57 protein-coding genes, 1 tRNA gene and 1 pseudogene (1 of these 59 running past the window's edge) are annotated in these 55,745 nt (G+C 60.2%); 26 read left to right on the forward strand and 33 right to left on the reverse strand.

The genetic code is table 11. The features are described 5' to 3' along the window. From purU to QD461_RS21055, 9 genes and pseudogenes are all read left to right on the forward strand, one after another. Positions 1-144, forward strand: a pseudogene (gene purU / locus QD461_RS21015) (formyltetrahydrofolate deformylase); the annotation flags it as partial. An 85-nt stretch (positions 145-229) separates the two neighbouring features. Further along, the gene (locus tag QD461_RS21020; RefSeq protein WP_414089496.1) at positions 230-781 is read left to right on the forward strand and encodes a hypothetical protein; all 552 of its coding nucleotides are present in this window, start codon (positions 230-232) and stop codon (positions 779-781) included. A 243-nt stretch (positions 782-1,024) separates the two neighbouring features. Then, complete coding sequence (locus QD461_RS21025; protein WP_414089497.1) at positions 1,025-3,952, forward strand: aminotransferase; 2,928 nt, start codon at positions 1,025-1,027, stop codon at positions 3,950-3,952. Positions 3,953-4,460: 508 nt separating this feature from the next. Beyond that, positions 4,461-4,655 (forward strand): hypothetical protein, encoded by a 195-nt coding sequence (locus tag QD461_RS21030; protein ID WP_184708588.1) that lies wholly within the window; start codon positions 4,461-4,463, stop codon positions 4,653-4,655. Positions 4,656-4,931: 276 nt separating this feature from the next. Then, positions 4,932-5,933, forward strand: a complete 1,002-nt coding sequence (locus QD461_RS21035) for a P1 family peptidase (RefSeq protein ID WP_414089498.1) — start codon at positions 4,932-4,934, stop codon at positions 5,931-5,933. 103 nt (positions 5,934-6,036) lie between these two features. Then, on the forward strand, positions 6,037-7,566 hold the full coding sequence (locus QD461_RS21040) for an ABC transporter substrate-binding protein (RefSeq protein WP_414089499.1): 1,530 nt from the start codon (positions 6,037-6,039) through the stop codon (positions 7,564-7,566). 88 nt (positions 7,567-7,654) lie between these two features. Further along, positions 7,655-8,608: an ABC transporter permease gene (locus tag QD461_RS21045; protein WP_414089500.1), complete on the forward strand. Its 954-nt coding sequence runs from the start codon at positions 7,655-7,657 to the stop codon at positions 8,606-8,608. Beyond that, positions 8,605-9,471, forward strand: a complete 867-nt coding sequence (locus QD461_RS21050) for an ABC transporter permease (RefSeq protein WP_414089501.1) — start codon at positions 8,605-8,607, stop codon at positions 9,469-9,471. The genes QD461_RS21045 and QD461_RS21050 overlap by 4 nt, the downstream gene beginning before the upstream one ends. Positions 9,472-9,490: 19 nt before the next feature. Continuing rightward, a complete protein-coding gene (locus QD461_RS21055) occupies positions 9,491-10,882 on the forward strand; it encodes an amidase (RefSeq protein ID WP_414089502.1) in 1,392 nt (463 codons plus the stop codon). A gap of 22 nt (positions 10,883-10,904) precedes the next feature. Here the strand turns inward: QD461_RS21055 and QD461_RS21060 are convergent, their stop codons facing one another. After that, positions 10,905-11,384, reverse strand: a complete 480-nt coding sequence (locus tag QD461_RS21060) for an Lrp/AsnC family transcriptional regulator (RefSeq protein ID WP_414089503.1) — start codon at positions 11,382-11,384, stop codon at positions 10,905-10,907. Between the two features lie 124 nt (positions 11,385-11,508). On the opposite strand from QD461_RS21060, the gene QD461_RS21065 reads away from it, so the two are divergent. Then, entirely contained in the window at positions 11,509-12,474 is a 966-nt protein-coding gene (locus QD461_RS21065) for a DMT family transporter (protein ID WP_414089504.1), read from the forward strand. Positions 12,475-12,512: 38 nt separating this feature from the next. Here the strand turns inward: QD461_RS21065 and QD461_RS21070 are convergent, their stop codons facing one another. The 4 genes from QD461_RS21070 to QD461_RS21085 all read right to left on the reverse strand — a co-directional run bounded on the left by QD461_RS21070 (position 12,513) and on the right by QD461_RS21085 (position 15,547). Next, complete coding sequence (locus QD461_RS21070; protein ID WP_414089505.1) at positions 12,513-12,752, reverse strand: hypothetical protein; 240 nt, start codon at positions 12,750-12,752, stop codon at positions 12,513-12,515. A gap of 75 nt (positions 12,753-12,827) precedes the next feature. Then, complete coding sequence (locus tag QD461_RS21075; RefSeq protein ID WP_414089506.1) at positions 12,828-13,682, reverse strand: NlpC/P60 family protein; 855 nt, start codon at positions 13,680-13,682, stop codon at positions 12,828-12,830. A 16-nt stretch (positions 13,683-13,698) separates the two neighbouring features. Next, entirely contained in the window at positions 13,699-14,043 is a 345-nt protein-coding gene (locus QD461_RS21080) for a MarR family transcriptional regulator (protein ID WP_184708606.1), read from the reverse strand. A gap of 112 nt (positions 14,044-14,155) precedes the next feature. Then, a complete protein-coding gene (locus QD461_RS21085) occupies positions 14,156-15,547 on the reverse strand; it encodes a leucyl aminopeptidase family protein (protein WP_414089507.1) in 1,392 nt (463 codons plus the stop codon). Between the two features lie 149 nt (positions 15,548-15,696). Here QD461_RS21085 and QD461_RS21090 point away from each other — a divergent pair, with 149 nt between their 5' ends. Then, positions 15,697-16,527, forward strand: coding sequence for a tetratricopeptide repeat protein (locus QD461_RS21090; RefSeq protein WP_414089508.1), 831 nt, complete (start codon positions 15,697-15,699; stop codon positions 16,525-16,527). 60 nt (positions 16,528-16,587) lie between these two features. On the opposite strand, the gene QD461_RS21095 is transcribed toward QD461_RS21090, so the two are convergent. From QD461_RS21095 to QD461_RS21140, 10 genes are all read right to left on the reverse strand, one after another. Beyond that, the gene (locus tag QD461_RS21095; RefSeq protein WP_414089509.1) at positions 16,588-17,232 is read right to left on the reverse strand and encodes a LysE family translocator; all 645 of its coding nucleotides are present in this window, start codon (positions 17,230-17,232) and stop codon (positions 16,588-16,590) included. A 142-nt stretch (positions 17,233-17,374) separates the two neighbouring features. Then, positions 17,375-18,352 (reverse strand): type II secretion system F family protein, encoded by a 978-nt coding sequence (locus tag QD461_RS21100; protein ID WP_414089510.1) that lies wholly within the window; start codon positions 18,350-18,352, stop codon positions 17,375-17,377. 20 nt (positions 18,353-18,372) lie between these two features. After that, positions 18,373-19,380, reverse strand: a complete 1,008-nt coding sequence (locus QD461_RS21105) for a type II secretion system F family protein (protein ID WP_414089511.1) — start codon at positions 19,378-19,380, stop codon at positions 18,373-18,375. Between the two features lie 8 nt (positions 19,381-19,388). Then, on the reverse strand, positions 19,389-20,867 hold the full coding sequence (locus QD461_RS21110; protein WP_414089512.1) for a CpaF family protein: 1,479 nt from the start codon (positions 20,865-20,867) through the stop codon (positions 19,389-19,391). A gap of 27 nt (positions 20,868-20,894) precedes the next feature. Further along, complete coding sequence (locus QD461_RS21115) at positions 20,895-22,166, reverse strand: AAA family ATPase (protein WP_414089513.1); 1,272 nt, start codon at positions 22,164-22,166, stop codon at positions 20,895-20,897. A 36-nt stretch (positions 22,167-22,202) separates the two neighbouring features. Continuing rightward, a complete protein-coding gene (locus QD461_RS21120) occupies positions 22,203-22,949 on the reverse strand; it encodes a CpaD family pilus assembly protein (protein ID WP_414089514.1) in 747 nt (248 codons plus the stop codon). Positions 22,950-23,004: 55 nt separating this feature from the next. Next, complete coding sequence (locus QD461_RS21125; protein ID WP_414089606.1) at positions 23,005-24,510, reverse strand: type II and III secretion system protein family protein; 1,506 nt, start codon at positions 24,508-24,510, stop codon at positions 23,005-23,007. Positions 24,511-24,524: 14 nt separating this feature from the next. Further along, a complete protein-coding gene (gene cpaB / locus QD461_RS21130; protein WP_414089515.1) occupies positions 24,525-25,340 on the reverse strand; it encodes a Flp pilus assembly protein CpaB in 816 nt (271 codons plus the stop codon). A 164-nt stretch (positions 25,341-25,504) separates the two neighbouring features. Continuing rightward, positions 25,505-26,017 carry a prepilin peptidase gene (locus tag QD461_RS21135; RefSeq protein WP_184708626.1) on the reverse strand — a complete coding sequence of 171 codons (513 nt, stop codon included), beginning with the start codon at positions 26,015-26,017 and terminating at the stop codon, positions 25,505-25,507. A gap of 96 nt (positions 26,018-26,113) precedes the next feature. Continuing rightward, entirely contained in the window at positions 26,114-26,299 is a 186-nt protein-coding gene (locus QD461_RS21140; protein WP_414089516.1) for a Flp family type IVb pilin, read from the reverse strand. A gap of 404 nt (positions 26,300-26,703) precedes the next feature. On the opposite strand from QD461_RS21140, the gene QD461_RS21145 reads away from it, so the two are divergent. From QD461_RS21145 to QD461_RS21175, 7 genes are all read left to right on the forward strand, one after another. Beyond that, complete coding sequence (locus QD461_RS21145; RefSeq protein WP_414089517.1) at positions 26,704-27,129, forward strand: pilus assembly protein N-terminal domain-containing protein; 426 nt, start codon at positions 26,704-26,706, stop codon at positions 27,127-27,129. Between the two features lie 154 nt (positions 27,130-27,283). After that, the gene (locus QD461_RS21150; RefSeq protein WP_414089518.1) at positions 27,284-27,922 is read left to right on the forward strand and encodes a TadE/TadG family type IV pilus assembly protein; all 639 of its coding nucleotides are present in this window, start codon (positions 27,284-27,286) and stop codon (positions 27,920-27,922) included. A 14-nt stretch (positions 27,923-27,936) separates the two neighbouring features. After that, on the forward strand, positions 27,937-28,509 hold the full coding sequence (locus QD461_RS21155) for a TadE/TadG family type IV pilus assembly protein (RefSeq protein ID WP_414089607.1): 573 nt from the start codon (positions 27,937-27,939) through the stop codon (positions 28,507-28,509). Positions 28,510-28,641: 132 nt separating this feature from the next. Next, the gene (locus QD461_RS21160; RefSeq protein WP_414089608.1) at positions 28,642-29,862 is read left to right on the forward strand and encodes a phosphopentomutase; all 1,221 of its coding nucleotides are present in this window, start codon (positions 28,642-28,644) and stop codon (positions 29,860-29,862) included. Continuing rightward, on the forward strand, positions 29,859-30,827 hold the full coding sequence (locus tag QD461_RS21165) for an adenosine deaminase (protein ID WP_414089519.1): 969 nt from the start codon (positions 29,859-29,861) through the stop codon (positions 30,825-30,827). Before QD461_RS21160 ends, QD461_RS21165 begins: the two co-directional genes overlap by 4 nt. 121 nt (positions 30,828-30,948) lie before the next feature. Further along, positions 30,949-31,578 carry a uracil phosphoribosyltransferase gene (gene upp, locus QD461_RS21170; RefSeq protein ID WP_184708639.1) on the forward strand — a complete coding sequence of 210 codons (630 nt, stop codon included), beginning with the start codon at positions 30,949-30,951 and terminating at the stop codon, positions 31,576-31,578. Between the two features lie 127 nt (positions 31,579-31,705). Then, complete coding sequence (locus QD461_RS21175; RefSeq protein WP_414089520.1) at positions 31,706-32,233, forward strand: TIGR02281 family clan AA aspartic protease; 528 nt, start codon at positions 31,706-31,708, stop codon at positions 32,231-32,233. Positions 32,234-32,242: 9 nt separating this feature from the next. Here the strand turns inward: QD461_RS21175 and deoA are convergent, their stop codons facing one another. The 9 genes from deoA to QD461_RS21220 form a co-directional block, all read right to left on the reverse strand. Beyond that, positions 32,243-33,550: a thymidine phosphorylase gene (deoA, locus tag QD461_RS21180; protein ID WP_414089521.1), complete on the reverse strand. Its 1,308-nt coding sequence runs from the start codon at positions 33,548-33,550 to the stop codon at positions 32,243-32,245. 3 nt (positions 33,551-33,553) lie between these two features. Further along, the gene (gene deoC / locus QD461_RS21185) at positions 33,554-34,327 is read right to left on the reverse strand and encodes a deoxyribose-phosphate aldolase (protein WP_414089522.1); all 774 of its coding nucleotides are present in this window, start codon (positions 34,325-34,327) and stop codon (positions 33,554-33,556) included. Continuing rightward, entirely contained in the window at positions 34,324-35,130 is an 807-nt protein-coding gene (locus QD461_RS21190) for a purine-nucleoside phosphorylase (RefSeq protein WP_414089523.1), read from the reverse strand. Before QD461_RS21190 ends, deoC begins: the two co-directional genes overlap by 4 nt. Next, positions 35,127-35,519: a cytidine deaminase gene (locus QD461_RS21195; protein WP_414089524.1), complete on the reverse strand. Its 393-nt coding sequence runs from the start codon at positions 35,517-35,519 to the stop codon at positions 35,127-35,129. Before QD461_RS21195 ends, QD461_RS21190 begins: the two co-directional genes overlap by 4 nt. A 3-nt stretch (positions 35,520-35,522) precedes the next feature. Further along, positions 35,523-36,494 (reverse strand): ABC transporter permease, encoded by a 972-nt coding sequence (locus tag QD461_RS21200; RefSeq protein WP_414089525.1) that lies wholly within the window; start codon positions 36,492-36,494, stop codon positions 35,523-35,525. Between the two features lie 10 nt (positions 36,495-36,504). Beyond that, the gene (locus QD461_RS21205; protein ID WP_184708653.1) at positions 36,505-37,608 is read right to left on the reverse strand and encodes an ABC transporter permease; all 1,104 of its coding nucleotides are present in this window, start codon (positions 37,606-37,608) and stop codon (positions 36,505-36,507) included. A 7-nt stretch (positions 37,609-37,615) separates the two neighbouring features. Next, positions 37,616-39,127 (reverse strand): ABC transporter ATP-binding protein, encoded by a 1,512-nt coding sequence (locus QD461_RS21210; RefSeq protein WP_414089526.1) that lies wholly within the window; start codon positions 39,125-39,127, stop codon positions 37,616-37,618. Positions 39,128-39,207: 80 nt separating this feature from the next. Further along, entirely contained in the window at positions 39,208-40,203 is a 996-nt protein-coding gene (locus tag QD461_RS21215) for a BMP family lipoprotein (RefSeq protein ID WP_414089527.1), read from the reverse strand. Positions 40,204-40,573: 370 nt separating this feature from the next. Further along, on the reverse strand, positions 40,574-40,891 hold the full coding sequence (locus QD461_RS21220) for a hypothetical protein (protein WP_414089609.1): 318 nt from the start codon (positions 40,889-40,891) through the stop codon (positions 40,574-40,576). Positions 40,892-41,126: 235 nt separating this feature from the next. On the opposite strand from QD461_RS21220, the gene QD461_RS21225 reads away from it, so the two are divergent. Next, a tRNA-Ser gene (locus QD461_RS21225) sits at positions 41,127-41,216 on the forward strand. A 307-nt stretch (positions 41,217-41,523) separates the two neighbouring features. Here QD461_RS21225 and QD461_RS21230 read toward each other — a convergent pair. Further along, on the reverse strand, positions 41,524-42,513 hold the full coding sequence (locus QD461_RS21230) for a nitrilase family protein (protein WP_414089610.1): 990 nt from the start codon (positions 42,511-42,513) through the stop codon (positions 41,524-41,526). 97 nt (positions 42,514-42,610) lie between these two features. Between QD461_RS21230 and QD461_RS21235 the strand changes: the two genes are divergently transcribed. After that, positions 42,611-43,483 (forward strand): LysR family transcriptional regulator, encoded by an 873-nt coding sequence (locus QD461_RS21235; protein WP_414089528.1) that lies wholly within the window; start codon positions 42,611-42,613, stop codon positions 43,481-43,483. A 124-nt stretch (positions 43,484-43,607) separates the two neighbouring features. On the opposite strand, the gene QD461_RS21240 is transcribed toward QD461_RS21235, so the two are convergent. Beyond that, complete coding sequence (locus QD461_RS21240) at positions 43,608-44,504, reverse strand: SDR family oxidoreductase (RefSeq protein WP_414089529.1); 897 nt, start codon at positions 44,502-44,504, stop codon at positions 43,608-43,610. A 91-nt stretch (positions 44,505-44,595) separates the two neighbouring features. On the opposite strand from QD461_RS21240, the gene QD461_RS21245 reads away from it, so the two are divergent. The 3 genes from QD461_RS21245 (at position 44,596) to QD461_RS21255 (ending at position 47,384) form a co-directional block, all read left to right on the forward strand. Beyond that, positions 44,596-45,477 carry a helix-turn-helix transcriptional regulator gene (locus QD461_RS21245; RefSeq protein WP_414089530.1) on the forward strand — a complete coding sequence of 294 codons (882 nt, stop codon included), beginning with the start codon at positions 44,596-44,598 and terminating at the stop codon, positions 45,475-45,477. Between the two features lie 65 nt (positions 45,478-45,542). Continuing rightward, positions 45,543-46,181 (forward strand): class I SAM-dependent methyltransferase, encoded by a 639-nt coding sequence (locus QD461_RS21250; protein WP_414089531.1) that lies wholly within the window; start codon positions 45,543-45,545, stop codon positions 46,179-46,181. A 240-nt stretch (positions 46,182-46,421) separates the two neighbouring features. Then, positions 46,422-47,384 (forward strand): SDR family oxidoreductase, encoded by a 963-nt coding sequence (locus QD461_RS21255; RefSeq protein ID WP_414089532.1) that lies wholly within the window; start codon positions 46,422-46,424, stop codon positions 47,382-47,384. Between the two features lie 65 nt (positions 47,385-47,449). On the opposite strand, the gene attM is transcribed toward QD461_RS21255, so the two are convergent. Then, complete coding sequence (gene attM / locus QD461_RS21260; RefSeq protein ID WP_414089533.1) at positions 47,450-48,241, reverse strand: AttM family quorum-quenching N-acyl homoserine lactonase; 792 nt, start codon at positions 48,239-48,241, stop codon at positions 47,450-47,452. A 138-nt stretch (positions 48,242-48,379) separates the two neighbouring features. Between attM and QD461_RS21265 the strand changes: the two genes are divergently transcribed. After that, complete coding sequence (locus QD461_RS21265) at positions 48,380-49,255, forward strand: LysR family transcriptional regulator (protein ID WP_414089611.1); 876 nt, start codon at positions 48,380-48,382, stop codon at positions 49,253-49,255. On the opposite strand, the gene QD461_RS21270 is transcribed toward QD461_RS21265, so the two are convergent. After that, entirely contained in the window at positions 49,252-50,157 is a 906-nt protein-coding gene (locus QD461_RS21270) for a phosphotransferase family protein (RefSeq protein WP_414089534.1), read from the reverse strand. The genes QD461_RS21265 and QD461_RS21270 overlap by 4 nt on opposite strands. 70 nt (positions 50,158-50,227) lie before the next feature. Continuing rightward, the gene (locus QD461_RS21275) at positions 50,228-51,550 is read right to left on the reverse strand and encodes an MFS transporter (RefSeq protein ID WP_414089535.1); all 1,323 of its coding nucleotides are present in this window, start codon (positions 51,548-51,550) and stop codon (positions 50,228-50,230) included. Positions 51,551-51,658: 108 nt separating this feature from the next. On the opposite strand from QD461_RS21275, the gene QD461_RS21280 reads away from it, so the two are divergent. Next, positions 51,659-52,111 carry a winged helix-turn-helix transcriptional regulator gene (locus QD461_RS21280; RefSeq protein WP_184708688.1) on the forward strand — a complete coding sequence of 151 codons (453 nt, stop codon included), beginning with the start codon at positions 51,659-51,661 and terminating at the stop codon, positions 52,109-52,111. Positions 52,112-52,140: 29 nt separating this feature from the next. Here the strand turns inward: QD461_RS21280 and QD461_RS21285 are convergent, their stop codons facing one another. The 4 genes from QD461_RS21285 to QD461_RS21300 all read right to left on the reverse strand — a co-directional run bounded on the left by QD461_RS21285 (position 52,141) and on the right by QD461_RS21300 (position 54,976). Then, positions 52,141-53,022, reverse strand: a complete 882-nt coding sequence (locus tag QD461_RS21285; protein WP_414089536.1) for an NAD(P)/FAD-dependent oxidoreductase — start codon at positions 53,020-53,022, stop codon at positions 52,141-52,143. Beyond that, on the reverse strand, positions 53,019-53,468 hold the full coding sequence (locus QD461_RS21290; RefSeq protein ID WP_414089537.1) for an RrF2 family transcriptional regulator: 450 nt from the start codon (positions 53,466-53,468) through the stop codon (positions 53,019-53,021). The genes QD461_RS21285 and QD461_RS21290 overlap by 4 nt, the downstream gene beginning before the upstream one ends. 95 nt (positions 53,469-53,563) lie before the next feature. Beyond that, positions 53,564-54,148 (reverse strand): isochorismatase family protein, encoded by a 585-nt coding sequence (locus tag QD461_RS21295; RefSeq protein WP_414089538.1) that lies wholly within the window; start codon positions 54,146-54,148, stop codon positions 53,564-53,566. A gap of 78 nt (positions 54,149-54,226) precedes the next feature. Next, on the reverse strand, positions 54,227-54,976 hold the full coding sequence (locus tag QD461_RS21300; RefSeq protein ID WP_414089539.1) for a sulfite exporter TauE/SafE family protein: 750 nt from the start codon (positions 54,974-54,976) through the stop codon (positions 54,227-54,229). Positions 54,977-55,072: 96 nt separating this feature from the next. Between QD461_RS21300 and QD461_RS21305 the strand changes: the two genes are divergently transcribed. Next, a protein-coding gene (locus QD461_RS21305; protein ID WP_414089540.1) for a LysR family transcriptional regulator crosses the window boundary here: on the forward strand, positions 55,073-55,745 show its 5' portion. 248 nt of this gene lie beyond the right edge of the window; the window shows 673 of its 921 coding nt (coding positions 1-673); its start codon is at positions 55,073-55,075; its stop codon lies off the right edge, out of view.

Genomic DNA, 55,745 nt, shown 5'->3' on the forward strand with positions numbered 1-55,745 from the left:
GTGTCGATCGGCCGCGATGTGGAAAGCCAGGTACTGGCACGCGCCATCCATGCGCATATCCATTTCCGCACCTTCCTCAACGGCAACCGCACCGTCGTCTTCCCGGCAAGCCCAGGCTCCTACGCTTCCGAGCGGATGGGGTAAGGCGCAGCCGCCATCCCTTTTCTTTTCGCTTCGAAGCCCGATTTGATATTGCTGATATCGAATCGGGCCAGGGCAAGGAAAAGACATGCCATTCTATCGTGACGGAACGCTGCTGCTGACGGCGCTTCTTTTGGGTGCTCCAGCGGTGCATGCCGCGACTGCCGAGCAGGATCCCAGGAAGATCGATCTTGCCAAGCTGATCGAATGCACGACCTACGACGTGCCAAGCTACAATGAATTCGGCATGTGGCTGACTGGGCCTGAAAGCGCCGCCGCCATGAAACAATTCGGCATCACCGAGCTGCCGTCGAACAATCCTCTTCTCAGGGAATTCCAGCTGGCCGCACCGATCCGCGTCTTCGGGCGCGAAACGAGCCGGATCGCATTTGCCTCCTCCGGCCCCTTGGCGGTACTCGACGAAGCCGATCCACACGCACTTGCCAAAGCGCTCGGCGTGACAGCGACGGTCGACCAACCGAACAAGTTCCTCGGCGCCAAGGAAATCCTGTCGACCCGGGAGCAGCTCGAAAACTCCGATACCGTTCTCCACACAGTCATCTCCCTCAATGTCTCCACAGACGACAGCCATCCCGGCAAGACGCTCGCCGGCTGCAGCTATGCGATCGAAGTCGAGTAGCTGCAGCCGGGAGCGGGACGGCGATGCTAACCAACGTTTTAGCTGGAGGCTCGGCTTTCATCCTCTAATTTAAATGCGGATTCGTACTTCAGGTGCACCGAACGTAAAATCATAGCGATCTAGCCGTATGTGATCTGCGGCCTATCTTCTCCCAAATTGCACAACGACCCTATCTGTTTTGGGTAATTTTCTTTAGGGTGGAATGGTTTAGTGTCGACGCAAGTGAACCATCCGGGGGATGCAATGGCCGACGCCACGCTCGTAAATCGTATGCAACTGCCAAGACCGGACATAACGCCGGAGGACGCGGCCGAAATTCTGCAGACGCATTACGGCCTGAGCGGAACCTTGACCGAGCTCGGCAGCCAACAGGACCGCAATTATCGCATCGATGCAGGCGACAACGCCTATGTGTTGAAGATCTGCCACGCCGAGTATGAGCTGATCGAGCTTGAGGCACAGAACGCCGCCATCCGCCACCTGCACGCAAAGCCGGATGCGCCGCGCATACCCGAGGTCGTGCCATCCCTGAGCGGTCGTGATATCCTCACCATCACCATCCGCGAACAGGACTACCTCATTCGGCTGCTCGGCTTTCTTCCCGGCCGGACGCTCACGCAGCGCAAGCATCTGCCGCCGGCTGCGGCCGCTGGTCTTGGCGCGCTTTCTGCCCGGCTTGCCCGAGACCTTGCCGATTTCGACCATCCCGGTCTGCATCGGAACCTGCAATGGGACCTGCGCAGAGCCGGCCCGGTCGCCGTGCAGCTGCTGTCGACCATAACGGACCATGAGGCGCGCGACCGCATCGCCAAGGCGATGGTGGCCGCCGTCAAGCGCATCCAGCCGCTCGCAAGCACCTTGCGCGTGCAGCCCGTGCACCACGACGTCACCGACGATAACGTCGTCAGCCATCCCGATGCGCACGGGCAGCAGGTACCCGATGGCGTGATCGATTTCGGCGATATCATCCAGGGCTGGCTGGTGGGCGATCTCGCAGTCACTTGCGCCTCACTGCTGCATCACGCGGATGGCAACCCCTTCTACATCCTTCCGGCGATCAAGGCCTATCATGCCGTCTATCCGCTGGAAGAGGCCGAAGCCAAGGCATTGTGGCCGTTGATCGTCGCACGAGCGGTCATCCTGGCCGCGAGCAGCGAACAGCAGCTCGCCGTCGACCCAGACAACGAATATGTGCGCGGCAATCTCGATTTCGAGCGACAGATCTTCGATGTCGCGACCGGTGCGCAGCCGGATGTGATGGAAGCGGCAATCCTGCGGATGATCGGCTTCGACGTCGCCCCAATCGTAACGGACGGTTGGGCGCCGCTTCTGCCCGATATCGATCAGCAACAGATCGCAGCCGTCGATCTTTCCACGACGGGACCGGATTTCGTCGATGGCAACTGGCAGAAGCCCGACATGGATTGGCGGCTGCTCGCGCAGGTAGCCATCGCCTCCGGTGCCGCGGCAACGCGCTACGGCGAATTCCGCTTATCTCTCGCCACGCCGCTGAGCATGGCGGCGCCGCAGAATTTCGCCTTGCACAACGATGTGTGCCTGCCGTCCGGCTCAATGGTCGTTGCTCCTTTTTCTGGGCTACTGCAGCAGCAGGGGCACCATCTCGTCCTGGTGGGCGAAGACGTCAGCCTGCATCTGGACGGCCTCGAGAGCGCACTTGAAGATGGCGCGGCGGTAGAACAGGGCGCCACGATCGGCACGGTGGGCAGCGAGGGATCGGCGATCGGCGGCTTGCGCATTCAGCTCTGCCGCGTGCCAGGCCTCGTGCCGCCGCTCTTTGCGACGGCAGATCAGGCGGACGGATGGTCGGCCGTCTGCCCCTCACCTGCCGCCCTTCTCAACGCCAACTGCGAGGCGCGGCGGACGGATGCCTCCACGCTGCTTTCCTTGCGCCATGCGCGCTTCGCCAAGCCGCAGAAGCACTATTACGAGATGCCGCCGCAGATCGAACGCGGATGGCGCGAATTTCTGTTCGACATGCAGGGGCGTTGCTACCTCGACATGGTCAACAACGTCACCATGCTGGGCCACGCCCATCCGCGGCTGACTGCTGCCGTCGCGCATCAATGGTCACTGCTCAACACCAATTCCCGTTTCCATTATTCTGTGGTCGCGGAGTTTTCGGAACGGCTGGCCATGTTGGCGCCTGATGGACTCGACAGCGTCTTCCTCGTCAATAGCGGCTCGGAGGCCAACGATCTCGCCATCCGGCTTGCCTGGGCGCATACGGGCAAAAGGAACATGCTCTGCCTGCTGGAGGCATATCACGGCTGGACGGTCGCGAGCGACGCGGTTTCGACCTCGATTGCCGACAACCCGCAGGCACTGACGACGCGCCCCGACTGGGTCCATCCGGTCATTTCGCCCAATACCTATCGCGGCCCATTCCGCGGTCCCGATTCGGCAGCCGATTACCTGGTTGATGTCACGGAGAAGTTGCAGGCGATCGATGAGAAAGGCGATGGCATCGCGGGTTTCATCACAGAGCCGGTCTACGGCAATGCCGGCGGCATCACCCTGCCCCACGGCTATCTGGCCGGCGCATTCGGTGCCGTGCGCCAGCGCGGCGGCCTCTGTATCGCAGACGAGGTGCAGGTGGGCTACGGCCGGCTCGGCGAACACTTCTGGGGTTTCGAGACGCAGGGTGTTGTGCCCGACATCATCACCGTCGCCAAAGGAATGGGCAACGGCCATCCGCTCGGCGCCGTCATCACCCGCCGCGAGATCGCCGAATCGCTCGAACGAGAAGGCTATTTCTTCTCGTCGGCCGGTGGAAGCCCGGTGAGCTGTGTGGTCGGCCTCACGGTTCTCGACGTCATCAAGGACGAGAATCTGCAGGACAATGCCCGCGTGGTGGGCGATCGGTTGAAGGCCGGATTGATTGCCCTGATGGATCGCTTCCCGCTGATCGGCGCGGTGCACGGCACAGGCCTCTATCTCGGCGTGGAATTCGTCCGCGACCGCGAGGCATTGACGCCAGCCACCGAGGAAACGGCCGCGATCTGCGAGCGCCTGCTCGATCTCGGGGTCATCATGCAGCCGACCGGCGATCACTTGAACGTGTTGAAAATAAAGCCGCCGCTCTGCCTTGCGCCCGAGAGCGCCGATTTCTTCGTGGAAGCCCTGGAAAAGGTGCTTGCGGACGGATTCTGATGCGCCCGCCGCACCATTAACCATTGAGGTGATTTAGCGGCGAGCGAATTTTAGTGCCGTCCGGGCATTGCCGAATCTGCTCGCAGTTCCTATTTGTCTGTCGGTGTTCGGCAAGCCGTTGCGACACGGGAGATGGCAGGAAAGTGAACGACAACCTTCCTCGCATTTAACCAGGAACGGAATTTTATTTTACCGATCGCCGACATTTTGACATCTTTAGGAATATGTTTCTGGGGATGAAATTGTTATTGTCCACTAATATAATAGACAATAACACACTATCCGCCGAGCTCCTTTCCGGAGCCCCATCAAGTGCAACGCCAACTAGGGACACGACATGCTGAATACTAAAGTCATCGCTTCGATCCTTGGGCGGTCTGTGCTTGGCAATGACCGCTCGGGCACGCTCTCCCGCCCGTGCTGTCGAATGTGACGTTCGTCCTCTTACCGGATTCAAACAGTCAATTCGCCATGTCTGCACCGATAGCGGTGCGGAGGGAGTCTATTTATGAAGAAGCAAGTTATCGAATACGCCGGCATTCCCGTCGGCATCGTCGTTCCCGATCAGGATCGGCTCAAGTTTATCGCTGTGAAGTATCACGTCCATGATCTGGACGAGCAGCGTTTCAGAAACGCAGACGAAGTGAAGCTTGCGATCCGCGATCTTCTTTCACGGCAGCAGGCACAACCGATCCATGTTTGATGGACCGGTTAACCTACGTTCTTACCCAATCCAGTCGCCAGCCCTCACCCTTTGATAGAATCAGGGTGGGGGCTTTTTCTTTGGCAAAGCCCTCACGTAAATTCGTCGGTCTTCTATGCTCATGCCATCCCATTGCGGCGCCTGGCGCCGCAGCGTCGAACTATCGCGTTCTGCCATAACGGCACTGTCCTCGAACAAACCCGTCTTGTCTTTTGAATCTCTTTGCGGTCCTATCGCCATGACGACCTCGCGTTGCAAACGGCGAAGGATTTTTCATTGGCTGCCCATCTCAACCTCCTGACCGATGTCGAAGGCGTCGCGGTCGGTCACTCTACCGATCTTGCGCTCGGCTCGGGCGTTACCGTCATCATCTTCGATGAGCCGGCGGTTGCATCCGGCACCGTTCTCGGCGGCGCGCCCGGTGGACGGGACACATCATTGCTGGATCCCGCAATGACGGTCGGCACGGTGGATGCTCTCGTGCTTTCGGGCGGATCGGCCTTCGGGCTCGATGCCGCAGGTGGCGTGCAGGCGGGCTTGCGGGAGATCGGTCGCGGCCTCAAGGTCGGCGATGCGCTGGTACCGATCGTGCCGCAAGCTATCCTCTTCGATCTCATCAACGGCGGCAACAAGGATTGGGGGCTGCACTCGCCCTATCGCGATCTCGGCTATGCCGCCTTCAAAGCGGCGAGCAAGGGCTCCTTCGCGCTCGGCACGACCGGCGCTGGTACGGGCGCGACGACAGCGACAGTAAGAGGCGGCCTCGGCTCGGCAAGTGCGGTCAGCAGCAAGGGATACAGGATCGCGGCCATCGTCGCCGTCAATGCGCTCGGCTCCGCCACCATCGGCGACGGGCCACATTTCTGGGCGGCTCCTTTCGAGGAGAGTGGCGAGTTTGGCGGCCTCGGCATGCCGCAAGCCATCGATTCGCGCCTGCGACTGAAGGGCACGAACATCACCGCCACAACCATCGGTGCCGTCGTCACCGACGCGCAGCTGACCAAGGCCGAAGCGCATCGGCTGTCCATCTGCGCTCACGATGGCCTAGCCCGGGCGCTTTTGCCGACGCACCTGCCGCTCGACGGCGACACCGTCTTTGCCGCCTCCACCGCCAAGCACCCCCGCGCGGACATGTCGAGCTTCATGGAACTCTGCCATCTGGCGACCATCGTCATGGCGCGCGCCATCGCCCGTGGCGTCTACGAAGCAACGGCGCTGCCGATCGGGGGGACACAAGCCGCATGGCGGGATCGATTCAGCGGATTTTCAAGGCCCTGATCGCACATGCACAAATATTCAGAATTGTGTGTGCGACTGCGAGATGACACTATCGTGAAAAACACCGCGTGCCGGAGGTAAGCGGCAAAGCAAGGGAACAAGGATGACGAAATTTTCACGCCCGAACCTTGGCGATATCGCGCGCAGGCTTGCCTTCGGTACCGCGCTTTCGACCGGCCTACTCATGATGGGCCTGACGCAGGCGCAAGCTGCAAAGACGGCGCTCAATCTCGGCATGAGCGTCGAACCCACAGGCCTAGATCCCACGATCGCCGCGCCGGTAGCAATCGGCCAAGTGACCTGGCAAAATATCTTCGAAGGACTGGTTGCCATCGACGAAAGCGGCAAGATCGTGCCGCAGCTTGCCAAGAGCTGGGAAATTTCGCCCGATGGCCTCACCTATACGTTCAAGCTGCAAAGCGGCGTGAAATTCCACGATGGCCAGACCTTCGATTCCACCACCGCCAAGTTCACGCTCGATCGCGCCCGCGGCGCCGATTCCGTCAATCCGCAGAAGCGTTTCTTTGCGACTATCGTCTCGATCGACACGCCGGATGCCGAAACGCTGGTGCTGCATCTTTCTTCACCGACCGGCAGCCTGCTTTATTGGCTCGGCTGGCCGAGCTCCGTCATGGTCGGGCCGAAATCCTCCGCCAACGATAAGACGACTCCCGTCGGCACCGGCCCGTTCAAGTTCTCTGTCTGGGCCAAAGGCGACCATGTCGACCTGATGAAGAACCCGGATTATTGGAACAAGTCGGTCGACGTAAAGCTTGAGAAGGTAACCTTCCGCTTCATTTCCGATCCGCAGGCAGAGGCAGCGGCGCTCAAGGCCGGCGATGTCGACGCTTTTCCGGAGTTCGCGGCGCCTGAACTCATGAATTCCTTCGAGGGCGATGCAAGGCTCACGACCAAGATCGGCAATACCGAGCTCAAGGTCGTGGCCGGCATGAACAACACCCGCAAGCCCTTCGACGACAAGCGCGTGCGCCAGGCCCTGATGATGGCGCTCGATCGCAAGACGATCATCGAGGGCGCGTGGTCCGGCCTCGGAACCGCCATCGGCAGCCACTACACACCGAACGACCCCGGCTACAAGGATCTGACCGGCACGCTACCCTACGATGCCGCCAAGGCGAGGGCACTGCTTGCCGAAGCCGGCTATCCAAATGGTTTCACCTTCACCATCAAGACGCCGCAGATGGCCTATGCGCCACGTAGCGCACAAGTGATGCAGGCGATGTTTGCCGATATCGGCGTGACGATGAATATCGACCCGACGGAATTCCCAGCCAAGTGGGTGCAGGACGTGTTTACCGGCCGCAACTACGACATGACCATCGTCGCCCATGCCGAGCCGATGGATATCGATATCTATTCGCGCGACCCCTATTACTTCAACTACAAGAATTCTGCCTTCAACGAGCTGATCAAGAAGATCCAGCTCACCGCCGACGTATCCGAGCAGAACAAGCTCTATGGTGAGGCGCAGAGCATTCTCGCGGAGGATGTGCCGGCCCTCTTTCTTTTCGTCATGCCGAAGCTTGGTGTCTGGGACAAGAAGCTCAGGGGTCTTTGGGAGAACGAGCCTATCCCCTCGAACGTGCTGACCAACGTATCCTGGGAGGGTTGATCGCTTCTGCGCGACGATGCCGACGGGCGGCCCCAAGCCGCCCGCCGTCGAGGTTCACGAGGCCGGCACGATCGGCCATGGACATGCTATGATCGTATTGCTCACCCGCCGGATTTTCGGACTGATCCTGACGCTGCTCGCGGTCTCGCTGCTGGTCTTTGCCGTCATGGCGCTGCTACCGGGCGATCCGGCTGCGATCACGCTCGGCACTTCCGCGACACCAGAAACGCTGGCAGCCCTTCGGCATGATATGGGCCTCGATCAACCGCTGATCATCCGCTACGGCCAATGGCTTGCCGGCGCACTGACAGGCGATCTCGGCAAATCCTATACGTACGGCGTGCCAGTCGCCGGCCTGATCGTCGAGCGGCTTGCCGTCACCCTGCCGCTTGCCGCCCTTGCCATTCTGCTGTCCGTTCTTATCGCCGTGCCCCTCGGTGTCTCGGCGGCCGCCAGGCGCGGCGGCGTCTTCGATATCACAGCAACGCTGTTTTCGCAGATGGGCATTGCCGTGCCGGGCTTCTGGATCGGCCTCTTGCTGGTCCTTCTGTTTGCTACTTCCCTTGGCTGGATGCCGGCCGGCGGCTTTCCCAGTTGGGGCAATGGTGTGGGGCCGGCATTGAAATCGCTTGTGCTGCCCGCCGTCGCACTTGCGCTGCCGCAGGCCGCAGTCCTGACCCGGGTCACACGCTCTGCGGTGCTCGACACGCTGCATGAGGATTTTACCCGTACGGCGACTGCCAAGGGCCTGTCGCGCAACCGCGTGCTCTGGGGACATGTGGTGCCGAATGCGCTGGTACCTGTGCTCACCATCCTGGGGTTGCAATTCACCTTTCTGGTCGCCGGCGCGGTGTTGATCGAGAACGTCTTCACCCTGCCCGGCCTTGGCCGCCTCGCCTATCAGGCGCTCAGCCAGCGCGATGTCATCGTACTTCAGGATGTCGTGCTGTTCTTCGCCGGTCTTGTGATCATCGTGAACTTCCTGGTGGACCTTTCCTACCTCGCCGTTGATCCCCGATTGCGAGCGGGAGGCGCAAAATGAGCCTCGCCGAGAGCAAGATCGCCGCACGCCCTTATCGCTCGCGTTTTCGCTCAATGCGGCGCGCGAACCTTATGGTCGGCGCGCTGATCATCCTCACGCTCGTCTGCATCGCCATCGTCTCTTTGTTCTGGACGCCGGTGCCGCCCGCAAAGATACAGATCACCCACAAGCTTCAGCCGCCCTTCGGCTTCGGACTGCTGGGTACGGATCAGCTCGGCCATGACGTTCTGTCGATGCTGATGGCGGGCTGCTGGAATTCGCTGTCGATCTCCGTTTCGGCCGTCGCGATCGGCGGAACAATCGGGACAATCATCGGCGTTGCTGCCGCCGCAGAACGCGGGCTGTTCGAGGCGCTGGTCATGCGGGCCTGCGACATGATCTTCGCGCTGCCGCCGATCCTCTCCGCGATGATCCTCGGCGCGTTTCTCGGCACCGGGCGCATGACGGCGATTATCGCCATCGCCGTCTTCATGGTGCCGGTCTTTGCCCGCGTGGCACTCGGCTCGGCGCTGCAGGCCTGGAGCCGGGATTATGTGCTGGCGGCGCGCGCCATCGGCAACACGCAGCTTGCCATCACAATGCGCCATGTCCTGCCGAACATCATGGGCAGCATCATCGTTCAGGCAACCATCCAGCTCGGTCTCGCCATCCTGACCGAGGCAGGGCTTGCCTTCCTGGGTCTCAGCGTGCCACCTCCTGCGCCGACCTGGGGCCGAATGCTGGCCGACGCGCAGACTTATTTCCACGTCGCGCCATGGCTCGCTCTTCTGCCGGGCGTTGCCATTGCGCTTTCCGTGCTCGGTTTCAACCTGCTCGGCGACGGGCTGCGCGATCTCCTCGACCCCCGCGAGGCGACGCGCTGATGCACAAAGAGAATGGATCATGAGCGAACCCACCGATCTTTCCATCCTAGACCTCAGGCGCAAGTTTGCCGACAAGAGCCTGTCTCCCAGCGATTATTGGCTGGCGCTGGAACAGCATATCGAGGCATGGGAGCCGATAATATCGGCGCTCTATGCCTATGACCCGGAGGATGCCCGCAGACAGGCGGCTGCCTCTACCGCGCGCTGGGCAAAGGGCGCACCGCTTGGGGCGCTGGACGGCATTCCGGTGACGCTGAAGGAGCTGATCGCAACCAAGGGCCAGCCGGTGCCGCTCGGCACGGCGGCCATCGAACTCATCCCCGCCGCAGAAGACGCGCCGATCGCCGCCCGCCTGCGCGAGGATGGCGCGGTGATTTTCGCCAAGACCACCTGCCCCGATTACGGCATGCTGTCCTCCGGTCTCTCCAGTTTTCACAAGCTCAGCCGCAATCCCTGGGACCCGAGCCAGAATCCGGGCGGCTCCAGCGCCGGCGCGTCGGCTGCGGCTGCGGCTGGCTATGGGCCGCTGCATATCGGCACCGACATCGGCGGCTCGGTGCGGCTGCCGGCGGGCTGGACCGGCATTTTCGGCTTCAAACCGAGCCATGGCCGCATCCCGGTCGATCCCTATTATGTCGGGCGATGCGCCGGACCCATGACCCGCAAGGTCGAGGATGCCGCCTTCTCGATGGCGACGCTGTCACGTCCCGACTGGCGCGATGGCACCAGCCTGCCGCCGAACGAGATCGACTGGATGGATCTCGACATCAACATTCGGGGCATGACGATCGGGTTGATGCTCGAGGCCGGCTGTGGCCTGCCCGTCGACGACGAGGTGCGCGACGCGGTTCTTGCCGCTGCCAAGCGCTTCGAAAAGGCAGGCGCGACCGTCGTCGATGTCGCACCGGTGCTGACGCGGCAGATGCTAGACGGCCTCGATGCCTTCTGGCGCGCGCGCTTCTGGGGTGACATTATGGGTTTGAGTGAGGAACGCCGCAACGCGATCCTGCCCTATATCCATAGCTGGGCGAAAGGTGGCGCTGATGTCAGCGGCGTCGACGCCGTGCGCGGCTTCAACCAGACGATCGAGATGCGCAAGAACTGCAGCAAGCTTTTCACCGAGGTCGACGCCGTGCTCTCGCCAACCAATCCGATCGTCTCCTACCCTGCCGAATGGGCTTCGCCCACCAACGATCCTGCCCGGCCTTTCGAGCATATCGCCTTCACGGTTCCGTGGAACATGTCTGAGCAGCCGGCGGCCTCGATCAATTGCGGCTTCTCCCGCTCCGGTATGCCGATCGGCCTGCAGATCGTCGGCCCGCGCTTCGGCGACATGCTGGTGCTACGTCTTTCCAAGGCTTTCGAGGATTGGACCGGTGGCGTGACGAACTGGCCGAAGCGTCCGGTCTGAGCGATGCCTTCCCCGACGTAAGCTAGTCTCGGGTGAGAGGCAGGGAGAGGCCGACCTTCACACGGTCCATGGCGACGAGCGACTTGAACTTCGTCACATTTGGATTGTCGTGGAAGAGGCGGCGGCTGAGTGCCTGGTACTCCGTCATGCTCGCCACCACCACGACAAGGACGAAATCCGCCTCACCGGTCACCTGGTAGCATTGCTGAACCTCCGGTGCCTGGAGGAAACTGCGCTTTATTGCACTGATAAGCTCGTAGCGTTCGTCGGCGATCTGGACTTCGACGATGATGGTGATCGGCAAAGCAACGGCTGTCGGATCGATAACGGCAATATTCGCCTCGATGACGCCATTTTCCTGCATGCGCTTGATACGTCTTTGCACGGCCGGCGCCGAGAGATGGATCAGTTCGCCGATCTGGCGCTGCGGAACAGTGCAGTCCTTTTGGAGGATCTCGAGAATAGCCACATCGAATTCGTCGAGATCGGCCGATTTGCGCATTTCAAAATATCCTTACCGCAAAGAGGAAACAAAATTGCACGGAAGCCTGCAAAATGGAGCCAAATACTCGTTTCCCATGTATTAGGTTTGCGCCACAAATTACCTGACTTGCAAAGGCAAAAGAATGTCACGCCCCGGCATCGATTACGATACGCACTCTCATGACTTTCGCGAAGAAGCGGAAGCAAGCCTTCCAGCCGTAGACAAGGCGACATCCGACGACTCGAAGGGATTTGTCTTAGGGTTGGTCGCGATGGTGCTGGCGGCGCTTGCGATGAGCATTTCGCCCAGCCTTGTGCGCCTCGCCGACGTCGGTCCTTTCGCCAGCGCCTTCTGGCGCGTCTTCCTGGCGCTGCCGATCCTTTGGGTCTGGATGCGCTATGCCGAGGCGGCAGAGCCCGCTGCACCTCGCGCCAGCTTTACCTTGGCAACGGTCCTTGCCGGGATGGCCTTCACCGGAGACCTGTTCTTCTGGCACATCTCCATCCTGCGGACCACGATTGCCAATGCGACCTTCTTCGCGACCATGGCGCCGCTATGGGTCGTCATCTTCGGCTGGCTGCTGCTGCGGCAGAGGGTGAGCCGTGCGACGCTCATTGGGCTTTTGGTGTGCCTCGCAGGCGGCACGGCACTCGTGGTGCAGAGCCTCGCATTCAACCCGAGCCGCGCGGTCGGGGATGGCCTTGCAGTTGTCACAGGCGCCTTCTTCGGCCTCTATTTCCTGGCCGTCGGCGCAGCGCGCGGCAGAACGAACGCCGCCCGCGTCACCTTCGAACTTAGCGTCATTACCTCGGCGCTGCTGTTCCTGGTCGCGATTTTCTTCGAGCCACGAATCTTGCCGCAGTCGATCTCCGGATGGGGCGTGCTGCTGGCGCTTGGCCTTATCAGCCATGCGGGCGGTCAGGGGCTGGTCTCGGTGGCGCTCGGAAGGCTGCCAACGGTTTTCTCGTCCCTGGTCATTTTCCTGGAAACGATCGCGGCAGCACTGTTTGCCTGGATCCTGTTCGGCGAAAACGTCACGCTGATCCAGGCACTAGGTGGCGTCGTCATCATCGCCGGCATCTGGATTTCCCGACCGCGCAGCGAGTGAAGGCGATTTCGCCGAAAAGGTATCGGCTCCAAGCCGCCTTATAGCGTGGCGGCGCCCTTCTGCGCGATATCGGCATGCAGGTCGTGCAGCGCCTTTTCGATAACGCGCAGATCGTCCTGAAGGCCATCATCGGCACTCATCGAACTCTCGCTGCCGGCGCGTTGCACACCCCGCGCTTCGCTCTGCAGCTCCAGCAGCTTGTCGATCTTGCCGCGCCTGCGCAAATGACCGTCACGCAGAATGTCTCGAACCGTTTTTTCCATAGCGGTGATGGGCATGTGTCTTCCTCCTCTCGACAGGTCATATCGATCAAGGGGATAACGGCTCAGACAGGGGACAGTTCCGAGCGATGCTCAGCCGGCAAGACGCCGGTAGCCGGTGGGATATTCGTAGAGCCAGCCGATGCGCTCCACGGCGGCTGCGAAATTTTCACGAGCAACGGTCATCGTATGGCCGTTGGCATGAACCATGGTCTCCGGGTCTTCCATGATCGCGACATGGCCCTTCCAGAAGACGAAATCGCCGCGCTTCAGCTCTTCGCGGTCAATGGGCTCGCCCAGGCCGGCCGCCTGCATGTCGGTATCGCGCGGAGCGGTGCGCCCCGTCATCAATAGCGCCAGCTGCACCAGCCCGGAGCAATCGATGCCGAGGCCGGAACGACCACCCCAGAGATAGGGCGTCTCGAGAAAACGCAGGGCGACATCGACATAATCGCCACCGGCGCCCTCACCGATCGGCTGGACATGTCTGGCGAAGATGGCGGTTCCATCGTCAAGGACGACGTAGTGATTGCCCCGCGCCTCGGCGGTGCCGACAACCCGCACGCGGCTCCCCATCGACAGCACGGCAGCATGCGGCTTGCGTAGTTCCGGCTCGGGATAGATGAAGGTGCGCTGCGGTACGACGATATGGGTCGCAGCGGCAGCCCCTTCCATGAGTGCCGTTTCGGGTAGATAGCCGACATAGCCGTCCGCGATCGCCTTGACCCAACACCAGTCGCCGCTGCGCTCGAAAACCAGCACTTCCTCGCCCATCAGCAGCTCTGTATCGATACCTGTGGCGAGATCCGGCTTCGGACGAAGTGCGACGACGGGAACCGAGACTGCTGCCATGCTTCCTTCGACGAAACGTTCGGCTTCAACCTTCCCTCTCAGAGAGGCTTCGGCAAGATCAGGTCTGAAAGCGTTTAGGCGACGGTCGAGCATCATGAAGCTATTCCCGAACTCACAGTTTGCGGCCATGCTCGATGACGAGATCGCCGAGTTTTTCCAGATAGAGCGCACCGGTGACCGTGCGCTTGATGATGACATTGCGGCGATCGCGCTCGTCGCGGACGCGGTCGACCAATCCCATCTCACCCATGGTGTCAAGCGCTCTGGTGATGACCGGCTTGGTGACGCCGAGCGTCGCGGCCAGTCCGCGCACGGTATGCGGCGGCGGCACGAGATAGATCTGCAGCAGGATCGCCGTCTGCCGCAGCGTCAAATCATGATCCTCGCGGCGCACCTGAGCGAGCGTCACGCCATGCCAGAGGCCAAGGGCCTGTGAGGCGGAGAGATCTAGCGGCACGGACAACCCCGAAAATCATTACGCTTCCGTTCCAGTTTCTGCCAAGATCGTGGCGGATTCAAGGGGAATTCACCCCCTCTCCCGCAATGCGGGTGGAGGGGGTAGCTATGTTTTAGCGCAGGCTCTGCCTGATGTGATGATACAGCGCGCGGATCGCTTGTGCCTCGCCGCCGCCTGGCGAGTGCGGACGCTCGCTCGGGGCCCATCCGAAGATATCAAAGTGGACCCAGCTCGGCGTCTTGGTGACAAAGCGCTTGAGGAACAGCGCGGCCGTGATGGAGCCTGCCATGCCGCCGGCAGGCGCATTGGTGATATCGGCGAATTTGGTGCGTATATCCTTGTCGTAGCCCATGTGGAGCGGCATGCGCCACAGCGGGTCGTCCGTTTCAAGGCTCGCCTCGGTGAGATCGCTGGCGAGTTCGCTGTCGTCGGTGAAGAAGGGCGGCAGGTCGGGGCCGAGCGCCACGCGGGCCGCGCCCGTCAGCGTCGCCATGTCGATCATCAGATCCGGCGCATCCTCATCGGCGTAGGCAAGCGCATCGGCGAGGATCAGCCGACCCTCTGCATCGGTATTGTCGATCTGAACCGTCAAGCCCTTGCGGCTCTTGTAGATATCGCCGGGGCGAAAGGCGTTGGCCGAAATCGAATTCTCGACGACGGGAATGATGACGCGCAGATCGACCTTGAGCTTGGCGTCCATGATCATTAGAGCTAGGCCCATGACGTTCGCAGCACCACCCATGTCCTTCTTCATCAGCAGCATCGAGGATGCGGGCTTGATGTCGAGACCGCCGGTGTCGAAGCACACGCCCTTGCCGACCAGCGTGATGCGGCGATGGCCCTTCTTGCCCCAGCGCATTTCCAGCAGGCGCGGCGCATCGGCGCTGGCGCGCCCCACCGTATGCACGAGCGGGAAGTTTTCCTTCAGCAGGTCATCGCCGATGATGACGGACATTTCCGCCTTGTAGTGTTGGGCGAGCGCCCGGAAGGCAGCCTCCAGCTGCTCCGGCCCCATGTCGTTGGTAGGGGTGTTGATGAGGTCGCGCGCAAGGAAGACGCCGGCAAGCTGGCGCTTGATATCGGCAGCATCGGCATCGCGCGGTATCATCAAGGTCGGCGCCGGCGCCTTTTCCGACTTGTAGCGATCAAACCGATAGCTGCCGAGACCGAAGCCGAGCGAAAGGCGGTTCGCTGTCAGCGGCGCGGTCTCGATGTGCCAGTCGCCAGCAGGCAGGCTGCGCGCGAGCTTGCCCGTGAGGAACGGCTGTTCGGAGGGATTGGAGCCAAGACCAAACAACGCACCGCCGAGATGGCCTTCCGCCGTCGGGATCAGCAGCAGCGAGCCGCTATCGGCCTTGTATCCTGCCTTGTGGGCCCAATCGAGCGCGATGGGATCGATGGTGCCGGTTTCTACATGCGCCGGCGTGACGGCAAAGATCGGCAGCGTTGCGCCACCCTTCGAATTGAAGGGCGTCGCGCGCTCGATGAATTGATAGGGGGCCATAACCATCCTTTGACAATGACTTCGGGGAATCGAGAGTTAACCGTCTGTTAGGGTTAACAGATTATTGCTGGAGCGAACATTGCGTCGAACCTTTCCCTGTTTCGATTCTAGGCCGGACGCAAGACTTTTGGATTCAGGGAAGTAGCGTTATGTCCGCCGGTTCAACCTCGTCTTTGCTTAGAACCTTCCTTTTTCGAGGCACTTCCGCCGCGCTTTTGACACTCGCCCTGGCAAGCTGCTCGACGACGGCGAGCAAGGACAACATCACCACCGGCTCGATCCCGAAGTCTTCGAGGCCGATGGACACGATGAACAGCACCGACCTGGCGCAGACGACCGCGACGTTCGGCAAGGCGTACGATGCCAACCCCAAGGATCGCGACGCGGGCGTCAACTATGCTAATGCGTTGCGCATGAGCGGCCGCAACGATCAGGCGCTTGCCGTCATGCAGCAGGTCGCGATCAACAATCCAAACGATCGCGGCGTGCTGGCGGCCTATGGCAAGGCGCAGGCAGCGGCGGGTCAGCTGGAACAGGCGCTCTCCACCATCGACCGCGCTCAGACCCCAGACCGTCCCGACTGGCGCCTGGTTTCCGCTGAAGGTGCCATTCTCGATCAGCTTGGCCGCTCCACCGATGCACGCGGCAAATATCGGGACGCGCTGGTGCTTGCTCCTAACGAGCCGACGGTCCTTTCGAACCTCGGCATGTCCTATGTGCTGACCGGCGATCTAAAGAATGCCGAGAGCTACCTTCGCTCGGCGATTGCGCAACCCGGCAAAGACAGCCGCGTTCGCCAGAACCTGGCGCTCGTTGTCGGTTTGCAGGGCCGCTTCGCCGAAGCGGAGAAGATCGCCCGGGAGGAGTTGACGCCGCAGCAGGCGAACGCCAATGTCACCTATCTGCGCTCCATGCTGGCGCAGCGCAACTCCTGGCAGAAGCTTGCCGCAAGCGGTGACGGCAAGAAGGCCGTCCAGTAAACAATACCAGGCGAAAGCCAGCGGCGCCTTCTTTCGCAACGGCGCCGCCGCGTCAGGTCGTCAGCGCCATAAATGCCGCGGCAGGCCATCCATCATCAGCCTTGTTCCCAGCGCACCGATAACCGCGCCGGCCACCCTGTCGATCCACAGTTTCGATCCGACATAGAAAGCGCGCGGACGATTGGACGAGAAAGCCAGGGTGACCACGGTGTACCACCCGACCTCGACCAGAAAAACCGCCGGCGGAACCGTCATCAGCAGCCACGGAGCTGGCGAGGACGGAAGAAGTGCGGCGAAGATACTGCCATAGAAGATGGCGGTCTTCGGATTGCTGAGCTGCGTTCCAAGCGCAAAGCCGAAGTTGCGTAGTATCCCTCCGGCCGCGGGGGTGGCTGGCGCATCGAGGGGAAGATCATGCGCGGCGTTGCGCCAGATGCGGATGCCGACATAGATCAGATAGAGGCCGCCGGCGACCTTCAGCGCCAGATAGAGCCATTCGACCTTCATCAGCAGCGCGCTCAAACCGAACAGAGCGAGCGTCGCGAAGATGACGCTCCCTGCCCCCATGCCGAAAGCCGCCGCCAGACCCGCCTTGCGGGAACGGGAGACAGCAATGCGCGAAACCAGTACAAAGCTCGGCCCCGGGCTGACGGCACCGATGAAAACTGCAGCAATGACACTGAAAAATACCGCTATGGATGACATGCGACCCCTCCCGATATGGCTGGATATCCGCTCGGTCGTCGGCGCTGTACTCTTTGCGCATTCCCGAAGAGACTCGATAGCGCCGCCGGCGACATCGGTGGTAGCTTAATCATTCTCCCGCGCTGCGGGCAAGCCGGAACGTTCAGAACTTGTCCAGAGCACGGATGATCGCCGGCCCGAGAATGACCGCCATCAGCACAGGCAGGAAGAAGACGATCATCGGCACAGTCAGCTTCGGCGGCAGCGCCGCTGCCTTCTTTTCCGCCTCGTTCATGCGCTCGTCGCGGCCTTCCTGAGCCATGACGCGCAGGGCTTGCGAGAGCGGCGTTCCGTAACGCTCGGCCTGAATGAGCGCCTGCGTCACCGATTTGACCAGCTCGATCTGCGTGCGGGCAGCGAGGTTGTCGAAGGCGGTACGGCGATCCTGCAGGAAGGAAAGCTCAGCCGTGGTCAGGATCATTTCTTCCGCGAGTGCTGGCGACTGCTCCCCCATCTCTTCGGCGACACGACGCATGCCGGCTTCGATCGATATGCCCGACTCCACGCAGATCAGCATCAGGTCCAGTGCATCGGGCCAGGCGCGCTTGATCGACTTCTGACGCTTGGTAACCAGATTGGAGATATAGATGTTCGGTGCGTAAAAGCCGAAATATGCCATGACAATGACGCCGAGAAGACGGATCGGCAACGGCCTGCTGGCGAAATAGCCGAGGCCGAAGACCAAGAGCAAAGCAACGGCAAGAAACAGGAATGGCAGCAGAAACCGCGCCACCAGAAACATGTTCAAGGCGTTTTCCGAGCGCAGGCCGGCGGCGCGCAGACGGTTGACGGTATTGGCGTCGACAAGCGCGTTGCGCAGATTGAAGCGCTCGACGATCTGCCTGACATTGTGGTTGTTCTGATTGCGCAGCGTTGCCTTGCTGCCATCGGCCCCCAGCCGCGCCCGCTCGCGTGCCCGAATCTGCTCGCGCTCCGTCGAGACGGCTTTCATGCGCTTGTTGAGGTCGCCGCGCTCCAACATGGGCAAGGCGATCGTATACAAGGTGGCAAACACCACAACGGCCACGACAATGGCCAGTATGGTGCTGGGATCGGTCAAGTTGGCAGCCAGATCGGACATGGGCTTGGCGGCTCCCCCGCTCAGATCTCGAAATTGATCATGTTGCGCATGATGAAAATGCCGATGGACATCCAAACGCCCGCGCACATCAGGATCAGGTGGCCGCGCGGATCAGTAAAGAGGACGGTCATATATTGTGGCGACGTTAGAGAGACGAGCGTCATAACGATGAAAGGCAACGCTCCGATGATGACGGCGGAAGCCTTTGCCTCCATCGACAATGCCTGGACTTTTGCCTTCATCTTCTTGCGATCGCGCAGCACGCGCGACAGATTGCCCAATGCTTCCGAGAGGTTACCACCGGCCTGCGCCTGGACGGTGATGACAATCGAGAAGAAATTCACCTCCTGAAGCGGCATGTGGTTCAGCATGCGTGCGCAAGCATCCGGCATGCTGAGGCCTACCTGCTGCGCCTCGACCACGCGACGGAATTCCGTCTTGACCGGCTCGCGCGCCTCAGTTGCGACGAGCCGAACGGAATCGTTCAGCGGCAAACCGGAGCGAAGCGAACGGGTGATAACATCGAGCGCATTGGGGAATTCGTTGAGAAACTTGTTCTGGCGCCTCTTGATAAGGAAGCTGACAATCCATCGCGGCAAGCCGAACATGGCCGCGAAGGGCAATCCGAGGATAACCAGGAGCGGTGCGCCTACAACGAAGAGGATGAACATCATGAACAGGCCGAACAGCACGCTGATTAGATAGAAGCGCGACGGCGTCAACGACAACCCGGCTTGTCCAAGTCGAGCCTTCAACGATTGCTTCTGCTTCGTGTTTTCCGACTGCCGCTTTTCCAGATCCTTGAGCGAATCCTGAACCGATTTGCGCCGCTTGGACATTTCCTGAACGCGATCGCGCGCCGCCTTGACCTTCACGCGGTCGGTCTCGGCCTGCTTCACCCGGTTGACGCGGCTATCCGCCTTCTTCTGCGTTTCGATCCGCGAATAGAGAATGCCATAGCAAATCGCAGCCGCGGAAATAGCCGAGAGCAGGACAATCAGTAATACGACGGGATCGAAACCGAACATGGAAAATCCTATTGGCCCTTCTGCTCCATCTCGTCGAGGGCAGCCGCCAGGCGTCGTTCCTCGTTGTAGTAGCGGGCGCGATCCCAGAAATGCGGCTTGCCGATGCCGGTGGAGAGATGCCGGCCAATGATGCGGCCGGTTGCGTCCTCTCCCTCAATCTCGTAGCGCATGAGGTCCTGCGTGATGATCACATCACCTTCCATGCCGATCACCTCGGTGACCTGTGTAATGCGGCGGGAACCGTCACGCAGACGCGCAGCCTGGATGATGACGTCGACCGATGTGGAGATGATCTCGCGCACAGTCTTTGCCGGTAGGCTGAAACCGCCCATGGCGATCATCGATTCGATACGGCTCAGGCATTCGCGCGGCGTATTGGCGTGAATAGTGCCCATGGATCCGTCGTGACCGGTGTTCATCGCCTGCAGCAGGTCGAAGACCTCCGGTCCGCGCACTTCGCCGACGATGATGCGTTCGGGGCGCATACGAAGGCAGTTCTTCACGAGATCGCGCATGGTGATCTCGCCCTCGCCCTCAATGTTCGGCGGGCGGGTTTCAAGGCGCACCACATGCGGCTGCTGCAGCTGCAGTTCGGCCGTGTCCTCGCAGGTGATGACGCGCTCGTCGCGGTCGATATAGTTGGTCAGGCAGTTCAGAAGCGTCGTCTTGCCCGAGCCGGTACCGCCTGAGATGACGACATTGCAGCGTACGCGGCCAATGATCTGCAGCAGCGTCGCACCCTCGGGCGTGATGGCGCCGAAGCGAACGAGCTGGTCGAGAGTGAGCTTGTCCTTCTTGAATTTACGAATGGTCAGTGCCGGCCCGTCGATCGCCAGCGGCGGCGCAATGACGTTGACACGCGAACCGTCGGGCAGACGCGCGTCGCAGATGGGGCTGGATTCGTCGACGCGGCGGCCGACCTGGCTGACGATACGCTGGCAGATGGAAAGAAGCTGCGAATTGTCGCGGAAGCGGATTTCTGACTCGACCGTCTTGCCGCCGACTTCGATGAAGGTCTGACCTGCGCCGTTGACCATGATGTCGGCGATATCGTCGCGAGCCAGCAGAGGCTCCAGCGGACCGTAACCGAGCACGTCGTTGCAGATGTCCTCGAGCAGTTCCTCCTGCTCGGAGATCGACATCACTATATTCTTGATCGTGATGATATCGTTGACGATGTCGCGGATTTCCTCGCGTGCGGCCTCGTTGCCGAGCTTGGACAGCTGCGACAGGTCGATGGTGTCGATGAGCGCGGAAAAAACCTGCGACTTGGTGTCGTAATATTCTTCGGTACGCGCGGTCCGACGCCGGCTCGGCGTCTGCATCGGCGGCGGCGCGACCTGCTGACGCGACTGCGAGTGTTCCCGAGACGGTTCGATCAAGACTGCCGGTGCGGCAGATGCGCTTGCAACGGCAGGTGCGCGTGCCGGCTGAGGCACCGTGCCGCCACTCTTTGCAGAACCGTCATTTCCGCGCTTGCCAAACATGCTTTCTTTCCAATTCTGCTACTACAGTTACTTCCGCTTCAGGAGGCCAAGCAGACCGCCCTTTCTCGCCTTCTTCAAAGCAACACGCCCCGTGACGATATGCGATATCTGCGAGAAGACTTCGGCAACCGCAGACTTCGGATCCGTTTCCGAGATCATCTGGCCGCTGTTGGCGGCATTGCCGAAAAGATTGATGTCGAATGGAATGATTGCGATTGGATCGATCTCCAGCGGCGCGCAGAATTCCGATGGATTGATCTCGGGACGCTTCGGCATGCCCACCTGGTTGAGAACGAGATGAGGCGCCTTGTCATTGGGCCGCAGCTTGCCAAGCGCGTCGATCAGGTTCTTGGCGTTGCGCAAGTTGGCGAGATCGGGTGCCGCGCAAATGACCACTTCGTCGACGGCGCCAAGCACCGAACGTGTCCATTCCGTCCAGACATGCGGCACGTCCAGCACCGCTACCGGCGCGCTGCGCTGCAGTACATCGAGCACCGGCAGGAAAGCGTGTGCATCGAAATCATAGGCGCGGTCCAGCATGGAGGGCGCCGCCAGCAGGGAAAGATGTTGCGAACATTTGGTCAGCAGGCGATCCAGGAAGACCTCGTCCAAACGTTCCGGCGCATAGACGGCTTCGGCGATGCCCTGCGCGGGATCCTGATCGAAGTCGATATTCGCCGTGCCGTAGGGCAAATCGAGATCGGCGAGGATAGTCTCGGTGGAAAACAGACTAGATATGCCGAAAGCGCAATTATGGGCGATGGTGGAAGCGCCCACGCCGCCCTTGGCGCCGATGAAGGCGATGCTGCGTCCAAGCGGCTCGGCATCGGGATCGATAAAAATCCCTGCCATCGCATTCATCAGATCAGCCATCTCGGTGGGCTGAACGATATACTCGGATATGCCGTTGCGGATGAGTTCGCGATAGAGCCCGATATCATTGTGATAGCCGACGATGATCACCTTGGTGCTCGGATCGCAGACGGCGGCCAGCGGCGCAAGCTCCGCCAGCAGATTGCGCGGGTTGGCGCGCGTCTCCAGAATGATCAGATTGGGCGTCGGTGTCGAAGCGAACATGTTCGCCGCCGCAGCCGTGCTGCCGCTGGTAATGCGCAGGCTTACCTTCGACATGCGGCGATCGTTGGCGCATTGGTCCATCACGCGCTGTAACTGTTCGCTCTCGCAAAAGGCATGCACCGAAATGCGCGGCAGCGGCCGCACATTCTCGAGATTGCCAGTGCGCGGAGCTTCCTCTGCCTCCTCGGCAGCCGATCCGATATCGTAATCTATGGCGTTCATGACTTCATCCTGTTCCGCCGACGGGCAATTCTATGGTCATTGGCCGGAGCTGCCTGACCCGCCAAAGCCGCCGATCGTAGCCGTGCTCGTCGGGACAGAGCCCTTGCGGTAGTTGTCGATGACCTTGCCGCGCTGATCTGTATCGATCGGCGATGCAGCACGGGGCGAGATCAGGTCCGTCGGATTAGCGACCTGTGCCGCCAGATTATGTTGGCTTGCGCAGCCAAAATTATAGTAGTTCTGATTGTCGAAGGCGTTGTCGGAGAGATCGTCCGGCCATTGGCCACAAGTGTTGGTAAGCGCCGTCGTGGCGGTGAAGCGCAGACGGATCGGAGCAGCGTCGCCGGGATTGCCGGCAGGGTAATAGCTTTCGACGACGCGCGCCGACGGTATGCCATTCCCCACCAGTTCCTTTCGGATTTGCTGACGCAGGACCGATGCCGCCTGCGAGTTCACCGATCCCCGCGGCAGCAGAATTTCGATGGTGCCGCTCGCGTGGCCGCGATATTCCTGCACAAAGCCGCGGATTGTATCACGCATTCCCGTGGTCAGCCGGCGATCGCTGGCGGCGACCGGTATATCGAGGCTGCGTTCCTTCTCAGTTAATACGATCGGATGACGCTGACGATAATCGTCATTGATGGCGCTGGTCGTCATGCGGTCGCGCGAATCGGCGCAGCCGCTGATAGCGGCCGCAGTGAGAAGCAGGGTCGGTGCGATCAGGGCCAGCCTGCGGAAACGGGCGCTGCCGGCACGAGGCGTATTACGGTCGAGGCTGGCCATTTCTTTATCCCTCGTCAGTCCGGTTGAAGGGGTGCGCGTCATGGTCGGTGTCCCCTCACTTGTAGATGAAGCCGACGGTGCCGTGGAAATCGGCATCGGCGACCGGCGGCCCGTCCTTGCGGCCGTAGATCTTGTTGACACGATTCATGAAGAAGCCGCTGATATCGTTGCTCGGCGAGAAATTGTCGTCGGGGCGGGCGAGCTGGCTGCGGGCGACCGGACGCACCAGATAGGGCGTCGCGATGATGACCAGTTCAGTTTCGTCGCGCTGGAAGCTCTTCTGGCGGAACAGCGCGCCGAGGATCGGGATCTTCGAGGCGCCGGGCGTGCCGTTGGTGGTCTGCTGAACGGTATCGCTCAAGAGGCCAGCCAAGGCGATCGAACCGCCCGACGGCAATTCAACCGACGTATCGGCTGCGCGCTGGTTGTATGTTGCCGTGCCGGCGTTAGCCGTGCCAACCGGATTGGAAACCTGCGTCTGTACGTGCAGGGCGATTCGCCCGGCAGACAGCACGACAGGCGTGAAGGCCAAACTGATACCATAAGTGAAGGGGGTGACCGTTACGGTCCCGTCCTTGTTGGTGACGGCGTATAGCGTCTGACCGCCCGAATTGAAGGTCGCGGCCTGGCCGGAGATCGCCGTCAAGGTCGGCTCAGCCAGCGTACGGACAGCTCCAGCCTGCTCAAGAGCGTTGAGATACGTGCTGATATTGTACTTGCCGATGGCGGTTTTGAACAAGCTGGCAAGACCGCCGCCGCCGGTTGACGCAGTCGCGTCCGAGGCAGGACTGCCGAGTTGAGCGACCGACAGGCCGGAAGAGTTGCGGACGAGGTTGTCGAAACCGATCTGCTTCAGCACGCTGCGCTTGATTTCGGCAACTGTCACCTTGAGCGTCACCTGATCTTCGCCTTCGATCTGCAGCATGTTGACGATCTGCGAAGTCTGTCGATCTTCGGCAAAGAGGGCAACGCCATTGTTGGCGCTGGAGCCTGATGCCGTTGCCATGCGCGTCGTTGCCTCGCCGCCCTTGAGAAAGGCCTCGGCAAGTTGCGTGGCCCGCGTCGCATCCTGCGGCGTGCGCACAGTGCCGGTCATGACAATATTGTCGGACACAATCTCGACATTGATGTCCGAGTCCGGAATGAAGCGCTTGAGGTTGGCCTGCAGGCCGGCAATGTCGCGCTCGATCTGGAGATCGAGACTAACGATCTCCTTGCCGTCCGCGCCGAAGATGAAGATATTGGTCTGACCAACCGTCTTGCCGAAGAGGTAGATGCGGCGCGAGGTGCGCGTCACGGCATCCGCCATTTTCGGGTCGGACACAAGAATATCGTGAGCATCCGCCGGCAGATCGACCACCAGCGCCTTGTTGAGACCGAGTTTCAAGGTCCGTTTCGTACCGAGACCCGCGATGGTGACGATGCTGTCGGAACCGCCTGCGAGCGCCATTGGCGTGCGCAGGAAAGCCGGGACGTCCGCCAACGGCAGCCCCGCAAAGGCGGTGGAGAAGGAGAGCATTGCAGCGAGAGAATGACTGACCGTCTTGCTAGATTTGAACATCATTCGGCCCCTTCTCATTGTGCTTTCGGCCCTGTCGGGCCACCGGTCACGATCGTTCCCGACTTGATGACTTGAACAAGACCGCCGCCATTATCGCCGGCCAGCAGATAGTCCGCAGCCGTGGTATCGGATTGCTGAGCGTCGGCGACGGAGCGCAAAGCCAGGGTCAACCGGTCGGCCATCTGATGCGCAACAGCCAGCACCTTCGTCTGGTCTGGCGTCAGCTCCAGCGTTGCGGTCGCTCCGACCACGGCCTTGCTTCCATCCTGCTTTTCCTCGATCTGCTGATCGACCGCCAGGACACGCACATTGCTCAACACCGTTTCGGTGACGAGCTGCTGCTGCGATCCCTTGCGAACCATGATCACATCGACTCTGTCGTTCGGAAGGATGAAGCCGCCGGCGCCTGTGGCGACGGAAATCTCGGTCGCGACAGCACGCTTGCCTGAGGGCAGCAGCGACGACAGGATGCGGCTGCTGGAATCGGCGACCTTTTCCTCGCGAATCGGCTCGCCTTCGAAAATCGGTAGGCGGACGACCGAGCCGGTCAGATCCTTCAGGGCTTCGGGTCGGTCACTTTGAGTAATGAGGCCCTTGACAATGCCGCTTTCCGGCCAGGCCAACCAGCGGATCGATTTCTCATCCAAACGCGAGCCGACGGGCAAATTGCCGCTTGCAACAAGCACATTGATCGTTGCTTCCTTTTCCACCACCGCTGCAATCTGCTGGGGCACGACGTCGTGCCTGCCTGCAAGACGCATCGCCAGCAGGCCGGCCATACCGGCTGCGACGGCTGCCACTGCGAGGATCATTATGCGAGCGGGTTTCATGGACATTCCTTGGCGAACAGGATTCTTCGCCCCGCAGAATGACCGGCAATTGGTGTAATTATGGTTAATGGTACGTTACATTTATTGTTACTTAACCATGATTACTTGATGTAAATTAGCTACTATTTATATGAAAGCTGAGCCTATACTCGCCGATATCCAGTTCAAAGCGCTCCGCCAGTCGCCGCGATCAGGAGCGGCGAGGAAGGAAAGGCGAGGATACCGCCGATGGCGATCGCAATGCCGTAAGGGATTTTCTTGGCGACCGACAAAGAGCTTGGGACCGGAATACCAATGGCCATTAGGATGCTGGATTGCGACCGGAGCAATATGACCAAGATCGTGACCGCACCGCCGATGAACGCGACATAGATCAGGAACTCTATAAGGGATGAATCGAAGCCGAACCAAAGTGCCGCAGCTGCGAGTAACTTTGCATCGCCGCCTCCCATGACATTCAGCGCGAACAATGCGAAGCAGGCAAAAAAAACAATGCCTGCACCGGCAAAATGCATGCCGACTTCTGAGAGTGACAATCCGAAAACGGGTGACAATACCAAGAATGAGACAGCGAGTGCGAGAGATACGCGATTCGGGATCGTCATGGTCAGCAGATCAGAGATCGCCGCGATCGACATGCAAAGCGGAAATATTAGCAATGTCGAGGCTTCAAGCATTGGAGATCGACCATCTACAGCGAAAGTAAGAATATTGAAAACCGCTCTTTATTCAGAGCGGTTTTCGCTGAGAAGCTCACCTAGATCTATGCAGGCTTACTTATTGGCTATAGCAGCGGCATTCATCTTGGTCGAGATATTCTGGAATGTGGAATTCAGCGTGCTGCCCAAAGTAGTAGCACCGGTGATGATGGCGACCGAGATCAGAGCTGCGATCAGGCCGTATTCGATAGCGGTCGCACCCGACTCATCCTTCAGGAAGCGCGAAAAAAGCTTGGACATGAATTTACTCCACTCAATTTGTTGACAGCACGTCCGCCAACTGTTGCCGTTGATCGGATGAGTTGCACGGTAGCCGGGCGCCGTTTCCATCGCTTTAAAGAAAGTGGTTAATCAGGAATTAATATCTGGGTTAAAAAAGAATAGTTAACATCCAGCTGACGTCTTCTTTTACTTCTTTAAAGAAAATCTTCAGAGAATTAAAATTATTAGACGTATGAATATTAGCACTATACGGGACTTGTTTTGAAGTAACACATAATCAGCTAGCGTCCGCCAGCATAGAAGCTGCATATGGGACATTTGCACCATAATCGGGCCACCGATGCCCGCCTTAATCGTTCATTCACCATTCTTTCTCATTCTATCCGACAATTCCCTTCGCCCTATGCTTATGAGGCCAACCCATGCCAAACGGCGGCAAAACCACATTCCTTGCCGGCATCGTCGCCATGGCCGGCCTGATACCGCAGCTTTCCCATGCAGCCGGAGAGAGCCTGCTGCGCGTCTATATGGATCACGCGCGCGTGTTGAAGCTCGATCGCCCCGTCAGCAAAGTCATCGTCGGGAACGCCCAGGTCGCAGACGCAACGGTGGCGGACCCGAAGACCATCGTGTTGACCGGTCGCGCTTTTGGAACGACGAACATCATCCTGCTTGATGCCGACGGCAACGCTATCGTCGATGAGCAGATCCTCGTCTCGATCGATGAAGGCAATACGGTTCGCGTCTTTCGCCAGACGGATCGTGCAGTATTGTCCTGCACACCAAACTGCGAGCAGCATGCACAGCAGAACAACAGCACCCCTGCCGCCGCACCCGCTAATCAGTAGTATTATCTATTATCGCAAATATTCTAAAGTACTACACAAGAAGTACGCTTCCCCTGATAATCACGCCTTCCTCTAAATATGAAGAGAGAAGAGAAACGGATTATCAAGAAAGCAACTCTATTTTCATCCGCGTTTAAATTGCTGCGGATGTTCAATGACGCCGGACGACAATCTTGTAACGGATGGAGGCCAAGTGCGGCAACGTGCCCGCAGGGGCCTGCGCAGTCTCGTCGATTCACGAGACGGCGCCGCCGCGATCGAATTCGCCCTGCTGGCCATTCCCTATTTCCTGATCGTCTTTGCAATCATCGAAACGTTTGTCGCCTTCACGGCCGAACAAGTCATATCGAACGCAGTCGACACCCTGTCCCGCCAGATAAGAACGGGACAGATTACCGCTGATCCCACCAAGTCTTCCTACACGACACAACAGCAATTCCGCACAGCATTCTGCAATGAAATCGCCGTGCTGATTGCGTGCTCGCCTTCAGAGTTGACAACGCCGTCCAGCCTCTATCTCGATGTCGAAAGCTATACGAGCTTCGCCTCTATGCCGACGACGATCCCTCGCCTGTCGTCGACTGATCCATATTCCGACATCAATACCAAAGGCTTTGCCTTTGCACCCGGAGGCGCGAAAACCCTGAACATGGTACGGGCCTACTATCGCTGGCAGATCATCATCGATCTGATGCGTCCTTACCTTTCCAATATCCGCCCGTCCGACGGCTCCATGCCGACGACCTATCTTATCGTTTCAACCGCCGCCTTTCAGAATGAGAATTATCCATGAGCGGCCAGTCGAACATGATCGATAAGGAATGCTCTCCCCGTGGCATCCTGCGACGTTTTGCTCGCGATAACAGTGGTGTCGGGGCGATCGAATTCGCCATTCTCTTCCCGGTATTGCTGCTGCTCTATCTCGGTGCGGTCCAGCTTACCGTCGGCCTCAACGTTTCCAAGCGTGCCAGCCGCTCGGCCGGATCGGTTGCGGATATCATCTCGCAGCAGTCAAGCGTCAGTAAGTCCGTGCTGGCAGGCATGCCTTCGGTGGCGGCAGCAATTTTTGCACCTTATGGCACGACGGGCCTGACCCTAAAACTTACTGGCATTGCGATCGATGCCAGTGGCAAGGCGACCGTGGCATGGTCTTGGGCGCAAGATGGGACAGCCCCCTATGTCGCAGGCAACCCCGTTACCGTGCCCAACAATATGAACCAGGCAAGCACCTTTCTCGTACGCAGTGAACTCGCCATCCCGTATCAGCTGATCAATTTTGACACGAACTTCCTGCCGAACGGCAGCACCCAGATCACCATCAGCCGCCAATATTACTATCGCCAGCGCGTCGGCACGGGGATCAGCTGCAGCGACTGCTGACAAGCCGCGCTTGATCGGCACTCGATAAGGCCTCCAAACGGAAAATTGCCAAGTGGATGTCTCCGTTATATGGGTGACGTCCAGAGTACCCGAGAGGAACTGCCGGGTGCGACGATCTCTATCGGGTGGCCCATGGCGCGCGCTTTTCTTTTCGTTCTGGACTCTTTTGGCGTCGGCGGCGCTCCGGATGCCGCAAGTTATGGCGACGAAGGTGCCGACACGCTCGGCCATATCGCCGAATTCTGCGCCGCGGGAGTTGCAGATCGTGACGGACTGCGCCAGGGACCGCTCGTTCTACCGAACATGTCCGGGCTCGGGCTGTTGGAGATCGCCAAATCAGCGAGCGGCAGCTATCCGGCCGGCATGCCGCAGCCGGAGCGACTTTACGGCCTTTACGGCTGCGCCAGCGAGGTTTCGCATGGCAAGGATACGCCGTCGGGCCATTGGGAAATCGCAGGGACTCCCGTGATGTTCGACTGGGGTTACTTTCCAACCGAAGGCGACGCATTCCCACCGGAATTGGTGACAGCCATCTGCGAGGCGGCGGACCTGCCGGGCATTCTCGGCAATTGCCATGCCTCCGGAACCGATATCATTACCAAGTTCGGGGGAGAGCATATCCGCAGCGGCAAGCCGATCTGCTATACGTCCTCCGATTCCGTCTTCCAGATCGCCGCTCATGAGGAGCATTTCGGCCTCGATCGGTTGATCGCCCTCTGCAAGATCGTTCGCACCTTGCTCGATCCCTACAATATCGGCCGCGTCATCGCCCGCCCCTTTGTCGGCGAGACCGTGGCGACCTTCGAGCGAACCGGCAATCGCCGCGATTTCTCCGTCCTGCCGCCGGAGCCGACCTTGCTCGACAGACTGGTCAAGGCCGAGCGCACCGTACATGCCGTCGGCAAGATCGGCGATATCTTTGCGCATCAGGGCGTTTCCAAGGTCATCAAGGCCAATGGCAACATGGCGCTGATGGATGCGACGCTAAAGGCCATGGACGAGGCGTCGGATGGCGATCTGGTCTTCACCAATTTCGTCGATTTCGACATGGTCTACGGCCATCGCCGCGATGTGCCGGGCTATGCTGCAGCGCTCGAAGCCTTCGACGCGCGGCTGCCAGAAGTCCACAAGAAGCTGAAAGCAGGCGATCTCGTCATACTGACGGCCGATCACGGCTGCGACCCGACCTGGCGCGGCACCGATCATACACGCGAGCGCGTGCCTGTTATGGCTTACGGGCCGGGCATACGTTCCCGCTCCATTGGCATCCGCCAGAGCTATGCAGACATCGGCGAGACGATAGCACGACATCTGGGAATTGCGGCGGGGCCGCATGGGAGGAGTTTCCTTTGACATCGCATTTGAAGAAAGTGGAGCTGCATTGCCATCTGGAAGGCGCGGCTCCGCCGGCACTGACGCTCGCACAGGCACAGAAGTATGGCGTCGATACCAGCGCTTTCCTGAAGGACGGCACCTACCTCTGGAAGGATTTTGCCGAATTCCTCGTCTGCTACGACAAGGTCTCCGAGGCTTACCGCACCGAAGAAGATTACGCGCTCTTGACGGAAACCTATCTGGAAGAGCTTGCCAGCATCGGCACGATCTATAGCGAGCTCATCGTTTCACCCGATCATGGAGATCGCATCGGCCTTGGCGCCGACGCCTATATGGCAGGCGTTTCCGCCGGCATCCATGCCGCCAAGGCAAAGACCGGCATCGAGGCGCGGCTGATCGTGACCGGCGAACGCCATTTTGGCCCAGATCGCGTGGTGAGGGCGGCGGAATATGCGGCCAAAAGCGACAATCCGCTGATAACAGGCTTCAACATGGCCGGCGAAGAGCGGATGGGCCGCGTGGCTGATTATGCCCGCGCCTTCGATATTGTCCGCGAGGCCGGTCTCGGTCTTACCATCCATGCCGGCGAGGTCTGCGGCGCCTTTTCCATCGCCGATTCCCTCGAGCTGGTGCGGCCGCAACGCATCGGCCATGGAGTGCGCGCGATCGAGGATATGGATCTCGTCAAGCGCCTTGCTGATCTCGGTACCGTGCTTGAGGTCTGCCCCGGCTCAAACATTGCGCTCAAGGTCTTCCCGGATTTCCAGTCGCACCCGCTGCGCAAGCTGCGCGACGCCGGCGTAAAGGTCACGATCAATTCCGACGATCCGCCGTTCTTCCACACGTCGCTGAAGCGCGAATACGAACTGGCATCATCAGCCTTCGGCTTTAGCGACGACGAAATCAACGCGATGACCCGCACGGCGATCGAAGCGGCGTTCGTGGACGAAGCGACGCGCGCTGCATTGCTCGCGAAGCTGTAAAGTGAGAGTTTTGGCCGCTGATTGGGGATGAAATCTCGAAAAGTAGGCTATTTTCTTGCACCAGAGGCGATTTCCGTGAAAGAAACATCTTATATCACGGAATAATTGGAAGGCTGAAACCATGGACGGCGTCACTGTCATCGATCATCCGCTTGTGCAACACAAGCTCACAATCATGCGCAAAAAGGACACGTCGACAGGAAGCTTCCGCCGGTTGCTGCGCGAGATCTCGACGCTGCTCTGCTATGAAGTCACGCGCGACCTGGAACTGACGATCCAGACCATCGAGACGCCGCTCCAGCCGATGGACGCTCCGATCCTAGAAGGCAAGAAGCTAGTCTTCGCCTCGATCCTTCGCGCCGGCAACGGCCTGCTCGAAGGCATGCTCGACCTGGTGCCCTCGGCCCGCGTCTCGCATATCGGCGTCTATCGCGATCACGAAACGCTGCAGCCGGTCGAATATTACTTCAAGGCACCCGAGGACGTCTCCGAGCGCCTGATCATCGTCGTCGATCCGATGCTGGCGACCGGCAATTCCTCGATTGCCGCCATCGACAAGCTGAAGGAGCGCGGCGCGCACAACATCCGCTTCCTCTGCCTACTTGCAGCTCCCGAAGGTATTGCCAACTTCCGCAAGGCGCATCCGGATGTGCCGGTCTTCACCGCCGCGATCGACAGCCACCTGAACGAGCTTGGCTATATCGTGCCCGGCCTCGGCGATGCCGGCGACCGCATGTACGGCACGAAGTAAATTTTGCCACTATACTCACGTTAAAGCCCCGGTAGTATTCAACTGCCGGGCTTTTTATTGATTGCCTTAGCAGCATTTCAGCAAACTTGGCTTAGATATGGCATGGCCCACAGGAGGGGTTTTGCCGATGCTCGTTCGTGTTCTTGTCTTTGCCGGGATTGTCGCAGCTGCCGCCACGCAGGTGCCAATGCTTGTCAACGGCCTTGGCAACAACAGCGGAAAGCCAGCTTCGGTGGAAGCTGTTTCGCTTGCTCCCCAGAAGGTGGAGATCCCCGCATCCTATGGCAGCGTCTTGCTGCGCGCCGATGCGAACGGACATTACCAAGGCGATTTCACGATCAATGGCCGATCCGTCCATGGGATGATCGATACCGGGGCGACCTATGTGGCAATCAACGAAAGCACCGCCCGCAGCCTCGGCTTCAGCAGCCTTGATCTCGACTACCGCTACACGGCTCAAACAGCGAATGGCCCATCCAAGGTGGCTCTGGTCAAGCTCAGCCGCCTGGAGATCGGCAACATAAGAGTTCGCGATGTCGACGCCGTCGTATCGAAAGACGGCGCTCTGTCGACGTCGACCTTGATCGGCATGAGCTTCCTGAAAAAGCTGAACTCCTATGGCGTCCAGAACGGCACGATGCAGCTGAAGCAGTAAGCTGCCCGATCAAATCCGGTTGATGATCACGGCGGGCAGATCCGGCGCCGCATCAACGATGCAATAGTTGGCAGACAGATCAACCACTGCCTTCTCAGCACTTGCCTCATCGGCGGCATGTACCGTCGCGATGCGGTCGCCCTTGCTGATCCTTGTGCCAAGCGGCAGAATATCGCTGAAGCCGACACGATGATCGATGTTGTCCTGCGGACGTCGGCGGCCGCCGCCGAGATCGATCACGCTCATGCCGATCCCGCGCGCATCGCAGGCACCGAGCCAGCCGTCAGAAGCCGCAACGATCGGCTTTTGTACGGGTGCATCCACCAGATAGCGGTCGGGGTTCTCAAGCAGATCAACCGGTCCGCCAAGGCCGTGCACCATACGGCCAAAAATCTCGGCCGCCTTGCCTGATGCCAACGCTTCGCGCGCCCTGCTCTCGGCTTCCGCAGCACTTGCGGCGATGCCGGCCTGCACCAGCATTTCGGACGCAAAAGCCAGTACAACCGTTTCAAGCCGCGTGCCCGCCTTTTTGCCCTTCAGGAAATCCAGGCAGTTGCGAAGCTCGACCACATTGCCGGCCGCGTCGGCCAGCGGCTGGTTCATGTCGGTGATCAAGGCCGAGGTCTTGACCCCCGCGCCGTTTGCCACCTCGACCAGCGAACGCGCCAGTGTCTCTGCCTCTTGCTGAGAGATCATGAAAGCGCCGCTGCCGATCTTGACGTCGAGCACCAGCGTTTCCAGTCCCGCCGCCAGTTTCTTCGACAGGATGGAGGCGGTGATCAGCGGCACGGAATCGACCGTCGCGGTGACGTCACGCACGGCATAGAGCTTGCCGTCAGCAGGCGCCAAAGCGCCGGTCTGGCCGATAATGGCGCAGCCCACCTCGTCGACCACCTTGCGGAATCGAGCCGCATCCGGCGTGATGCCATAGCCGGGAATGGATTCCAGTTTGTCGAGCGTGCCGCCGGTATGGCCGAGGCCGCGACCGGAGATCATCGGCACCGCAAGGCCGCAGGCGGCAGCGATGGGAGCCAGCATCAGCGAGACGTTGTCGCCGACGCCGCCCGTCGAATGCTTGTCGGCGATCGGCCGACCGATCCCTTCCCAGGACAGCGTATCGCCTGAGCGGGCCATGGCAAGCGTCAAAGCCACGGTCTCGTCGCGTGTCATGCCGCGAAACCAGATGGCCATGGCGAAGGCGCCGATCTGGCTTTCGGCCAGTTCGCCCCGCGCAAGAGCGCTCACGAAACCATCAATATCGGCGACCGAAAGCTCGGCGCCGTTACGCTTCAGCCGGATGATTTCCTGCGGGATCATGGATTAATAACCCGAAGACGCCGTCTTAGACTCTCCGCCCGCCAGCACGTTCGAGATATCGTCGAGCAGACTCGACGCGCCGAAACGGAAGGTCGAAGGCATGGCCCAATCGGGCGCCATGATGGTTTCGGCCAAGCTGAGATAGAGAGCCGCGTCGGCAACGGAGCCGATGCCGCCAGCCGGCTTGAAACCAACCTTGCGACCGCTGGCCCTGATCGCCCGCAACATGATGTCGGCAGCTTCGAGCGTCGCGTTGACGGCGACCTTGCCTGTGGAGGTCTTGATGAAATCGGAGCCAGCATCGATCGCAAGTTCCGATGCACGTCGGATCAGCGCGGTGTCCTTGATTTCACCGGTTTCGAGAATGGTCTTCAAAAGAACCGGTCCCGTGCACTCGGCGCGCACAGCGGCGACCATGTCGGTGACGGCCTGTTCATTGCCGGCCAGAAATGCACGGTAAGGAATGACCAGATCGATCTCGTCGGCGCCATCGGCAATGGCTTCGCGAGCTTCGGCTGATACGTCGGCCACTTCCATGTCGCCGGCAGGAAAATTCACCACGGTCGCGATCTTCACGGCATGATCGGTGCCGAGAATGCCGCGGGCCTGGGCAACAAAGCGCGGCCAGATGCAAATGGCAGCGGTATTGCCATAGGGAGACTGCGCACGGGCGCACAGCGTCTCGATCTGGGCAGGCGTGCAATCGTCCTTGAGATTGGTCAGGTCGAGAAGGGAAAGCGCAACGGCCGCCGTTTCTCTCAGGGAATGGCTCGTCATTGTGGATCTCCTTCGTCCGCAATCATCTCTTTCAGAACGGCGGCAAGACGTGCACCGCCGACCGGGGCCATGTCTTTGGTCTCGTCGTGCGAGAGTTCGCCACCAGTCATGCCAGCACCATAGTTAGTGATGACGGAGGCAGCGGCAACCCTCAGTCCGAAAAGACGTGCCAGAATGACTTCCGGCACCGTCGACATGCCGACCGCGTCGGCGCCCAGAATGCGTGCCATGCGGATCTCGGCCGGCGTTTCGAAGCTCGGTCCCGAAAACCACATATAGACGCCGTGTGACAGCTTGATCTCGGCCTTTTCGGCCGCCTTGCGCATACGCATGATCAGGTCGATGTCATAGGCGCTGGTCATGCCCACGAAGCGCTTGTCGCTCTCTTCGCCGATCAGCGGGTTCATGCCGGAATAATTGATGTGGTCGGTGATCTGCATCACCGATCCGGGCGGCATTTCCTCGCGCAGCGATCCCGCAGAGTTGGTCAGGATCAGCGTATCGACCCCAAGCGCCTTCAATGTCTCGATCGGCGTGCGCATGGCATTGGCGTCGCCCTGCTCGTAATAATGCACTCGGCCGGATAGCATGATGACAGGCACATTGCCGAGCTTGCCCGCAACCAACGTGCCGGCATGGCCGGACACGGCACTGACGGGAAAGCCGTGCAGATCGGCATAGGGAATGCGCACTGCCTCGGCGACCTGGTCGACGAGCGAACCCAGTCCTGAGCCGAGAATGATGCCGTAGCGCGGCTTCAGGTCACCGAGCTTCTCCGTGAGGATATCTATGGCCGCACTCATCCGAGTATCTCGGTTTCAAAGCTGAAGGGTAGCATCTCTTCCATGGTCATGGTCTTCTTCACGCCGGTTTCGTCGCAAAGATAGATGCGTGTCTCCTTGCTGGCAAATTCGGCGATCTTCTGTCGGCAGCCGCCGCAGGGCGGGCAGAGCGGCAGCTTTTCGGCGATGACGGCCATCTCGATGATCTTCTTGGCGCCGCCCATGATCATGTGGCTGATCGCTGTCGGCTCGGCACACCATCCCTGCGGGAAGGACAGGTTTTCGATATTGGCGCCGGCATAGATCTTGCCGTCCTCGGCGCGAATGGCCGCGCCGACGGGGAATTTCGAATAGGGCGCGTGCGCGAAAGCCATCGCCCCGCGAGCGGCTTCGAACAGATCGTGCGACATGGTTTAGCGCTCCTTAGTATAGGGGACGCCACCAGCCTTCGGTGGTTTGGCGACGCCGATAAAGCCTGCGAGCAGGATGCAGGTAAGGATATAGGGCAACGCCTGGAAAATCTGTACCGGCACTTCGCCTATGCCAGGAACCGACTTGCCCTGCATGAAATTGGCGAAGGCGTCGAGGAAACCGAACAGGAGGCAGGTGAACATGACCGGCACCGGCCTCCACTTGGCGAAGATCAGCGCGGCCAGTGCAATGTAGCCCTTGCCCGCCGACATGTTGTTGATGAAGGCCGCCGACTGGGCGATGGCAAGATAGGTGCCGGAGAAGCCGCAGAGGACGCCGGCGACGATCAGCGAACGATAGCGCAGCCACTCGACCGAGATGCCGGCAGTATCGACGGCGCCTGGATTTTCACCGACGGCGCGCAGCCGCAGGCCGAAACGAGTGCGGTAGAGGATCCACCAGGAGATCGGCACCGCCAGGAAGGCGAGATAGGTCAGGATATTGTTGCCGGAGATGACATTTGCGTAGAGCGGCCCGATGATCGGAACGCCGCGGATCGCATCAGCACCTGGCAGAGTGATGGCGGAGAAGCGTGCGGTACCCGGCAATGTCGGCGTGCGGCCGCCCTGCCCGAACCAGGCGTTGCCAAGAACGATAGTCAAGCCGGCAGTCAGGAAGTTGATGGCAACGCCCGAGACGATCTGGTTGCCGCGATTGGTGATCGATGTGAAGCCGTGCAGTAGACCGAGAAGAACCGAAACGACGATGCCGGCACCGAGACCAGCCCAGGGCGAGCCGCTGATCGAGGCGACGCAGGCTGCGGCAAACGCCGAGGCCAGCATCTTGCCTTCGAGGCCGATATCGAAGATGCCGGCGCGCTCGGAAAACAGGCCTGCCAGCGCCGTAAAGATCAGCGGAATCGACAGGCGGATAGTCGAGCCAAATATGGCGATCAGAAGATCATAATAGTCCATCGTCCGACCCTCACGTCCTGGCGAATTGCTGGTAAATGCGCACGAGCGCGGGGCGGAACATATATTCGAGGGCGCCTGCGAACAGGATGACGAGACCCTGGATTACCACAATCATATCGCGCGTGATCTGCGGTATGTCGAAGGGCAGCGTATCGCCACCCCTATAAAGAATGCCGAACAGAAGCGCCGCCGGGATGATGCCCAAGGGATGATTGCGGCCCATCAGCGACACCGCGATACCGACAAAGCCCGCGCCGAGCACAAACTCGATTTGCAACCGGCCGGAAGCGCCCATGACCGGATTGAGCGACATCATACCAGCGAGGCCACCCGAGATCAGCATGGCGATGATGACGGTGCGGGCATAGGGAATGCCGGCGTAGACCGCAGCCGTTGGGCTCAAGCCCAGCGTGCGCATCTCATAGCCGAGCTTGGTGCGCCAGACGAGCACCCAAACGAGAAAGCACATGACCAGCGCAATCAAGAATGACACGTTGAGCGGAGCCGCGCCGATGGTCGAGCCGAAAAGATCCATCAGCCAGTCGAGCTTCGGCAACTGGCCACCCTCCAGAAAGGTGCGGGTTTCGGGTGCCATCTTGCCCGGCACAATCAGGATATGCACTAGCAGGAAGTTCATCATCGCCGATGCGATGAAGTTGAACATAATCGTGGTGATGACGACGTGGCTACCGCGCTTGGCCTGCAGCCAGGCGGGAATGAAGGCCCAGAGCGCGCCGAAGATCGCAGCACCGATAACCGCGAAGGGCATCGTGACGTACCAGGGCACGTAATGGTCGAGCGTCAGCGCGACGAGCGCGCAGCCGAGACCGCCGACATATGCCTGACCTTCCGAGCCGATGTTGAACAGGCCGGCATGGATCGCGACGGCGACCGAAAGGCCAGTGAAGATGAAGCTGGTGGCATAATAGAGGGTGAAGCCGATACCTTCGCCGCTGCCGAGCGCGCCATCCAACAGAGATGACAGCGCGTCGAGCGGGCTAGCGCCGATAAACCAGACGACCAAGCCCGAGATCAGGAATGCGACGATCAGATTGAGAAGAGGGATCAGACCGTAGTTGATCCAATTAGGGAGCGGAACGGAAGCCGTGCTCATATACGCCTCACGCGGCAATGCCGGCCATCATCAGGCCGAGTGTTTGTTCACCGGCCTCAGCCGACTTTTCACCGACGATATGGCCGGCGAACATGACGAGGATACGGTCCGAAAGCGCACGGATCTCATCCAGCTCCACCGAAACCAGCAGGATCGCCTTGCCGGCGTCGCGCATTTCGATGATGCGGCGATGGATGAACTCGATGGCGCCGATATCGACACCGCGCGTCGGCTGGCCGATCAGCAGAGCCTTCGGATCGCGCTCAATTTCGCGGGCGACGACGATCTTCTGCTGGTTGCCGCCGGAGAAGTTGGCTGTTTTCAGCCGCGCATTCGGTGGACGGATATCGTATTTCTCGATCTTCTCGATGGCATCCTTGCGAATGGCGTCGAGATCAAGCATTCCGGCGCGCCCGTATTTGCGGTCGCGGTGATAGCCGAGCATGGAGTTCTCATATTCCTCGAACTTGAGGACGAGGCCCATGTGGTGGCGATCTTCCGGAATATGGGCAAGACCGAGTTCGCGGAGCGCCGCGGGATCGGCATTGCCGATCGGCTTGCCATGCAGAAGGATTTCACCCGACGCCGGTTTGCGGATGCCGGCGATGGCCTCCAGCAACTCGGACTGACCATTACCCGCAACGCCGGCAATGCCGACGATCTCGCCGGCGCGGACATCGAAGGAGACGTTGTCGACCATGGTGACACCACGGCCGTCCTTGACGGTAAGGTTGCGCACCGACAGCAGGACTTCGCCCGGACTGGGAGCTCCCTTTTCGACGCGCAAAAGTACGCGACGGCCGACCATCAGTTCGGCCAGTTCCTCGACGGTGGTTTCCGCCGTCTTGCGGGTCGCGACCATCTCGCCGCGACGCATGACCGACACCGTATCGGTGATCGCCATGATTTCGCGCAGCTTGTGGGTGATGAGGATGATCGTCTTGCCCTGGTCGCGCAGCACGCGGAGGATGCGGAAGAGATTATCGGCTTCAGCGGGCGTCAGAACGCCGGTGGGCTCGTCGAGAATAAGGATCTCGGCGCCGCGATACATCGCCTTCAGGATTTCGACGCGCTGCTGCTGGCCGACGGGAAGCTCTTCGATCACGGCGTCCGGATCGACTTCCAGGCCGTAGTCCTTCTCGAGCCGGTTAAGCTCGGTGCGGGTGGCAGCGACGCCTTTGGCGAGAAGCGCGCCGCCTTCGGCGCCCAGCATCACGTTCTCAAGGACGGTGAAATTGTCGACAAGCATGAAGTGCTGATGCACCATGCCGATGCCGGCCGATATCGCCGTCTGGCTGTCGCGGATGGCAATGGGATTGCCGTTGATGCGGATCTCGCCGCTGTCGGCCTGATAGAATCCGTAGATGATCGACATGAGTGTCGATTTCCCGGCACCGTTTTCGCCGATGATCCCGTGGATCGAGCCTTTGGCGACGGTAAGGTTGATATCTTTATTGGCGTGGACAGCACCGAACTTCTTGTCGATGCCCACGAGCTCGATGGCAGGTGATTGGCTCACTATAGCAGGCTCCAGAAACCAGATTCCGGATAAGAAAAGGGCGTATGACGGTTTGCTTCGTCATACGCCCTCGTTTCATATCAGTTCTTCGGGCAGGCGTTGTCGGTCAGATAGTCGTGGACCTTGATGGTACCAGCGATGATATCGGCCCGCGCCTTGTCGACGGCAGCCTGCATGTCCCCGGTGACGAGCGGCTTGTTGTTGTCGTCCATGGCGACGGTAACGCCATCTTCCTTCAGGCCGAGGTTCTGGACACCAGCCGTGAACTTGCCGTTCTTGGCGTCGCTGAAGGCGTTGTAAACGGCGAGATCGACGCGCTTGACAACGGAGGTCAGAACCGAACCCGGATGCAGGTAGTTCTGGTTGCTATCGACGCCGATCGAGAGCTTCTTGTTGTCGGCGGCGGTCTGCAGCACGCCGAGGCCGGTCGCACCGGCAGCTGCGTAAACAACGTCAGCACCCTGGTCGATCTGGTTCTTGGTGAGTTCGCCGCCGCGAACTGGGTCGTTCCAGGCAGCGCCGGTCGTGCCGGTCATGTTCTGGAAGACTTCGATCTTCGGATTGGTGGCGCGTGCACCCAGCTCATAGCCGCACTCGAACTTGCGGATCAGCGGAATGTCCATGCCACCGACGAAGCCGACCTTGCCGGACTTCGAGGCGATAGCAGCCATAACGCCGGCGAGGTAGGAGCCTTCGTTTTCCTTGAACTTGACCGAGCGAACGTTCGGCAGGTCGAGACTGTCGTCGATCAGCACGAATTCGGTCTTCGGATATTCAGCTGCAACCTTCTGGAGAGCCGAGGTCCAAGCGAAAGAAACGGCGATGACCGGATTGAAACCCTTGCTGGCAAAGTTACGGAGCGCCTGCTCACCCTGGGTGTCGCCCGTCGGCTCGAAGTCGCGATAGGCGATGCCGGTTTCCTTCTTGAACTTTTCGGCGCCGTTATAGGCTGCTTCGTTGAAGGACTTATCGAACTTGCCGCCTGTACCGTAGACGATCGCCGGCTTGATGTCGGCCGCAAGCGCCGTCGCCGACATGGCAGCCAAGGCGAAAAGGGTCAGAAGGGATTTTTTCATGAGTCGCAGCCCTGTTGTTGCTATCTTGTTGGGTCCTCCCGCAAGCCCATTGTTCGGGCATGTCTGCGGAACCGCCAGCCTCCCCCGAGGCCAAGCTGGCGCATCCTTGCATGGCTGCACGAAAAATTCACGAGAAATTTTTCAGTTGGTAAAGATTTGTGGGAATTGCTGAAAACCTGCTCAAGGTAGCCGTTTTTTAAACAATTTCGCCCTCAAACTGCAATTTAATCGATCAAAAAGGTAGTTACCCGATGAGGCGCAACCTTGGATCAAATCCTTTTTCAACCGTCTCCCGGCTCCTCCAAGGCATGCGTTCGCGCTCGCCCGAATTCCCTGAATGGGACAGAATTAAAAGTGCCCGAGAGAGCACTCAGGCGCCGAGCCGACCAGCCGCCGCAGGTCTCTTATAGGCGACCATCCACAGCAACAGGGAGAGGATCAGGAAGACTGCGAAAGCCGGCTGAAACAGCAGCCACTGCATCGCCATGTCATAGAAGCGCGGATGAACATAGTAGGAGATCGCCGAGCGAACCGTCGCCAGCGAAGATGGGCTGACATCATTCCAGGCATCGCCCATCGGGGTCAGCACGACCGCCGAGGAGGCGACCGACTGAATGGAATCGATGGTTCCAGCAATGACCGCAACCACCAGCGCGACGAGGCTGGCAAAACGCAATAGGAAACGCATCATTCCCTCCGGATACTCATTACTTCCGGCCCAAAAGGGCCAATCCGTCTATCGCCGCCGCATCTATCTTCATAGATAAGTTGGCTGAGAAATAAGCGCAATGGGGATGAGATGCAGAGTTTTGCGACGATAAGTCAAAAATCTGTCAGATTCAGGTTGATTGCTTGGAATTCATCGGTATATATCGCGCCGTTCCGACGATTTGCGCCCCGAGCGGGTGCGAAACGCCTAAGAAGGACAGGTGGCCGAGTGGTTTAAGGCGCACGCCTGGAACGCGTGTGTGCGTGAAAGCGTACCGTGGGTTCGAATCCCACCTTGTCCGCCATATGGCATTGATTTCAATTCAAAAACTGAAGCTTCTGCGAGATCGCCGTTGCGGCATCAACGCCTTTGCTGTGTGGAAGAGCAGACCCCGGCAAGCGCTTTAAAGAAACGAAGAGACCGCTACCGGCTTTACGGAAATCCGATAGCAGTCCCTATGAGCCAGCGTTTCGCGATGCGCCGACAGACAAACTCCATCATTAGGCGCTGAGCCGCAGGCGAGCGGTAGGTCAGAACAATTCCGCCTTGCCGCCCGCATCTTCCATCAATGTGCTTGGCACGGCCGGAGGTAGGTTTGCCTCACGACACCCTCACTTCGTCTCCGCAATGCGCGCGGTCTTTCGCGTCGGGGCGTCCGAATAGCGGGCATCCATGGGCGAGAGGCCGCTTGGATTGGGTTGCGTGAAGATGCCATAGAGCTCGGGGCGGCGCCCGCGGATCCAGCGTTGGCCCGTGCATTTGTCGAGCAGCGAGAGATCCAGTTCGGTGCTGACGATCGCGTCCGCAGCTTCCCAGGTTTCCGCCAAGATCCGCCCATAGGGATCGAGGATCATGGCATTCCCCGTACGAACTTCGTCTTCATCCTGGCCGATGCCATTGCTGAATATGAGGAACATCCCGTTGTCGTGCGCACGTGACGGCAGCCAGCGCATGAACCATTCGCGGCCGTTCGGCCCGCGAATTTCGTCCTCGATGGCCTGCGGATCTTCATGGCGACGGATCCATTTTTCGACGGGGATACGCTTCATACCGTGCGGGCTGACCGATTGACCGCCACCGGCCTGATGCGGCGCGATCAGAAGCTCCGCACCGAGCAAGGCCGTTGCACGGGCGTTTTCGATGAGATTGTTGTCCCAGCAGATGAGGATGCCGACGCGGATGTCCCACGGAGTGTCGAAGACAGTGTAGCGATCGCCGCTCGATATGGCGCGATGCTCCCAGGCATGCAGTTTGCGATGGCAGTGGATCTGTCCGTCGGGCAGACACATTGCGTAGGAATTGTAGACCGCGCCATCGTCGCCAAGCTCCAGGAAGCCGGCGCCGATTCCGATGCCGAGTTCCCGCGCCAGCCCGGCGACGTAAGAGATGGACGGACCGGAGAGCGGCTCGGCGAGCGCACGGATAGCCTCGGCGTCGAGCTGGGGAACGTGCCAGTAGCCGCAGACGCACATTTCCGGAAACGCCACCAGCTTGCTGCCGTCGCCAGCCGCCTGCCGCGCAAGCGTGTTCACGCGGTCGAGATTATAGGCCTTGTCGCTCGCCCGGTGCTGAAACTGGACGGAAGATACTTTCAACATGATCGTCTTTGCTCCTGATGTCTTATGTCTGGGAGCAATTTGACCATAGAGCTTTCATTCCGTAAAATGAGATCTTCGATGTATTTAAGTCGCAAAAAGAATGGATCTTAAGTTACTCCGCTCCTTCATCCTGCTCGCCGATGCCGGCCATTACGGCAAGGCGGCGGACAAGCTATTCGTCACGCAATCGACGTTGACCAAACAAATCCAGGCTTTGGAAACATCGGTCGGTGGAGAGCTGTTCGAGCGCGGGCGACATGGCGCAAGGCTGACCGTGCTCGGCAAGCTGCTCAAGAAGGAAGCGCACAAGCTGCTGCGATTGAGCGATGAGGTGGACGCCAGGATGCGCCGCGCCAATGCGGGTCTGGCCGGCCTCCTCGATATTGCATTCGGCATTTCGACACTTATCCTCGCCCCGCGGCTGATTGCCGACTTCAGGGCGGGAACGCCCGACTGCCAGATCATGCTCGACGACCTGCCTTCGAGCGAGCAGCACCAGCGCCTGCTCGACGGACGGCTCGATGCCGGCTTTTGCCGCGCGCCCGGAGACGCAGAAGGGCTATCCTTCATGCCGCTGCTTGAGGAGCGGCTGGCGCTTGTGTTGCCGCTTGCCATGGATGAGCCACCCCTGAGCCGGCTATCGGTACTCAACGATCTGGGCTTCGTTGCACTATCGCCGGGTCGTGGATCGGGGCTAGATGCGCAGATCTTAAGATGGTGCGCGGCGTCACATTTCGAGCCCCGCATCATTCAATATGCCGAGGATATCTTGACCGTTCATGCCGTCGTTGCGGCCGGGCTGGGGGCGGCGTTCCTGCCCTTGCAGGGTGTGGAAGCCTTGGGCGGGCGCACGCGGCAATGGCAGCTGTCCGGCCCGGAATCTCGCTGGCCGGTAGGCTTGTGCTGGCGCAGCGACGACAGAAACCCATTGCTCCTGCGGTTCGTCGATCATATTCGCGCCATGGCTCATTGATTGAAAGCCCTGGCAAATCTTAGCAGCATCCGCGTCTAAGCCAATCTGGAATGGCCAAGCCATACGATTGGCTCTTGATCTTCTCCGGCAAGCTTCCCCTAGCGGGGCTCGGAGATGAACAATGTCACGCGCCGGCCAGGCGTAATTCGGCGAGATCGGCAAGCAGCTTCGGGCCGGTTGGCTCCCAGCCCAGCTTTTGCCGCGTCTTGGCGCTGGAGGCCGGCATGTCGTGTCCGGCAAACAGCGCGAGCCAGCCGAAGTAATCCCCGGCTTCTTCCTTGTCGACGGATTTGACCGGCAGGTTCAGACGCCGACCGATGGTTTCGGCGATATCGCGCATCGGAACACCCTCTTCGGCAGCCGCGTGATATCTGGCGCCCGGTTCTGCGCGTTCGACAACGAGGCGATAGAGGCGAGCGACGTCGGAAAAATGAGCGGCCGGCCAGCGGCTTTGCCCGTCTCCAACATAGGCGCAGACGCCCTTTTGCCGGAATATCTCGATCAAAGGCGTTATGAGCCCCTGGCTGACGGGATCATGCACCTGCGGCAGGCGCACGACCGAAACGTTAACGCCGATCTCGCTGGCGAGGATTGCCGCTTCCTCGGAAGCTGCTCGGGGATGCTTGTCCGAGCCGACAATCGCGTTGTCTTCCCTGGCGGGTTCGCCCGGCACGGTATTGGCAATCGGCGTTCCCGAGGTGATCACAAGCGGCCGGGCGGAACCCGCAAGCGCCATGGCAAGCGTCGCGATGACGCGGCGATCGTCCTCGCAATTCGCGGCAAATCTCGAGAAATCATGGTTGAAGGCGAGATGGATGACACCATCGGACTGCGAGGCGCCGCTCTTGAGAACGTCCTTATCCTCAAGCGTTCCGTGAAGAACCTCGGCGCCGGCAGCAGCGAGTGCCGCAGCTTTCTCCTGGGAGCGGCAAAGACCGAGCACCTGATGGCCAGCCGCAATCAACTCTCTGACGACGTTCGAACCGATGTTTCCGGTAGCGCCAGTCACGAATACACGCATGAACAAGTCTCCTTTTTCGTTGGAGACAAATCTGAGCTTATCACTTATTCTGGTAAAGTAGTGACCTTATCATAGTAAAAGCACTAACAGGATGACCGGCCTGCTCGACACTGAGAACCCGCTCGGAACCTATCTCAGGGACCGACGCTCCAAACTCGATCCATCCGTCCTCGGCTTTGCTTCGGAACGGCGGCGGACGCCCGGACTGCGGCGCGAGGAAGTGGCGCAGCGCGCCAATATCAGCCCGACATGGTACACATGGCTGGAACAGGGGCGCGGCGGCGCGCCTTCGGCCGACGTGCTCGACCGGATCGCCCGCGCGCTGATGCTGACGGAAGTGGAGCGGGAGCATCTGTTCCTGCTCGGCCTCGGCCGGCCGCCCGAAGCGCATTATCGCAGGAATGACAGTGTGACGCCGCGGCTGCAGCGTGTGCTCGATGCCCTCGAGCCGTGCCCGGCCCTTATCCGAACCGCCACCTGGGACGTCATCGCCTGGAACCAGGCGTCGCGCGTGATGCTGGTCGACTACGAGTCTCTACCGCCGGACGAGCGCAATATTCTGCGTTTCATCTTCCTCGATCCGCGCGCCCGCGCCGCGCAATATGACTGGGAAAGCGTGGCGCGCTTCACCCTGGGCGCATTCCGTATCGATGCGGCCCGCGCGGGCGCTGCGACCCAGATCGAACCCTTCGTCGCCGAAATGTGCCGCCTCAGCCCCGAATTCAGGGCCATGTGGCGGGATAACGATGTTCCCGGCACGCACACCGAAGCCGTCAAGCATATACGTCATCCGGTTCTCGGCCCGCTCTCGTTTGAATACTCGGCCTTCTCGGTCGACGGGCGAACGGATCTGAGCATGGTCGTCTACAATCCGGCAACGCCCGAGGACGCTGAGCGGATCAGATCGCTGCTATCAGCTCCCGCCTCGGACCTCGCCACGTCTGAAGGACCTTGGCACGCCTTGAGATCCTGACGGCCTTTGTCGCGATGGGAGCGGGCTGGAATGCCGAAGAGCGATAATCGGGAAAGACGACCTTCATGAGCACAGCGAGCGACGCCCGTTTCTGGGATCGGGCCTCACGCAATTACGCCAGGGGCGCTATCGCGGATCAGGCAGCATACGAGCGGACGCTCGGCCGCACTCGAGCCTTGCTTACGGCTGGCGATAGAGTGCTGGAGCTTGGCTGCGGCACCGGAACGACCGCGCTCCAACTCGCAAGCAGCGTTCGAGAATATCTTGCAACGGATATCTCTCCAGAGATGATCGCAATCGCCAATGAGCGGTACACTGCCGAGCCGATACCGAGCCTTGCTTTCAAGGTCGCGACCGCCGAAACCATTGCGCCCGGCCCGGCGCAATTCAATGCCGTTCTCGGATTCAACTATTTGCATCTCGTCCGCGATCTCTCAGGCACGCTTCGTCAGATTCACGGCTTGCTTGCTACGGAGGGCTTGTTGATCTCCAAGACTCCCTGCGTCGGCGAGATGAATCCGCTCATTCGGCTGGCGCTGCTGCCCGCGATGCGCGCGCTCGGCAAGGCACCCTATGCCGGCATCTTCCGGGCATCAGAACTCGCGGCGCAAATATCTGCCGCAGGCTTCGACATTCTCACCATGGAAAATCATGCGACAAAGGGAGATGACAAACGTCCTTACATCGTGGCCCGCAAGAGATAAGTGGGCAGTGGGCCTCGCATCTTTCGATTGACGCCGGCGCCGCGTCTGCCGTAAACCTCACCTGTCGAAAATGGCTGGCTTGGTCTCGGTAGGCCCAAGCCCTTCTCCCTGAGGAGAAGCTCTGTTCCACGCTTAGCGTGAGATACCCCGACGGTCCCCGCGCCCCGTGCGCGTTCTGGGTCTGTTGGGCAGCCATATGACAAAGCTCCTTCAGCAGACCTTTTTCGAAGGAGTTGTTTCATGTCTGCTATCGATAAATCCCAACCCATCCTCATCTATCTCGCCGGTGGCGTGCAGGGCGGCGCCGTCGTTCGCGCTGCGCTTCGACGGGGCTTTAAGGTGAGAGCGCTCGTTCGGGATCGCAAACGCGGCCCGGCGCTCTCGGCCATTGGCGTCGAACTTGTCGAAGGGGATCTTCGCGATCCCGCCTCGCTTCGCGCCGCCGGTGCCGACATCGCCCATGCCGTGATGCAAATTCCCATCGGATCGCAGGACGACATGCGCATCCAAGCCGAGAATGCGGTATCGGCGTCGATCGCATGCGGCCTGAAATCCGTTGTCCTGAAGCTCGCAAGCGCCAGCCGTTCGGCGCCTTGCGAGGAACCGAGCTTCGTCGCCAATGCAATGATCGAGGATATTGTCCGCCGATCAGGCCTGCCCTTCTGCATCGTGCGTCCCACCATGTATCTCGACAATCTGCTGAAACCATCCGCCCGGAAAGATATCGTCGATGAGGGTGTTTTCGCGCCACCGATCGCGGAATCCCAACGCATCGCCTGGACTTCGGTCGACGATTGCGCCCGCGCGGCCATGACCCTGCTCGCACACGGCATCCATTCCGGCGATTATCGCATCGCCGGACCAGACAGCGTGACAGGCAAGGAGCTGGTATCGCGGATGAGCCTATGGTTGGGGCGCCAGATCACCTATCGCGCCCAGCCGCTCGATGAATTCGAGAGAGATGTGGATGCCGCAATGGGACCCGGAACGGGGCGCCGCGTCGCGTCCAAGTTCCGCTTCTTCGCATCCAATCCCGACGAAGCGGATGCTATACTCTCGCGCCCGTTCGAATCGGGATCCGAGCTCAAGGATTTCCGACCGACCGGCATAGAGGAATGGGTTCGCCAACATCGACGAGCCTTCTTCGAAGGCAGTGCGTCGAGCGCTGGCGATCATGGAGCAATTCCGAGGAAAACCGCCTAGCGGCTTTGCCTCCGAACTGGCGGGAGAAACAAAAAGCCTTTGCCGCCGCCCTAGCGGCACATGCGTCAGTCGTAATAGGCCGGCGCATGTCTGAATTGCGGCCAGGCTTCGGGATCATGGCCCGTAACGATCATAGTGCTTGACTGCTCGGCCAGCACGCGAAGCTTTTGAACCGAGCGTACCGTCTCCACGGTGGACGTCAGGAAACCGGGAAGGGCCCTCTCGTTCCAATGATCCAGGGTGTAGGCGGCATCGACGGTCAACAGAATTGCCCCCGATTTCGGCAGGCGCAGCAGGAAGGACTGGTGGCCAACGCTATGGCCCGGCGTGAAAATCATCCTGAGCGTGCCATCGCCATAGAGGTCGTAGCCATCCGTGACGCTGCCCTCCAGGAATTGCCATTTCAGACCCAGGCGGTCGAAATCGCGGCGCACATAGGCGCCGGCGGCAAACCAATCGGGCGTAAAGGCATATTCATACTCCCGACGCTGGACGACGTGGGTTGCATTGGGGAAACGGCCGATGGCTCCGGTGTGGTCCGAATGCATATGCGACAGGACGACGAAGCGAACATCTTCGGGTGATAGGCTCAGCTTGGCCAGTTGCACAACGCACCCCTGTTCCTCGGTCATAAAGGGCTGGTAGCTGTCGACGCCATCGCCCCAATAGCCGCGCGGATCGGCCAAGCCTTCAACGGCGAGGCCGCCGTCGATGATGACGTTACCCTTGGGATGGGTGAGCAGAAACCAGGGCACCGGTATTTCATAATCGGCGCCACCCCCCTCGCCCATCCTGATGTCATGGACTTTGCATTTCTGAGTGCCTGACTGAAACATATATAGCCTGATCTCGCTCATCACCCTGCCTGCCGTTCGAAGATGACGTTGGTGTCGCCCCCTTGTTTCGACGATCGGCATGCCAGCCACTAGGCGGCATCGTCCACTTACATTTATCGGCTGAGCCGATATATTATCGGGATGGATCTATTGGTGGCAATGCGCGTCTATGTCAGGGTGGTGGAACGCGGCAGCATGTCGGCCGCCGCCCGCGACCTCGGCATGGGGCAACCCGCCGTCAGCGAGCGCATTGATCGGCTGGAGCAATATCTGGGCTCACGGCTGCTGCTGCGAAACACACGCAAGCTCTCCGTTACCGATACCGGCCTCGCCTTCTACGAACGGAGCAAACAGGTTCTCGACGCTGCGAGCGATGCTCTGGCCGTTGCGAATGGCGACCACCCGTTGCGCGGCACGCTCAGGATCGCCGCGCCGCACGGCATCGGCGAGGTCATGTTGCCGTCAATCCTGCTGAGGATGCGCGAACGCCACCCTGAGCTCAAGATCGATCTGGTGCTTAACGACATGATCGTCGATCCGGTGACGGAGGGCGTCGACATCTCGTTGCGTCTCGGCGATCTTGGAGAAGGCAATTTCATTGCTCGAAAGCTTGGCCATGTCGGCCGCGTGCTGGTGGCGTCGCCGGGCTATCTCGAGCGGCGTGGTGCCCCCGCAAGCCCCGGCGAACTCATCGACCATCCCTTTCTTCGAGTTTCCGGCCTCTTCAACGGCGCGCGACTTCGGCTGATTTCTGCGGATCGGCAAGAAGAACTCGCCGCCATCAACATCGTCCTCAGCACAAGTCACTGGCGGCCGTTGCATGGCTTGCTGCTGGATGGCGCTGGCATCGGCGTCTTGCAGCAGCCCGTTTGCACTGAGGATCTTACGAGCGGCAAACTGATACCGCTGCTGCCTGGATTTACCGTACCAGGGTTCGATCTGCATGCGCTGTACCCGGCGACGAGGCCGGTGGCGCCGCGAATTCGAACGATCCTGTCTCTGCTGGAAGAAGAGCTGCCTGCGCTCCTGGCTTAAACCGGAAGATCGGCGGCCAGAACCTCACATCTCGCCATCGCCCAGCAAAGGTCCTCTTCGCTTCCGGCTTTGGCCGCTTCATGGACCTGCTGCAGGCCAATCCGCAGCTGATAGCAACGCAACACCACCGGATCGCCCATCGCTTGCGGTTCGCACTCCACGAAATAACGCGCCTGCTCCTCCATGCAGGCGAGCCAAGGACGCCAGAAGAAGATGTTGGCGACATCATAGAGCGGATCACCAAAGAGCGCTTCGCTCCAGTCGATGACGCCGGTGATGTTCACACCGTCAGTCAACACGTTGTTCGATCCGAAGTCTCCATGCACAAGGCAACGGAATTCGGGACATTCCGGTACGAAATCCATGAAGAGAGACAGATGCCGCTCCAGCCAAGGTCCGCCTACTGACGTTTCGACGCTTTTCCAGTCGTAGTGCTGCCCAAGCGAAATCGACGCCAGAAAGTCACGCCAACTCGAATGCTCTGCATTCCCTCGCGCATCGAAACGGCCGTATCCCCGCGTTTCATGAAGCGGCGATTGCGCGATTGTCCGCAGGACGCCTGCGGCCGAGCCGACGACGTCAGGCAAACCAGCCGGCGGCAGATCCTGCAAGGTAACGCCCGCAGCGCGTCTGGACACGCAATAGGAAAATGGCCCGACCGCGCCGATGGACAGGACTTCAGGAATAGGCAATTCCAAGGCCGCGAAACGCCTTTGGCAGAAGGCATCCTTCTGAAAGTCATCAGCCACATTATTGATCCGAAGAATAAGGTCCTCATCGCCGAGGCGCATGCCGAAGACCTGTGACTCCTCGCCCTCGGAGACGGTGCTCCACTGCGATACCGGGCCAAGATCGCGCTCTACGGCCTCTACAATGGTCTTGCGCGGCAGTGTCGGCTTCATCGGCTCTCCTCATCGTGCTTAGGGGAATGCGGCGACCGCGAGAGCATCGGGATCGCTGCATTGCCGACGGCTATATATCATTTCCGCCGATCTTTTGCGTCGCGACTGCCGGCGTCGCCCGCAGGGTCAGCGCCCAGAAAAGAAGGGTTGCCATGCTGATGGCGGCGCCAGAGAGGCACACACCAGTCCATCCCGCATGGGCGTAGATGATGGTCGAGGTCGAGGAGCCGATGGCGCTGCCGATCGAATAGAACACCATATAGGCTGCGGTGAGACGGTTTTGCGCCTCCGGCCTGACGCGATAGATCATACCCTGATTGGCGACATGCGTTGCCTGAAGGCCGAAATCGATGACGAGGACGCCAATAACAAGCCAGAGGATCGAATGGTCCAGCATCGAGATCGGTAGCCAGGCAAATAACATCAATGCAAGCGCGATGCCGGTGACCCGTTGACCATGACCGCGATCGGTCCAGCGCCCTGCCCGGACGGCTCCGAGCGCGCCCGCCGCGCCCGCAAGGCCAAACAGGCCAACTTCCGTATGCGACATGGAGTGAGGCGGTGCGGTCAGCGGTAAGACAAGCGGCGCCAGCAGCGTGGTAATATTGGCGAAGATCAGCATGGCGATAACGGCGCGGATGCGTAAAACGGGTTCTTCGACCAGCAGCGTCGCCAGAGAGCGGATGAGGCCAAGATAGGAAAGGCTCGATTTCGGCTTCTCCTGCCGCGGCAAAGCACGCCACAACAGGAATGCGATCACCAGCGTCAGCAATGCCGAGACAATATAGACCGTCCGCCAGCCGGAGATGTCGGTGAGTGTTCCGGCCACGCTTCGCGCCAGAAGAATTCCAAGCACGATGCCACTGGTGACCATACCAACGATGTGACCGCGCTCGGAGGGACGCGCAAGGCTCGCGGCATAGGCGACCAGCGCCTGGGTTACCACGGCCAGGAAGCCGACAGCCGCCATGGAAGCCAGCAGCATCGTCGCATTGCTGGAAACGCTGACGCAGACCAGGGCAACCACGGTCAGTATCGACTGCATGACGATCAGCTTGCGCCGATCGACGAGGTCGCCGAGCGGCACAAGCAGGATCAGGCCCAGCCCGTAACCAAGCTGCGTTGCGCCGACGATGAGGCCGGCGACAGTGCGCGAGAGCTGCAGGTCATCTGCCATGACATCGAGAAGCGGGTGGGCGAAATAGGCATTGGCAACCGCCAGACCGCTGGCGACCGCAAACAGCAGGATGGTCAGACGCGTCGGCGGCGCGCTGCCTGCAATGTCCGGAGAAGACGCCTCGGTTTGGCCCTTGGAGGCGGTCGCCTGAGCGGAATCGAGACGTACAATATCGTTCGCGCCGCCCGCCGGCGGCACGTCTTGCCTGATTGTCATTGCAAACTCCCGCATTTTTGGTTTAATAACGAAACCAAATATCGAATAACAGTGTTGGTTTAATAATGCAACCAATCTTGTGCGCAAAATGCGGGGAAGGCTAAGGGAATGGTGGCGCGCAAAAGCCTCAAAGGCGATTACTGCCCGAGCGCGCGCTCACTGGATGTGATCGGCGACTGGTGGTCCCTGCTGATCGTGCGCGACGCCTTCGACGGGCTGACGCGTTTCGGCGAATTTCAAAAAAGCCTCGGCATTGCCAAGAACATCCTCACCGAGCGCCTGAAGACTCTGGTGGCGAGCGGTATCCTTGAGCTTGTTCCGACAAGCGAAGGTGGTGCGCGCATGGAATATCGGCTGACAGCGATGGGAAAAGATCTCTTCCCGGTTATGGTGGCGCTGCGCCAGTTCGGCGAACGCCATCTTTTTGAACCGGCGGAAGACCATTCGCTGCTGGTGGATCGTGCAAGCAGACAGCCCGTGCACCTCGACATCAGGGCACAGGACGGCCGGCTCATCGGCCCGGATGAAACGGTTATCGTGAGAATACCGGACGAAAAATAAGAGGGCGCGAGCGCCCTCGGAAGCCAGTCTTAAAACACGAGCGAGCGATGCAATTGCGCGCCCGCCCAGGCGCCATCGCCAACCGCCAGCGTTACCGAATGCGGGATGCGCGCGGCATCGCCACAGGCAAAAGCGCCGGGAATGGTGCTTTCCTTCGTGGCATCGGTCTGGATCTGCGTTCCGAATAGCGTGGCCTCGATGCTGCAGCCGAGATGTTCGGCAATCGGGCTGGCCGGCGCAACCTTCGACGCGGTAAAGAGCCCGGCAAATTGCAGCAGGCGACCGTCGGTCAACCGCACATCCGCCTTGCCTTCCAACCTCATAACCGGGATCTCCTCGATCGTTACGCCACGAGCGGCGAGATCGGCGCGCTGCGGCTCATCCGGCAGGAAAGCGCCGTTTAGGAATAACGTCACCTCTCCCCATTCAGGCAGTAGCTGCGCCTGATGCAGCGACATGGGGCCGGTGGCAATGCAGCCGATGCGGCCCTGATCAAGCTCGTAGCCATGGCAATAGGGGCAGTGGAAGACGCTCTTGCCCCAGCGTTCGCCGAGACCTTCGATGGCAGGAAGAGTATCGGACACGCCGGTCGCAAAGAGAAGCCGGCGGCCATCATGGCGCCTACCATCGGCGGTCGTGACAACAAAGGCATCCTTCTCGCCCTCAGCCCGCTCGGCATTGCCCTCGACCCAGGTCAGTGTCGGATAGACCAAGAGCTGCTCACGCGCCTTGCCGGCGATCTCTGCCGGATCAACCCCATCCTGGCCGAGAAAGCCGTGGGACTCTTCAGCGAAGCGATTGCGGCGCTTGCCGGCATCAATGACCAGCACCTTGCGGCGGGCACGGAGAAGCTGGAGGGCGGCCGCCATTCCGGCGTAGCTGCCCCCAATGACGATGACGTCGTGTCTCATGATATGGTCCTTCTTTCGCGCCACTCCGCATGGCGCCGCGCGAAGTCAGCGGCGAGATCAGCGAGAGTGACGGTTTCAAAACGCTTGAGCAGCAGCGCCTCAGCGTCGGCAAAGGCGTCGTCGAGTACGGAGTTGACGGCCTGCTCCACAAGACATTCGGGCGTTTCGTTGCGATTGCCGATCGCAAAGACCGCGGGTTCGCCGAGCGCCTCGTGCAGCTGCCGCAGCGTTACTGCGCCGAGATCTGCGGCGATCGTCCAGCCGCCCGTATGCCCCTTGGCGGAGCGGACGATGCCGACCTCACGTAGAAGCCCCATGGTGCGGCGCACGACGACCGGATTGGTGTTCATGCATTGCGCCAAGGTCTCCGAGGTGACGGGAGCGCCCTGCTCGGCCATATGGAGAAGGGCGTGCAGGACGGAGGAAAGGCGGCTGTCTCTTTTCATGTAACTTCAATTATTACGATTCGACGCGACAATCAAGTGCCGAACCGCAAGAGAGATCGCCAGGCTGGAACGCCTCCACTTTTCCTGGAAATGCTCTAGATGCGCCCTTTGAAACGGACATCCCGCGCCGAGGCGCAGATGCACACCTCATCGCCAAGCGACCATTCCGCTGCTCTCGCCGCCATTGCGGCCGGAACAGCATCCGAGCCCGGCCCGGCCGGAACGTCATAAGTCGCATGCGCATCATGCGGCAGCAGCACGCCATAGCCGAGCTCCAGCGCGGCGCGCGCCGTCGCAGCAACGCACATTTCCGAAAGCACGCCGCAGATGACGAGATCGTGCACGTCCGAGGCTTCGAGAATGTCTTCGAGATCTGTGTCCTCGAACCCGTCATCCCCGACCTTTCGGATCACACTCTCGCCGGGAAGATGCGGAAAGTGCAGCTCCCATCCGGCCTGAAGCGGCTCGTCCACGGCGCCGGGCTCGCCGTCATTCTGCAGGAATATTACCGGCGCGCCAGCACTGCGGGCCTCTGTCAGCAGAACTGATATCATCGATAGCAGTACCTCGTGACCGGGCACAGCTTCGGCCCCTTGCACGAAGGCGCTCTGCACATCGACGACGACAAGCGCATCGACCGGAGAAAGGTGATCGCCAATCTCGTGCTGCTCTTCGTTCATCGATCAATCGCTCCGATGCCTGAGGAAAACCCCCCAGCATATGTGGCGGCATCGAACCTCTCACAATATGCGAGTGTCTCAGAGAAGCGCTTTGATGACCATTTCAGAACCAAGCAACAGAAGGCAGACCAGAAACCAGCGGCGGAAGCTTGCCGGGCTGACGCGATTGCGGATGATCTGCCCCGCCCCCATGCCGGCCAACGCCGGAATGATTGCAAGGGCCGACATTGCCAGATTATCGATACGAAAGGCGCCGTGCCATGCAAGCGCACCAGCTAACGCTATCGTCGAAACAGTGAAGGAAAGGCCGAGCGCCTGAACCAGATCATCCTTCTCGAGGCCCAGCGCTTGGAGATAGGGAACCGCCGGCACGACAAAGACGCCCGTGGCGCCTGTCAGCAAGCCGGTCGCAAGGCCAATGACCGGCGACATCAACGGCTCTAGCTTGGCCGGTACACGAAGCTGACGGGCGAAAAGCGCATGGGCAGCATAGAGGACGAGGGCCGCGCCCAAAGCGCCTGTCGTTAGCTGCGAATTGCCGCTGGCAAGCAAGGATGAGCCGGCGAAGGTGCCAGCCATCACTAAGGCTATCAGTAGCCAGAGCCGCAGCACAAGCTTGCCAAAACTCGGCCCTGCCAAGAGCTGCCAGACATTGGTCACGAAGGACGGCACGATCAGCAGGCCTGCCGCAGCGAGCGGCGAGATCAATGCGCCGAGCACCCCCATCGCCACGGTCGGCAACCCCATGCCGGTGATGCCTTTGACGATGCCTGCGGCAAAGAAGGTGGCGAAGATCGCGGCAACGAGCCATGTCGAATGATCCATCATGCCCTTCCCTAGCAAATCCGGAGAGCCGGACAATGCGGATGATGCGAAGGCAGACTTCGGCTATGCCGAAGGCTGGGTATGCGGTAGTATTCGCTTATGCGTTTCGACCTGACCGACCTTCGCCTTTTCCTTGCCGTCGTCGATGCCGGCAGCATTACCCATGGCGCTGCCGATGTCGGACTTTCGCTGCCGGCTGCTAGCGAGCGATTGCGCGACATGGAGGCCAATGGCAGCATACGGCTGCTGGAACGCGGACGACGCGGCGTTCGTCCGACCCCAGCGGGCGAAGCGCTGGCGCATCATGCCCGCCTGATCCAGCGGCAGCTCGCCCAAATGCGCGGCGAACTCGGTGAACATGCCGGCGGCATGCGGGCAACCATCCGGCTTCTCGCCAACACCGCCTCCATGACGGAACTCCTGCCCAAGCGCCTTGCGGCCTGGTTGGTCGAGCATCCGCGCGTCGATATCGAACTCAAGGAGCGCCAGAGCATCGAAATCGCCAAGGCCGTTTCGGCGGGGCTGGCCGATATCGGCATCCTCTCGGACGCTGTCGATACGTCAGGCCTGATATTGCAGCCCTTCGCGACCGACAGGCTCGCGGTAGTCATGCCGCGCGATCATAAGCAGGCCCCGGCGAAACGGATTGCTTTCGCCGATATCGTGCACGAGCATTTCATCGGGCTTGCCGGCGGCGCGCTGAAAGAACACATCGACGCGCAGGCTGCCAGGCTCGGTACGAGGCTGAAGACGCGCGTGAGGATGCCGACCT

The organism is Rhizobium sp. BR 314 (genome assembly GCF_047445805.1).
Classification (GTDB): domain Bacteria; phylum Pseudomonadota; class Alphaproteobacteria; order Rhizobiales; family Rhizobiaceae; genus Rhizobium; species Rhizobium lusitanum_B.

Excerpts from the sequence above, each read along its gene's own strand:
- QD461_RS21300 (WP_414089539.1), bottom strand. The coding sequence starts at position 54,976 with ATGATGGATCATTCGACATGGCTCGTTGCCGCGATCTTCGCCACCTTC.
- QD461_RS21290 (WP_414089537.1), bottom strand. The coding sequence starts at position 53,468 with ATGAAAAGAGACAGCCGCCTTTCCTCCGTCCTGCACGCCCTTCTCCAT.
- QD461_RS21070 (WP_414089505.1), bottom strand. The coding sequence starts at position 12,752 with ATGCCCATCACCGCTATGGAAAAAACGGTTCGAGACATTCTGCGTGAC.
- QD461_RS21140 (WP_414089516.1), bottom strand. The coding sequence starts at position 26,299 with ATGTCCAAGCTTTTTTCGCGCTTCCTGAAGGATGAGTCGGGTGCGACC.
- QD461_RS21220 (WP_414089609.1), bottom strand. The coding sequence starts at position 40,891 with ATGCGTTTCCTATTGCGTTTTGCCAGCCTCGTCGCGCTGGTGGTTGCG.
- QD461_RS21270 (WP_414089534.1), bottom strand. The coding sequence starts at position 50,157 with ATGAAGCCGACACTGCCGCGCAAGACCATTGTAGAGGCCGTAGAGCGC.
- QD461_RS21040 (WP_414089499.1), top strand. The coding sequence starts at position 6,037 with ATGACGAAATTTTCACGCCCGAACCTTGGCGATATCGCGCGCAGGCTT.
- QD461_RS21150 (WP_414089518.1), top strand. The coding sequence starts at position 27,284 with ATGACGCCGGACGACAATCTTGTAACGGATGGAGGCCAAGTGCGGCAA.
- QD461_RS21145 (WP_414089517.1), top strand. The coding sequence starts at position 26,704 with ATGCCAAACGGCGGCAAAACCACATTCCTTGCCGGCATCGTCGCCATG.
- QD461_RS21240 (WP_414089529.1), bottom strand. The coding sequence starts at position 44,504 with ATGCGTGTATTCGTGACTGGCGCTACCGGAAACATCGGTTCGAACGTC.
- QD461_RS21100 (WP_414089510.1), bottom strand. The coding sequence starts at position 18,352 with ATGTCCGATCTGGCTGCCAACTTGACCGATCCCAGCACCATACTGGCC.
- QD461_RS21105 (WP_414089511.1), bottom strand. The coding sequence starts at position 19,380 with ATGTTCGGTTTCGATCCCGTCGTATTACTGATTGTCCTGCTCTCGGCT.
- attM (WP_414089533.1), bottom strand. The coding sequence starts at position 48,241 with ATGAGCGAGATCAGGCTATATATGTTTCAGTCAGGCACTCAGAAATGC.
- QD461_RS21195 (WP_414089524.1), bottom strand. The coding sequence starts at position 35,519 with ATGTCGCACGATCTGTTCGAAGCCGCTCGCGGGGCGATGGCTTTCGCG.
- deoC (WP_414089522.1), bottom strand. The coding sequence starts at position 34,327 with ATGACGAGCCATTCCCTGAGAGAAACGGCGGCCGTTGCGCTTTCCCTT.
- QD461_RS21235 (WP_414089528.1), top strand. The coding sequence starts at position 42,611 with ATGGATCTTAAGTTACTCCGCTCCTTCATCCTGCTCGCCGATGCCGGC.
- QD461_RS21200 (WP_414089525.1), bottom strand. The coding sequence starts at position 36,494 with ATGGACTATTATGATCTTCTGATCGCCATATTTGGCTCGACTATCCGC.
- QD461_RS21120 (WP_414089514.1), bottom strand. The coding sequence starts at position 22,949 with ATGGCCAGCCTCGACCGTAATACGCCTCGTGCCGGCAGCGCCCGTTTC.
- QD461_RS21215 (WP_414089527.1), bottom strand. The coding sequence starts at position 40,203 with ATGAAAAAATCCCTTCTGACCCTTTTCGCCTTGGCTGCCATGTCGGCG.
- QD461_RS21115 (WP_414089513.1), bottom strand. The coding sequence starts at position 22,166 with ATGAACGCCATAGATTACGATATCGGATCGGCTGCCGAGGAGGCAGAG.
- QD461_RS21050 (WP_414089501.1), top strand. The coding sequence starts at position 8,605 with ATGAGCCTCGCCGAGAGCAAGATCGCCGCACGCCCTTATCGCTCGCGT.
- QD461_RS21055 (WP_414089502.1), top strand. The coding sequence starts at position 9,491 with ATGAGCGAACCCACCGATCTTTCCATCCTAGACCTCAGGCGCAAGTTT.
- QD461_RS21250 (WP_414089531.1), top strand. The coding sequence starts at position 45,543 with ATGAGCACAGCGAGCGACGCCCGTTTCTGGGATCGGGCCTCACGCAAT.
- QD461_RS21255 (WP_414089532.1), top strand. The coding sequence starts at position 46,422 with ATGTCTGCTATCGATAAATCCCAACCCATCCTCATCTATCTCGCCGGT.
- cpaB (WP_414089515.1), bottom strand. The coding sequence starts at position 25,340 with ATGAAACCCGCTCGCATAATGATCCTCGCAGTGGCAGCCGTCGCAGCC.
- QD461_RS21245 (WP_414089530.1), top strand. The coding sequence starts at position 44,596 with ATGACCGGCCTGCTCGACACTGAGAACCCGCTCGGAACCTATCTCAGG.
- QD461_RS21065 (WP_414089504.1), top strand. The coding sequence starts at position 11,509 with ATGTCACGCCCCGGCATCGATTACGATACGCACTCTCATGACTTTCGC.
- QD461_RS21125 (WP_414089606.1), bottom strand. The coding sequence starts at position 24,510 with ATGTTCAAATCTAGCAAGACGGTCAGTCATTCTCTCGCTGCAATGCTC.
- QD461_RS21110 (WP_414089512.1), bottom strand. The coding sequence starts at position 20,867 with ATGTTTGGCAAGCGCGGAAATGACGGTTCTGCAAAGAGTGGCGGCACG.
- QD461_RS21060 (WP_414089503.1), bottom strand. The coding sequence starts at position 11,384 with ATGCGCAAATCGGCCGATCTCGACGAATTCGATGTGGCTATTCTCGAG.
- QD461_RS21205 (WP_184708653.1), bottom strand. The coding sequence starts at position 37,608 with ATGAGCACGGCTTCCGTTCCGCTCCCTAATTGGATCAACTACGGTCTG.
- QD461_RS21190 (WP_414089523.1), bottom strand. The coding sequence starts at position 35,130 with ATGAGTGCGGCCATAGATATCCTCACGGAGAAGCTCGGTGACCTGAAG.
- QD461_RS21025 (WP_414089497.1), top strand. The coding sequence starts at position 1,025 with ATGGCCGACGCCACGCTCGTAAATCGTATGCAACTGCCAAGACCGGAC.
- QD461_RS21175 (WP_414089520.1), top strand. The coding sequence starts at position 31,706 with ATGCTCGTTCGTGTTCTTGTCTTTGCCGGGATTGTCGCAGCTGCCGCC.
- upp (WP_184708639.1), top strand. The coding sequence starts at position 30,949 with ATGGACGGCGTCACTGTCATCGATCATCCGCTTGTGCAACACAAGCTC.
- QD461_RS21095 (WP_414089509.1), bottom strand. The coding sequence starts at position 17,232 with ATGTCATCCATAGCGGTATTTTTCAGTGTCATTGCTGCAGTTTTCATC.
- QD461_RS21090 (WP_414089508.1), top strand. The coding sequence starts at position 15,697 with ATGTCCGCCGGTTCAACCTCGTCTTTGCTTAGAACCTTCCTTTTTCGA.
- QD461_RS21285 (WP_414089536.1), bottom strand. The coding sequence starts at position 53,022 with ATGAGACACGACGTCATCGTCATTGGGGGCAGCTACGCCGGAATGGCG.
- deoA (WP_414089521.1), bottom strand. The coding sequence starts at position 33,550 with ATGATCCCGCAGGAAATCATCCGGCTGAAGCGTAACGGCGCCGAGCTT.
- QD461_RS21280 (WP_184708688.1), top strand. The coding sequence starts at position 51,659 with ATGGTGGCGCGCAAAAGCCTCAAAGGCGATTACTGCCCGAGCGCGCGC.
- QD461_RS21155 (WP_414089607.1), top strand. The coding sequence starts at position 27,937 with ATGATCGATAAGGAATGCTCTCCCCGTGGCATCCTGCGACGTTTTGCT.
- QD461_RS21075 (WP_414089506.1), bottom strand. The coding sequence starts at position 13,682 with ATGATGCTCGACCGTCGCCTAAACGCTTTCAGACCTGATCTTGCCGAA.
- QD461_RS21030 (WP_184708588.1), top strand. The coding sequence starts at position 4,461 with ATGAAGAAGCAAGTTATCGAATACGCCGGCATTCCCGTCGGCATCGTC.
- QD461_RS21160 (WP_414089608.1), top strand. The coding sequence starts at position 28,642 with ATGGCGCGCGCTTTTCTTTTCGTTCTGGACTCTTTTGGCGTCGGCGGC.
- QD461_RS21295 (WP_414089538.1), bottom strand. The coding sequence starts at position 54,148 with ATGAACGAAGAGCAGCACGAGATTGGCGATCACCTTTCTCCGGTCGAT.
- QD461_RS21045 (WP_414089500.1), top strand. The coding sequence starts at position 7,655 with ATGATCGTATTGCTCACCCGCCGGATTTTCGGACTGATCCTGACGCTG.
- QD461_RS21085 (WP_414089507.1), bottom strand. The coding sequence starts at position 15,547 with ATGGCCCCCTATCAATTCATCGAGCGCGCGACGCCCTTCAATTCGAAG.
- QD461_RS21265 (WP_414089611.1), top strand. The coding sequence starts at position 48,380 with ATGCGCGTCTATGTCAGGGTGGTGGAACGCGGCAGCATGTCGGCCGCC.
- QD461_RS21020 (WP_414089496.1), top strand. The coding sequence starts at position 230 with ATGCCATTCTATCGTGACGGAACGCTGCTGCTGACGGCGCTTCTTTTG.
- QD461_RS21275 (WP_414089535.1), bottom strand. The coding sequence starts at position 51,550 with ATGACAATCAGGCAAGACGTGCCGCCGGCGGGCGGCGCGAACGATATT.
- QD461_RS21135 (WP_184708626.1), bottom strand. The coding sequence starts at position 26,017 with ATGCTTGAAGCCTCGACATTGCTAATATTTCCGCTTTGCATGTCGATC.